The 56716-nt window shown below is 63.4% G+C and carries 51 protein-coding genes, 1 tRNA gene and 1 pseudogene (1 of these 53 cut by a window edge); 28 read left to right on the forward strand and 25 right to left on the reverse strand.

The features are described from left to right. Positions 1-232 precede the first annotated feature (232 nt). Positions 233-1651: an amino acid permease gene (locus AACG97_RS22200; protein WP_009681951.1), complete on the reverse strand. Its 1419-nt coding sequence runs from the start codon at positions 1649-1651 to the stop codon at positions 233-235. Between the two features lie 311 nt (positions 1652-1962). Between AACG97_RS22200 and AACG97_RS22205 the strand changes: the two genes are divergently transcribed. From AACG97_RS22205 to AACG97_RS22215, 3 genes are all read left to right on the forward strand, one after another. After that, entirely contained in the window at positions 1963-5109 is a 3147-nt protein-coding gene (locus AACG97_RS22205) for a transglycosylase domain-containing protein (RefSeq protein WP_033690145.1), read from the forward strand. 89 nt (positions 5110-5198) lie between these two features. Then, a complete protein-coding gene (locus AACG97_RS22210; protein WP_009681953.1) occupies positions 5199-5744 on the forward strand; it encodes a PadR family transcriptional regulator in 546 nt (181 codons plus the stop codon). Continuing rightward, the gene (locus tag AACG97_RS22215) at positions 5737-6498 is read left to right on the forward strand and encodes a siderophore-interacting protein (protein ID WP_009681954.1); all 762 of its coding nucleotides are present in this window, start codon (positions 5737-5739) and stop codon (positions 6496-6498) included. Before AACG97_RS22210 ends, AACG97_RS22215 begins: the two co-directional genes overlap by 8 nt. A gap of 120 nt (positions 6499-6618) precedes the next feature. Here AACG97_RS22215 and AACG97_RS22220 read toward each other — a convergent pair whose 3' ends face one another. Together AACG97_RS22220 and AACG97_RS22225 are read right to left on the reverse strand one after the other, a co-directional pair. Continuing rightward, positions 6619-7254, reverse strand: a complete 636-nt coding sequence (locus AACG97_RS22220) for a Pr6Pr family membrane protein (RefSeq protein ID WP_033690146.1) — start codon at positions 7252-7254, stop codon at positions 6619-6621. 2 nt (positions 7255-7256) lie between these two features. Beyond that, positions 7257-7478 (reverse strand): VF530 family protein, encoded by a 222-nt coding sequence (locus AACG97_RS22225; protein ID WP_009681956.1) that lies wholly within the window; start codon positions 7476-7478, stop codon positions 7257-7259. Between the two features lie 163 nt (positions 7479-7641). Here AACG97_RS22225 and AACG97_RS22230 point away from each other — a divergent pair, with 163 nt between their 5' ends. From AACG97_RS22230 to lon, 4 genes are all read left to right on the forward strand, one after another. Continuing rightward, a complete protein-coding gene (locus tag AACG97_RS22230; RefSeq protein WP_047150209.1) occupies positions 7642-9681 on the forward strand; it encodes a TonB-dependent receptor in 2040 nt (679 codons plus the stop codon). Between the two features lie 289 nt (positions 9682-9970). Next, positions 9971-11305 (forward strand): carbohydrate porin, encoded by a 1335-nt coding sequence (locus AACG97_RS22235; protein ID WP_009681959.1) that lies wholly within the window; start codon positions 9971-9973, stop codon positions 11303-11305. 28 nt (positions 11306-11333) lie between these two features. After that, entirely contained in the window at positions 11334-13745 is a 2412-nt protein-coding gene (locus tag AACG97_RS22240) for a glucose/quinate/shikimate family membrane-bound PQQ-dependent dehydrogenase (protein WP_009681960.1), read from the forward strand. A 155-nt stretch (positions 13746-13900) separates the two neighbouring features. Next, on the forward strand, positions 13901-16321 hold the full coding sequence (lon, locus tag AACG97_RS22245; protein WP_009681961.1) for an endopeptidase La: 2421 nt from the start codon (positions 13901-13903) through the stop codon (positions 16319-16321). A gap of 375 nt (positions 16322-16696) precedes the next feature. Here the strand turns inward: lon and AACG97_RS22250 are convergent, their stop codons facing one another. Continuing rightward, the gene (locus AACG97_RS22250) at positions 16697-17692 is read right to left on the reverse strand and encodes an IS110 family transposase (RefSeq protein WP_225785937.1); all 996 of its coding nucleotides are present in this window, start codon (positions 17690-17692) and stop codon (positions 16697-16699) included. Positions 17693-18183: 491 nt separating this feature from the next. On the opposite strand from AACG97_RS22250, the gene AACG97_RS22255 reads away from it, so the two are divergent. The 3 genes from AACG97_RS22255 to cmoB all read left to right on the forward strand — a co-directional run bounded on the left by AACG97_RS22255 (position 18184) and on the right by cmoB (position 20361). Further along, entirely contained in the window at positions 18184-18576 is a 393-nt protein-coding gene (locus AACG97_RS22255) for a protease inhibitor I42 family protein (RefSeq protein ID WP_009684752.1), read from the forward strand. A gap of 88 nt (positions 18577-18664) precedes the next feature. Further along, positions 18665-19408, forward strand: coding sequence for a carboxy-S-adenosyl-L-methionine synthase CmoA (cmoA, locus tag AACG97_RS22260; RefSeq protein WP_009684753.1), 744 nt, complete (start codon positions 18665-18667; stop codon positions 19406-19408). Then, positions 19405-20361, forward strand: coding sequence for a tRNA 5-methoxyuridine(34)/uridine 5-oxyacetic acid(34) synthase CmoB (cmoB, locus tag AACG97_RS22265; protein ID WP_054882225.1), 957 nt, complete (start codon positions 19405-19407; stop codon positions 20359-20361). Before cmoA ends, cmoB begins: the two co-directional genes overlap by 4 nt. Before the next feature lie 242 nt (positions 20362-20603). Here cmoB and AACG97_RS22270 read toward each other — a convergent pair whose 3' ends face one another. Continuing rightward, a complete protein-coding gene (locus tag AACG97_RS22270) occupies positions 20604-20807 on the reverse strand; it encodes a hypothetical protein (protein ID WP_009684756.1) in 204 nt (67 codons plus the stop codon). A 261-nt stretch (positions 20808-21068) separates the two neighbouring features. Between AACG97_RS22270 and AACG97_RS22275 the strand changes: the two genes are divergently transcribed. Beyond that, positions 21069-21743 carry a heavy metal response regulator transcription factor gene (locus AACG97_RS22275; RefSeq protein ID WP_009684757.1) on the forward strand — a complete coding sequence of 225 codons (675 nt, stop codon included), beginning with the start codon at positions 21069-21071 and terminating at the stop codon, positions 21741-21743. After that, positions 21740-23122 (forward strand): heavy metal sensor histidine kinase, encoded by a 1383-nt coding sequence (locus AACG97_RS22280; RefSeq protein WP_009684758.1) that lies wholly within the window; start codon positions 21740-21742, stop codon positions 23120-23122. The genes AACG97_RS22275 and AACG97_RS22280 overlap by 4 nt, the downstream gene beginning before the upstream one ends. A gap of 46 nt (positions 23123-23168) precedes the next feature. Here the strand turns inward: AACG97_RS22280 and pdxJ are convergent, their stop codons facing one another. The 10 genes from pdxJ to rpoE all read right to left on the reverse strand — a co-directional run bounded on the left by pdxJ (position 23169) and on the right by rpoE (position 33182). Continuing rightward, the gene (gene pdxJ, locus AACG97_RS22285) at positions 23169-23891 is read right to left on the reverse strand and encodes a pyridoxine 5'-phosphate synthase (protein ID WP_220460431.1); all 723 of its coding nucleotides are present in this window, start codon (positions 23889-23891) and stop codon (positions 23169-23171) included. A gap of 61 nt (positions 23892-23952) precedes the next feature. Further along, positions 23953-24636, reverse strand: coding sequence for a DNA repair protein RecO (gene recO, locus AACG97_RS22290; RefSeq protein ID WP_009684760.1), 684 nt, complete (start codon positions 24634-24636; stop codon positions 23953-23955). A 165-nt stretch (positions 24637-24801) separates the two neighbouring features. Then, positions 24802-25704 (reverse strand): GTPase Era, encoded by a 903-nt coding sequence (gene era / locus AACG97_RS22295; RefSeq protein WP_003252061.1) that lies wholly within the window; start codon positions 25702-25704, stop codon positions 24802-24804. Beyond that, positions 25697-26386, reverse strand: a complete 690-nt coding sequence (gene rnc, locus AACG97_RS22300; protein ID WP_009684761.1) for a ribonuclease III — start codon at positions 26384-26386, stop codon at positions 25697-25699. Before rnc ends, era begins: the two co-directional genes overlap by 8 nt. A 163-nt stretch (positions 26387-26549) precedes the next feature. After that, entirely contained in the window at positions 26550-27404 is an 855-nt protein-coding gene (lepB, locus tag AACG97_RS22305) for a signal peptidase I (RefSeq protein ID WP_009684762.1), read from the reverse strand. A 5-nt stretch (positions 27405-27409) separates the two neighbouring features. Further along, positions 27410-29209: a translation elongation factor 4 gene (lepA, locus tag AACG97_RS22310; protein ID WP_029886108.1), complete on the reverse strand. Its 1800-nt coding sequence runs from the start codon at positions 29207-29209 to the stop codon at positions 27410-27412. A 181-nt stretch (positions 29210-29390) separates the two neighbouring features. Further along, positions 29391-30824: a DegQ family serine endoprotease gene (locus tag AACG97_RS22315; protein WP_029886109.1), complete on the reverse strand. Its 1434-nt coding sequence runs from the start codon at positions 30822-30824 to the stop codon at positions 29391-29393. Positions 30825-31000: 176 nt separating this feature from the next. Further along, positions 31001-31966 carry a MucB/RseB C-terminal domain-containing protein gene (locus AACG97_RS22320; protein WP_009684765.1) on the reverse strand — a complete coding sequence of 322 codons (966 nt, stop codon included), beginning with the start codon at positions 31964-31966 and terminating at the stop codon, positions 31001-31003. 12 nt (positions 31967-31978) lie between these two features. Then, positions 31979-32569, reverse strand: coding sequence for a sigma-E factor negative regulatory protein (locus tag AACG97_RS22325; RefSeq protein WP_009684766.1), 591 nt, complete (start codon positions 32567-32569; stop codon positions 31979-31981). A 31-nt stretch (positions 32570-32600) separates the two neighbouring features. Beyond that, positions 32601-33182 (reverse strand): RNA polymerase sigma factor RpoE, encoded by a 582-nt coding sequence (gene rpoE / locus AACG97_RS22330; protein ID WP_003252049.1) that lies wholly within the window; start codon positions 33180-33182, stop codon positions 32601-32603. Positions 33183-33614: 432 nt separating this feature from the next. Here rpoE and nadB point away from each other — a divergent pair, with 432 nt between their 5' ends. Further along, the gene (nadB, locus tag AACG97_RS22335) at positions 33615-35219 is read left to right on the forward strand and encodes an L-aspartate oxidase (protein WP_047149741.1); all 1605 of its coding nucleotides are present in this window, start codon (positions 33615-33617) and stop codon (positions 35217-35219) included. Here nadB and AACG97_RS22340 read toward each other — a convergent pair. Beyond that, positions 35206-35670 carry a protein YgfX gene (locus tag AACG97_RS22340; RefSeq protein ID WP_047149742.1) on the reverse strand — a complete coding sequence of 155 codons (465 nt, stop codon included), beginning with the start codon at positions 35668-35670 and terminating at the stop codon, positions 35206-35208. The two genes, nadB and AACG97_RS22340, sit on opposite strands and share 14 nt — an antisense overlap. Next, on the reverse strand, positions 35654-35908 hold the full coding sequence (locus tag AACG97_RS22345) for an FAD assembly factor SdhE (RefSeq protein ID WP_009684770.1): 255 nt from the start codon (positions 35906-35908) through the stop codon (positions 35654-35656). The genes AACG97_RS22340 and AACG97_RS22345 overlap by 17 nt, the downstream gene beginning before the upstream one ends. Positions 35909-36041: 133 nt before the next feature. Between AACG97_RS22345 and ygfZ the strand changes: the two genes are divergently transcribed. Both ygfZ and AACG97_RS22355 read left to right on the forward strand, forming a co-directional pair. Then, positions 36042-36983 carry a CAF17-like 4Fe-4S cluster assembly/insertion protein YgfZ gene (gene ygfZ, locus AACG97_RS22350; RefSeq protein ID WP_009684771.1) on the forward strand — a complete coding sequence of 314 codons (942 nt, stop codon included), beginning with the start codon at positions 36042-36044 and terminating at the stop codon, positions 36981-36983. Between the two features lie 55 nt (positions 36984-37038). After that, positions 37039-37845, forward strand: coding sequence for an HDOD domain-containing protein (locus AACG97_RS22355; RefSeq protein ID WP_009684772.1), 807 nt, complete (start codon positions 37039-37041; stop codon positions 37843-37845). A 48-nt stretch (positions 37846-37893) separates the two neighbouring features. Here AACG97_RS22355 and AACG97_RS22360 read toward each other — a convergent pair whose 3' ends face one another. Together AACG97_RS22360 and AACG97_RS22365 are read right to left on the reverse strand one after the other, a co-directional pair. Then, positions 37894-39273, reverse strand: a complete 1380-nt coding sequence (locus AACG97_RS22360) for a sensor histidine kinase (protein WP_009684773.1) — start codon at positions 39271-39273, stop codon at positions 37894-37896. Further along, on the reverse strand, positions 39266-39937 hold the full coding sequence (locus AACG97_RS22365) for a response regulator (protein ID WP_009684774.1): 672 nt from the start codon (positions 39935-39937) through the stop codon (positions 39266-39268). Before AACG97_RS22365 ends, AACG97_RS22360 begins: the two co-directional genes overlap by 8 nt. A 197-nt stretch (positions 39938-40134) precedes the next feature. Between AACG97_RS22365 and AACG97_RS22370 the strand changes: the two genes are divergently transcribed. From AACG97_RS22370 to AACG97_RS22390, 5 genes are all read left to right on the forward strand, one after another. Further along, a complete protein-coding gene (locus AACG97_RS22370; protein ID WP_009684775.1) occupies positions 40135-41424 on the forward strand; it encodes an OprD family porin in 1290 nt (429 codons plus the stop codon). A gap of 45 nt (positions 41425-41469) precedes the next feature. After that, positions 41470-42450: a Bug family tripartite tricarboxylate transporter substrate binding protein gene (locus AACG97_RS22375; RefSeq protein WP_009684776.1), complete on the forward strand. Its 981-nt coding sequence runs from the start codon at positions 41470-41472 to the stop codon at positions 42448-42450. Positions 42451-42634: 184 nt separating this feature from the next. Continuing rightward, the gene (locus AACG97_RS22380) at positions 42635-43093 is read left to right on the forward strand and encodes a tripartite tricarboxylate transporter TctB family protein (RefSeq protein ID WP_009683063.1); all 459 of its coding nucleotides are present in this window, start codon (positions 42635-42637) and stop codon (positions 43091-43093) included. Positions 43094-43096: 3 nt separating this feature from the next. After that, positions 43097-44611, forward strand: a complete 1515-nt coding sequence (locus AACG97_RS22385; protein ID WP_009683064.1) for a tripartite tricarboxylate transporter permease — start codon at positions 43097-43099, stop codon at positions 44609-44611. Continuing rightward, positions 44604-45635 carry an AbrB family transcriptional regulator gene (locus tag AACG97_RS22390; protein WP_047149748.1) on the forward strand — a complete coding sequence of 344 codons (1032 nt, stop codon included), beginning with the start codon at positions 44604-44606 and terminating at the stop codon, positions 45633-45635. The genes AACG97_RS22385 and AACG97_RS22390 overlap by 8 nt, the downstream gene beginning before the upstream one ends. Positions 45636-45692: 57 nt before the next feature. On the opposite strand, the gene ung is transcribed toward AACG97_RS22390, so the two are convergent. Further along, positions 45693-46385: a uracil-DNA glycosylase gene (ung, locus tag AACG97_RS22395; protein ID WP_009683066.1), complete on the reverse strand. Its 693-nt coding sequence runs from the start codon at positions 46383-46385 to the stop codon at positions 45693-45695. A gap of 126 nt (positions 46386-46511) precedes the next feature. Between ung and AACG97_RS22400 the strand changes: the two genes are divergently transcribed. After that, positions 46512-47618, forward strand: a complete 1107-nt coding sequence (locus tag AACG97_RS22400; protein WP_009683067.1) for an enoyl-CoA hydratase/isomerase family protein — start codon at positions 46512-46514, stop codon at positions 47616-47618. Positions 47619-47630: 12 nt separating this feature from the next. Here the strand turns inward: AACG97_RS22400 and AACG97_RS22405 are convergent, their stop codons facing one another. After that, on the reverse strand, positions 47631-48089 hold the full coding sequence (locus AACG97_RS22405) for a hypothetical protein (RefSeq protein ID WP_009683068.1): 459 nt from the start codon (positions 48087-48089) through the stop codon (positions 47631-47633). Positions 48090-48301: 212 nt separating this feature from the next. On the opposite strand from AACG97_RS22405, the gene AACG97_RS22410 reads away from it, so the two are divergent. The 5 genes from AACG97_RS22410 to AACG97_RS22430 all read left to right on the forward strand — a co-directional run bounded on the left by AACG97_RS22410 (position 48302) and on the right by AACG97_RS22430 (position 52219). Beyond that, positions 48302-49777 (forward strand): sensor domain-containing diguanylate cyclase, encoded by a 1476-nt coding sequence (locus AACG97_RS22410; RefSeq protein ID WP_047149743.1) that lies wholly within the window; start codon positions 48302-48304, stop codon positions 49775-49777. After that, positions 49774-49986, forward strand: coding sequence for a cysteine-rich CWC family protein (locus AACG97_RS22415; protein ID WP_009683070.1), 213 nt, complete (start codon positions 49774-49776; stop codon positions 49984-49986). The genes AACG97_RS22410 and AACG97_RS22415 overlap by 4 nt, the downstream gene beginning before the upstream one ends. 9 nt (positions 49987-49995) lie before the next feature. Continuing rightward, on the forward strand, positions 49996-50688 hold the full coding sequence (locus tag AACG97_RS22420; protein ID WP_009683071.1) for a pseudouridine synthase: 693 nt from the start codon (positions 49996-49998) through the stop codon (positions 50686-50688). 459 nt (positions 50689-51147) lie between these two features. Next, the gene (locus AACG97_RS22425; RefSeq protein WP_009683072.1) at positions 51148-52035 is read left to right on the forward strand and encodes an alpha/beta fold hydrolase; all 888 of its coding nucleotides are present in this window, start codon (positions 51148-51150) and stop codon (positions 52033-52035) included. A 110-nt stretch (positions 52036-52145) separates the two neighbouring features. After that, positions 52146-52219, forward strand: a tRNA-Gly gene (locus tag AACG97_RS22430). A gap of 2 nt (positions 52220-52221) precedes the next feature. On the opposite strand, the gene AACG97_RS22435 is transcribed toward AACG97_RS22430, so the two are convergent. Beyond that, on the reverse strand, positions 52222-52404 hold the full coding sequence (locus AACG97_RS22435; RefSeq protein WP_009683073.1) for a hypothetical protein: 183 nt from the start codon (positions 52402-52404) through the stop codon (positions 52222-52224). On the opposite strand from AACG97_RS22435, the gene AACG97_RS22440 reads away from it, so the two are divergent. Further along, positions 52403-54109, forward strand: coding sequence for a SulP family inorganic anion transporter (locus AACG97_RS22440; protein ID WP_009683074.1), 1707 nt, complete (start codon positions 52403-52405; stop codon positions 54107-54109). The genes AACG97_RS22435 and AACG97_RS22440 overlap by 2 nt on opposite strands. Before the next feature lie 63 nt (positions 54110-54172). Next, positions 54173-55183 carry a DUF4917 family protein gene (locus AACG97_RS22445; RefSeq protein WP_225785936.1) on the forward strand — a complete coding sequence of 337 codons (1011 nt, stop codon included), beginning with the start codon at positions 54173-54175 and terminating at the stop codon, positions 55181-55183. 8 nt (positions 55184-55191) lie between these two features. On the opposite strand, the gene AACG97_RS22450 is transcribed toward AACG97_RS22445, so the two are convergent. From AACG97_RS22450 to AACG97_RS22460, 3 genes and pseudogenes are all read right to left on the reverse strand, one after another. Beyond that, positions 55192-55710 carry a helix-turn-helix transcriptional regulator gene (locus tag AACG97_RS22450; RefSeq protein ID WP_009683076.1) on the reverse strand — a complete coding sequence of 173 codons (519 nt, stop codon included), beginning with the start codon at positions 55708-55710 and terminating at the stop codon, positions 55192-55194. Positions 55711-55740: 30 nt separating this feature from the next. Next, positions 55741-55980, reverse strand: a pseudogene (locus AACG97_RS22455) (hypothetical protein); the annotation flags it as partial. A 193-nt stretch (positions 55981-56173) separates the two neighbouring features. Continuing rightward, on the reverse strand, positions 56174-56716 hold the 3' end of the coding sequence (locus AACG97_RS22460; protein WP_009683077.1) for a class I SAM-dependent methyltransferase. It continues 672 nt past the right edge of the window; 543 of the gene's 1215 nt are visible here — the last part of the coding sequence; the start codon falls outside the window, past its right edge; it ends in the stop codon at positions 56174-56176.

A 56716-nucleotide genomic window follows, 5' to 3' on the forward strand; every position in this document is an offset into this window, starting at 1 on the left:
TCGCACGACGCGATTTTGAGGCATGCGCCAAGGCGCTCGCGCGCAAATCCCACAGGAATAATTGGCCCGAAACAAACGTAGGAGCGAGCGCAGCTCGCGATGCGCCGCGCGGGCGGCGCTCGCTCTAACAGGCGCTGCATACCTTGTGGCAAACACCTGTCTGCCCTGATGCGATCCCCGTGGGAGTTGGCTTGCCGACGATGGGCCGCAGCGCGGCCCCGGCCAACTCAGGTCAGGAAGCGGTACTGGCCGTACCCTGCACGTTTTTGGGTGCCAACCGGAACACGTGGTACAGCACGGTCAACAGCACCAGGAATGCCGGGCCGATGTACAGCGCCACCCGGGTGTCCTCGAAGTACGCCATCAGTCCCACCACCAGCACCAGGAACGCCAATGCCAGGTAAGAGCTCAGCGGCCACAACCACATGCGGTACTTCAGCCCCTGGCGCTGGGCAGGGGTAAGGCCGGCACGGAATTTCAACTGTGCCAGCAGGATCATCACCCAGGTCCAGATCGCGCCAAAGGTGGCAATCGACGTCACCCAGACGAAGACCTTCTCCGGCACCAGGTAGTTGGCCAGCACACCCAGCAGGAGCGCGCCGATGGACAGCAGCAGCGCATTGCGCGGTACCCCGTTGTTCGAGGTACGGGCAAAGGCCGCCGGGGCTTGGCCGTTCTGCGCCAGGCTATAGAGCATGCGCCCGGTGCTGAAGATGCCGCCATTGCATGAGGACAGTGCCGCGGTGATGACCACGAAGTTGATGATGCCCGCGGCGGTCTTGATGCCCAGGCGCTCGAAGGTCATGACGAACGGGCTGCCCTGGCTGCCAATTTCGTTCCACGGGTAGATCGACAGAATCACGAACAACGCACCGACATAGAACAGCAGGATGCGCCAGAACACCGAGCCGATGGCCTGCGGAATGGTTCTTTGCGGGTTACGGGCTTCACCGGCAGTCAAACCGATCATTTCCACGCCCAGGTAGGCGAACATCACCATCTGCAGCGACATCAGCACGCCGGTCACGCCATTGGGCATGAAGCCGCCGTTGCTCCACAGGTTGGCGATGCCCACGGCCACACCGTCATTGCCCAGGCCGAAGGCAATGATGCCGACGCCGCCCAGCACCATGGCGATGATGGTGACGATCTTGATCAGGGCGAACCAGAACTCGAATTCGCCGAAGGCCTTGACCGCTACCAGGTTGACCGCCCCCATGCTGCCCAGCGCCGCCAGGGCCCAGATCCAGCGGGGCACGTCGGGGAACCAGATCCCCATGTAGATGGCTACCGCGGTAATTTCCGCAACACAGGTCACCAGCCACAGGAACCAGTAGTTCCAGCCAGTGAGAAAGCCCGCCAGCGGGCCGAGGTAGTCCTGCGCATAGCGGCTGAACGAGCCGGCGACAGGGTTGTGCACGGCCATTTCACCAAGGGCGCGCATGATCACCAGAATGGCCAGGCCACCGATGATGTAGGACAGCATGATGGCCGGGCCGGCCATTTCGATGGCCTTGGCCGAGCCTAGGAAAAGACCGACACCGATACAGGCGCCCAGCGCCATCAGACGGATATGCCGTTCGCCCAGTTCACGCTTGAGCGGGCCGCCTTGGGTGGGCTGGCCATGGGCAGGGTGGTTGCCGACTGGCATAGCGATTCAACCTCATTTTGTTATTGGATTTGCCTTCGTGCAGCACCCGCCACGCCGATAGGCGTGGCCTTGGCTTGCCAAGCTGGCCTTTTGGGCTGGCCTGCGTGCCGGGTCAGCGCAACCCGGCAGGGCGAAGGGGCGAGCAGTATAGGAAGACCGCTGAAGGGGTTTTCGCTGTATATCCATGAATAATCAGCGAGTTCTCCGGAGCCCCCGGTACCTTGATCAGCGCCGACAAATGTTTCCGCCTACCCGCTCACCGTCTAAGCTTCAGGCAAGCAAGACGAAAATACCTGGCCGGATTGAAGATTATGGGCGCACTGTGGCAATCGGAACCAAGCAGGACGGAAGCACCCGAGACACCGCCGGCCGAGACGCCACAACGCAAGCCCCCCCGGCAGCGTCGGCTATGGTGGCGGCTGATCATCCTCATCGTGCTGGTGGCGCTGGTGGCTGTCGGCTTCGCCGCCTACGACGAATTTCGCACGTCCGAGTTGCAGTCGCGGGAGTTCAGCAAGCTCGCCAGCACCCTCACCTACTCGCTGCAGCCCGGCCCCAGCGACGCCATCGTCTACCCCGGTGACGGGCCGTTCGACAAACGCCTGGGCTACAGTGCCCTGGGTGAGTTTCTGCCGCGCCTGCTCAAGCGCGACTACCTGATCAGCGAACAGGTCAGGTTTTCCCCGGCGTTGATGAACTACGTCGAGCATGGGCTGTTCGTGCCCTATATCGAGAAGATCCAGGCGGGCCTGTCGATCACCGACTGCCGTGGCGACACGCTCTACCAGTACAACTACCCGCAGCACCTGTACCCCGACTTCGCCGCCATCCCGCCCGTGATGGTCAATAGTCTGCTGTTCATCGAGAACCGCGACCTGCTCGACACCCAAGACCCGCGCAACAACCCGGCCGTGGACTGGCCGCGCTTCGCCAAGGCCGCCTACAGCCAGGTGGCCAAGTACCTGGCGCTGCCCGGCCAGTCGGCGGGTGGCAGCACCCTGGCCACGCAATTGGAAAAGTATCGCCACTCCCCAGATGGCCTGACCGTATCGGGGGCCGAGAAGATCCGCCAGATGATTTCGGCCAGCGTGCGCGCGTACCAGGGCGGCCCCGACACCACCGAGGCGCGCAAACGCATCGTGCGTGACTACCTCAATAGCGTGCCACTGTCGGCCGTGCCTGGCCACGGCGAGGTGCACGGCATGGCCGAGGGGTTGCGGGTGTGGTACGGCGCCGACTTCGACCAGGTCAACCAGGCGCTGACGTCCACCGCCACCGACCCGCAAAGCATGGCGGCGCGCGGCCTGGCCCTGCGCCAGGTGCTGTCGCTGATGATTGCCCAGCGGCGGCCCTCGCATTACTTGTCCAAAGGCCGGGTGGAACTGGCCGAGCTGACCGATTCGCACATCCGCGTGCTCGCCGCCAACAAGGTCATCGATCAGCCACTGGCCGACGCAGCGCTGGCCAGCAAGGCGGTGTACCGCGACTGGGTGGCGCAACCGACCATCGTGCCCATCGTCACCAACAAGGGTATCAGCCTGGCGCGCAACCGCCTGGCGGCCATGCTCAACCGCCCGCTGTACGACCTCGACCGCCTCGATGTATCGGCTACCAGCACCCTGCAGGCCGACCTGCAATTGCAGGTCAGCCAATACCTGAAAAACCTTGCCGACCCGGCTTTCGCTGCGCAGATCGGCCTGATCGGCGAGCGCCTGCTCACCGCCAAGACCACCGACCAGGTGAGCTACAGCTTCACCCTGTTCGAACGCACCGCCGATGGCTCGCGGGTCAGGGTGCAGACCGACAGTACCGACCAGCCATTCGACATCAACGAAGGCAGCAAGCTGGAGCTGGGCTCCACGGCGAAGTTGCGGGTACTGACGACCTACCTGGAGATCATTGCCGAACTGCACGACAAGTACGCCGGCAAGCCTGTCGCCGAGCTGAAAAAGGTCGACGTCGCCGAGCTTGACCGCATCACCCAATGGTCACTGGATTGGCTGGCGCAGAACAGCAAGAACCAGAGCCTGGATGCCATGCTCGACGCCGCCCTGGAGCGCAAGTACTCGGCCAGCACCGGCGAGGCGTTTTTCACCGGCGGCGGCATGCATGTGTTCAACAACTTCCGCAAGGAGGACAACAGCCGCAACCCCACGCTCAAGGATGCCCTGCGCGAGTCGATCAACTTGCCCTTCATCCGCCTGATGCGCGACCTGGTGCGCTATGTGACCTACCAGCAGCCCTACAACCGCGTACCGCTGCTCAAGGATGACGCCGACCCGCGTCGCCAGGAGTACCTGGCGCGCTTTGCCGACAAGGAAGGCACCAACTACCTGATGCGCTTCTGGAAGAAATACCAGCGCAAGACCTCGCAACAGCGCCTGGATACCTTCCTCGACAGCATGCGCGTGACCCCGCAACGGTTGGCCGCCGTGCACCGCTACCTGTTCCCCGAAGCGGGCCAGCAAACGTTCAATGCCTTTGTCCGCGCTCACCTCAAGGGTGACAAGAGCGCCCTGGGCAAACTCAGCGATGGCCGCCTGGCCGAGATGTACGAAGCCTATGGCCCGGGCAAGTACGACCTGCCCGACCAGGGTTACATTGCCAAGGTCCACCCCTTGGACCTGTGGCTGCTCGGCTACCTGCTGAAGAACCCCAGTTCGACCTTGAGCGAGATGGTCAACGCCAGCCGCTTCGAGCGCCAGGAGGTCTACGGCTGGCTGTTCAAGAGCCGCCACCAGGGCGCTCGCGACAGCCGCATTCGCACCATGGTGGAAATCGAAGCGTTCCTCGACATCCACCAGCGCTGGAAGCGCGTGGGCTACCCGTTCGACCACCTGGTGCCGTCGCTGGCGACCGCCATCGGCAGCTCGGGCGACCGCCCTGCCGCCCTCTCGGAGCTGGTTGGGATCATCCAGAACGATGGCATCCGCCTGCCCACACTGCGCATCGACACCCTGCATTTTGCCGCCAACACCCCCTACGAAACCAAACTGATCAGCGACCCGGACCGGGGGGTGCGGATTCTGCCGGTCGAGGTAGCACGCGCCCTCAAAGGTGCCATGTCGCAGGTGGTCGATGCCGGCACCGCGCGGCGCATTTCCGGCAGTTTCAAGCTGCAGGACGGCACGCCCCTGGTAATGGGCGGCAAAACCGGTACCGGTGACAACCGCATTGAAAGCTTTGGCGCCGGCGGCCGGCTGATCGGCTCGCGGTCGCTCAACCGCACCGCCACCTTCGTGTTCTTCCTGGGCGAAAACCACTTCGGCACCTTGACCGCGTTCGTGCCAGGGCGTTCGGCAGAGGCATTCAAGTTCACTTCGGCGCTGCCGGTGCAGGTACTCAAGGGCATGGCACCGATCCTCATGCCATACCTGCAGCCGGGCAATCCGAACGCGTGCAAGCCGCCGGAAGTGGCCGCCAACTCGACCACGAAAGCGGACGAATCGAACAATTAGATGAGAATCATCAGCAATTGAGGGCTTGTCTTTAGATATATCTTGAGTAATATCTTACGATATATCGCAAAGAAGGAGCCCCTATTCCCATGCGTGAACTTACCCCCCATGACCCCTTCGAACGGCGCCCCGGGCGCGGCGAACGCGGCCCCCGTGTATTTGCCCCCGGTGACCTCAAGTTGCTCATGCTCGACTTGCTCGCAAGCCAGCCCGGCCATGGCTACGACCTGATCCGCCAGATCGAGAACCTGTTCGAAGGCAGTTACAGCCCGAGCCCCGGGGTGATCTACCCCACGCTGAATTTTCTTGAAGAAGCCGAGCTGATCAGCGGCCAGGTGCAGGGCAGCAAGCGCCTGTATGCCATCACCGAGGCCGGCCGCGGTGCACTGGCGGACCAGGCGGTGGCGCTGGACGGCGTGCGCATGCGCATCGAAGTCAGCAAGCGCGCCTTGCGCGGCCACGATCGCCCGCCTGAAATTCACGAAGCGGTGGGCAACCTGCGCCATGCGCTGCACATGCACAGCGGCCGCTGGACACCTGAAGAAATCGACAGGGTTCGCGACCTGCTCAACCACACCGCCAAAGCCATCGCTTCCGGGCCGGCCGGCGCTGCTACGGAGGCGCTCCATGACTAACAGCATTCACCGCGTCAACCATGAGATTCGCCAGCGCTGCCTGCAGGTGCTGCGGGTCACCGAGCTTACCCCGCGCATGCGCCGTATCACGTTGGGCGGGGCTGAACTGCAAGGCTTCACCAGCTTGGGCAGCGACGACCATATCAAGCTGCTGTTCGGCGAAACCCCGGAGCAGCAACAGGCCATCGAGGCCCGCAAGCTGGGCAAGGACAGTGGCGTACGGCCCACCATGCGTGAATACACGCCACGGCGCATAGACCTGGTGGCCAACGAGTTGGACATCGACTTCGTCCTGCATGGCGACGGCCCTGCTTCCACGTGGGCGGCGCAGGCCGCGGTCGGCCAAACCCTGAATATCGCCGGGCCACGCGCCTCACTGGTGGTGCCGGATGTGTTCGACAGCTACTTGCTGATCGGCGATGAAACGGCCATCCCGGCAATCGGCAGGCGGCTCGAGGAGCTGCCTGCTGGCCGCCAGGTGCTGGCGGTGATCCAGATCGAGGATGAGCAGGAGCGCCAGCCGCTGCCGAGCAAGGCGCAGGTCGAGGTGATCTGGGTACGCCGCCACGAGGAAGACCTGCTGGCATTGGTGCAGAACCTGACCTTGCCGCAAGGCCGGTTGTACGCCTGGGTAGCGCTGGAAAAAACCCTGACCCGCCAGGCCAAGGCGCTGCTGCTGGAAAAAGGCGTGCCCGAGGATGCTTTGAAAGCCGCGGCTTACTGGCGGGCCGACGGGGCTGGGGACGACGAATAATCGGCTTCAGCCTGTTACGGCCTCTTCGCGGGCAAGCCCGCTCCCACAGGTACATCACCAGCCTTGGAGACGGCGGTATTCCTGTAGGAGCGGGCTTGCCCGCGAAGAGGTCGGCACAGGCTAAGCAAACTTTTGCGCCCCACGCCAACGATCCAGCCCCAGCAACACCAGCCCGATCCCCCAGAACCCCGCCAGCACGCCCAGGGCATTGAGCAGCACTTGCCCGTACCCCAGCCTCGCCACATCGATGAACGGGTAGGCGTACAGGCCTATCTCGCTACCCCGCCACAAGGCGTAGCCAAAGTATACGGCCGGGTAGAGTGCCCACAGCGCCAAATGCCGCAGACGCAAATGGCCCTTGGGCACCTCACACCACCAGTACAAGGCGTACAGCGCCGGCATCACGTCGTGCAGCAACTCGTCGGCCAGCCATTGCCAGCCCTCTGGCTGCCACAAGTGGCGCAGCAACACGCTGTAGGCCAGCGCTACCAGCACAATGCTCGCGGCCACCGCGGAACTCACCGACGGCGACAGAAAAAAATGCCTGGCCCGGCCTTCGCGGCCAAACGCCGCATAACTGAGCACCGTGGCCACCAAGGTGTTGGTCAACACCGTGAAATAGCCAAACACGTTGATCAGGCCGCCGATCAGGCTGGCCTGCTCCTGCCAACGCGCCAGCAGTACCAGGTACACCTGCACGGTCAGGCCGAACCAGCCCAGCACCGCCATGACGGTCAGCCAGGGTCGCCGCAGCACGTTCAGGCCTGACGCTGCAGCTTCACGTACAACTGCTCGACCTTTTCCCGCGCCCAAGGGGTTTTACGCAAGAAGGTCAGGCTCGACTTGATCGTCGGGTTGCTCTTGAAGCAACGCACGTCAATGCGTTCGGCCAAGCCCTGCCATTGGTAATGCACCACCAGCTCGGTAAGGATCTGTTCGAGGGTCTTGCCGTGCAGCGCGTTGTGTTGGGCCGTGCTCATGCTGTACTCCGTGGGAAAGATGCGCACCTTACACGAGTGTAGTGGCGGGTGGGATCCGGCGAGGCCGCAGAAAAACGCTGGCCAGGGAAGAAACCTCTGTGCTGAAATAGTTATGTTATGTTGTAACACTATATGAGCATCTGCCAAGGAACGTCCCACTCTCATGTTGTCTGCACCGCTTCGCCTCTCCCCCCTTGCCGTCGCGCTCTGGCTGGCCGCTTCGCCCAGCCACGCGGTGGAACTTGAACCCCAGGTGATCACGGCCAACCCGCTGGGCAACCGCCAACTGGCCGCGCCCAGCACCGTGCTCGAAGGCGACAACCTGCTGCAACAGCAGCACGGCAGCCTCGGTGAAACCCTGAACAAACAGCCCGGTGTCGCCTCGACCTGGTTCGGCCCTGGCGCCAGCCGCCCGGTCATTCGTGGCCTGGATGGCGATCGCATTCGCATCCTGCGCAACGGCGTAGGCGCCCTGGATGCCTCCTCGCTGTCCTACGACCATGCCGTGCCGCTGGACCCGGTGACCGTCGATCGTGTCGAAATCGTGCGCGGCCCTGCCGCACTGTTGTACGGCGGCAACGCCATTGGCGGCGTGGTCAACACCTTCGATAACCGCATCCCCGACGCCCCCATCGAGGGCATTCACGGCGCCGGTGAACTGCGTTACGGTGGCGCCGACACGACCCGCAGCAGCGCCGGCAAGCTAGAAGCCGGCGATGGCACATTCGCCCTGCACCTGGATGCCAACAGCCGTCAGTTCAATGACCTGCGCATCCCTGGCTACGCCCGTAGCGCGAAAGTGCGCGATGCCGAAGAGCCCGGCAGCAAGCACCGCCTGGAAAACAGCGATGGCCGCCAGGATGGCGGCGCCATCGGCGGTGCCTACCACTGGGACCACGGTTACGCCGGCCTGTCGTACAGCCGCTACGACAGCAACTACGGCTCGGTGGCCGAATCCGGCGTGCGCCTGGACATGAAACAGGACCACTACGCCTTCGCCTCCGAACTGCGCGACCTCGACGGCCCGTTCAGCTCGGTCAAGGTCGATGCCGGCTACACCGACTACGAACACAGCGAAATAGAGGAAGGCGAGGTTCACACCACGTTCAAGAACAAAGGCTACGAAGCGCGTATCGAAGCCCGCCACCAGCCGCTCGGGCCTGTGGAGGGCGTGATCGGTGCGCAAGTCAGCCGCAACGAATTCTCTGCCCTGGGCGAAGAGGCCTTCGTGCCGCACACCGATACCGACAGCCTGGCGTTGTTCATGCTCGAACAGTGGCAAGCGACCGAGCGCCTGAACCTGAGCCTGGGCGCACGCATGGAACACACCCGCGTGGCCCCGGATGCCAAAGGCAACGAGAACTTCGTCGACGCCAACAGCGCCAGCAGCTTCAATGCGTTCAGCCTGTCATCGGGCGCGGTGTACCAACTCGACCCGGTCTGGTCGCTGGCGGCCAACCTTGGCTATACCGAACGCGCCCCGACCTTCTACGAGCTGTATGCCAATGGCGCCCACGTCGCCACCGGTGCCTATGAAGTCGGTGATGCCAGGCTGAACAAGGAAAAGGCCATTTCCGCCGACCTGGCGTTACGCTTCGACAACGGTACGCACAAGGGCAGCGTCGGGCTGTTCTACAGCCACTTCCGCAATTACATCGGCCTGATCGGCACCGGCAACCTGCGCGAAAGCGGGCATGATCACGACCACGACGAAGCTGACCATGATCACGACGACGGTTTCCCGGAGTACCAGTACCAAGGTGTGCGGGCACGCTTCTACGGCATCGAGGCCCAGGACCGCTGGCAGCTGGTCGATAACCGTTATGGCAGCTTTGCCCTGGAATTGTCGGGTGACTACACCCGGGCCAAGAACCTTGACAGCGGCGAGCCGCTGCCCCGTATTGCCCCGCTACGCCTGAACAGTGGCCTGGTCTGGGAGCTGGACCGCTGGCAGGCCCGGGTTGACGTGCAGCACGCCGCCTCTCAGCACCGCAAGCCGGCCAACGAAAGCAGCACCGATGGCTATACCACGCTGGGGGCCAGTGTTGGCTACCGCTTCGACGTTGGCCAGAGCCAGTGGCTGGCGTTCGTGCGCGGTGAGAACCTGACCGACCAGACCGTGCGCTATGCCAGCTCGATTCTGCGCGATATCGCGCCAGCACCGGGGCGCAGTGTGGAAGTGGGCCTGCGTACCACCTTTTGAAATGGTGGGGGCGCTTTGCGCCCCAATCGCCGGCAAGCCATTTCCTACACGTACTGCGCCACACCTGGGTAGGCGCAGGAACTGCGCAGAGCAGAGCCCTACGGACATTATTACCAATTGAACAATAATGACCTGCGACAATTTGTCTTTTTTTCTGACGCCTTCCCCTATATCCTCCCCGCCGCAAGCTGAAACGCTTCACTGAACTCCCACGTTGCCACATCCATTGAAAGCCTCGCCTTTCGATGCGCTTGCCGTTTTTTCAATAATCAGAAGATAGCGCTATCTCATGCTCCAACTGCCCAAAACCTGTTACATAGGCGTCGCCCTTGCTGCCTTGGCGACCCCCACCTGCGCCAGCGAAATGTTCGCCAACGACTCCCCGTGGATGCTCGGCGACTGGGGCGGCACCCGCACCCGGTTGCTTGAACAAGGCTACGACTTCACCCTCGGCTACACCGGCGAGATGGGCAGCAACCTGCACGGTGGCTACGACCATGACCGTACCGCGCGCTACAGCGACCAGTTCACCTTTGGCAGCCACCTGGACCTGGACAAGATCCTTGGCTGGCACGACACCGAAGTGCAACTGACCATCACCGAGCGCCACGGCGACAACATCAGCAACGACCGCATCAATGACCCACGCGTGGGTGGCTTTACCTCGGCCCAGGAAGTATGGGGCCGCGGTGAAACCTGGCGGCTGACGCAAATGTGGATCAAGCAGAAGTACTTCGACGGCGCACTGGACGTGAAATTCGGCCGTTTCGGCGAAGGCGAGGACTTCAACAGTTTCCCCTGTGACTTCCAGAACCTGGCCTTCTGCGGCTCGCAGGTGGGCAACTGGGTGGGTGGCATCTGGTACAACTGGCCGGTCAGCCAATGGGCCCTGCGCGTGCGCTACAACCTCAGCCCCACGTTGTACGCGCAGGTTGGCGTGTTCGAACAGAACCCGTCCAACCTCGAGTCAGGTAACGGCTTCAAGCTCAGTGGCAGCGGCACCCAAGGTGCGGTCATGCCAGTCGAACTGGTATGGAGCCCGCGCGTCAAAGGCCTGAAAGGGGAATATCGCGCCGGCTACTACTACAGTAATGCCAAGGCACACGATGTTCTCAAGGACAGCAACGGCCAGCCGGCAGCCCTGAGCGGCGGCGCCTACCGCAGCAGCTCGAGCAAGCATGGCGTGTGGCTCGGCGCCCAGCAGCAGGTGACTGCACTGGCCTCCGACCATTCGCGTGGCCTGAGCCTATTCGCCAACGCAACGATGCACGACAAGAAAACCAATGTCATCGACAACTATGTTCAGGCAGGACTGGTATTCAAAGGGCCTTTCGATGCCCGCGCCAAGGACGACATCGGCTTCGCCCTCGCCCGCGTGCACGTCAACCCTGGCTACCGCAAGAACGCCCGCCTGGCCAACCAGGCAGCCGGCCTTGACGATTACGACAACCCCGGCTTCCTGCCTGTGCAAGACACGGAATACAGCGCCGAGCTGTACTACGGCATTCATGTGGCCAACTGGCTCACGGTCCGCCCGAACCTGCAGTACATCCGCCATCCCGGCGGCGTGTCGCAAGTTGATGGCGCCCTGGTCGGTGGCCTGAAGATCCAAAGCAGTTTCTGAATTTTTTTGACGTGACGGAGAACCTGAAATGAGCACTGAAGGTGCCAACACTGGAAGCCGCTGGCTACCGCGCCTGATTGGCGCGCTGCTGTTGCTGATGGGCCTGGCCCTGCTGGCCGGCGGCATCAAGTTGAGCCAGCTGGGCGGCTCGCTGTACTACCTTGTTGCCGGTATCGGCTTTGCCTTGTCGGGCATTCTGCTGCTGGCCCAACGGCGCATTGCCTTGGGCCTGTACGGCCTGGTGCTGCTAGGCAGCACGGTATGGGCCTTGCTCGAAGTCGGCCTGGACTGGTGGCAACTGGTGCCGCGCCTGGCCATCTGGTTCGCCATCGGCGTGGTCCTGCTGCTACCGTGGGCACGCCGCCCGCTGATCGGCCCCGCCAGCACTGCCAACACGGCGCTGCTCAGCGTGGCCGTGGTGGCCGCAGGCGCCTGCGCCCTGGGCAGCCAGTTCACCCACCCGGGTGAGGTGTTTGGCGAACTGGGCCGCGACAGCAGCGAGATGGCCAGCGCCGCGCCGAGCATGCCGGACGGCGAATGGCAGGCTTATGGCCGTACCGAGCATGGCGACCGTTATTCGCCACTGCGCCAGATCACCCCGCAGAACGCCTACCGCCTGGAAGAAGCCTGGCGCATCCGCACCGGTGACCTGCCGACCGAGAACGACCCGGTCGAGCTGACCAACCAGAACACCCCGCTGAAAGTCAACGGTATGCTGTATGCCTGCACCGCGCATAGCCGCCTGCTGGCACTCGACCCGGACACCGGCGCGGAAATCTGGCGCTATGACCCGCAGGTGAAGAGCCCCACCGGCACCTTCAAAGGCTTTGCCCACATGACCTGCCGCGGGGTTTCGTATTATGACGAGAACCGCTACGTCAGCCGCGACGGCAGCCCGGCCCCGAAAATCAGCGACGCCGGCCAAGCCGTGGCGCAGGCCTGCCCGCGCCGCCTGTATCTGCCCACCGCAGATGCGCGCCTGATCGCCATCAACGCCGACAACGGCAAGGTCTGCGAAGGCTTCGCCAACCAGGGTGTGATCGACCTGACAACCGGCATCGGCCCGTTCACCGCCGGCGGCTATTACTCCACCTCGCCCGCGGCCATTACCCGCGACCTGGTGATCATCGGCGGCCATGTCACCGACAACGAGTCCACCAACGAGCCGTCTGGCGTCATCCGCGCCTACGACGTGCACGACGGCCACCTGGTGTGGAACTGGGACAGCAACAACCCGGAAGACACCAAGCCGTTGGCCCCCGGCAAGATGTACAGCCGCAACTCGGCCAACATGTGGTCGATCGCCAGTGTCGACGAAGACCTCGGCATGATCTACCTGCCGCTGGGTAACCAGACCCCAGACCAGTGGGGCGCTGACCGCACCCCAGGCGCCGAGAAGTACAGCGCAGGTGTGGTAGCCCTGGACCTTGCGACCGGCAAGGCCCGCTGGAACTACCAGTTCACCCACCACGACCTGTGGGACATGGACGTCGGCAGCCAGCCGACGCTGGTGCACCTGAAGACCGACGATGGCGTGAAACCGGCGATCATCGTGCCGACCAAGCAGGGTAGCCTGTATGTGCTCGACCGCCGCGACGGTACGCCAATCGTGCCGATCCGTGAAATCCCCACCCCGCAAGGTGCGGTGAAAGGCGACCACACTTCGCCGACCCAGGCCCGTTCCGACCTCAACCTGCTGGGCCCGGAACTGACCGAACAAGCCATGTGGGGCGCCACCCCGTTCGACCAGATGCTGTGCCGCATCCAGTTCCGCGAACTGCGCTACGAGGGCCAGTACACCCCACCGTCGGAGCAGGGCTCGCTGGTCTACCCAGGCAACGTAGGCGTATTCAACTGGGGCAGCGTATCGGTCGACCCGGTGCGCCAGTTGCTGTTCACCTCGCCCAACTACATGGCATTCGTGTCGAAGATGGTGCCGCGTGAACAGGTTGCCGAGGGCAGCAAGCGCGAAAGCGAAACCAGCGGCGTGCAGCCGAACACCGGTGCCCCGTATGCCGTGACCATGCACCCGTTCATGTCGCCCCTGGGCGTGCCGTGCCAGGCCCCGGCCTGGGGCTACGTGGCCGCCATCGACCTGTTCACCAACAAAGTCGTGTGGAAGCACAAGAACGGCACCACCCGTGACAGCACACCCGTGCCGATCGGCCTGCCGGTTGGCGTGCCCAGCATGGGCGGCTCGATCGTGACCGCAGGCGGCGTCGGTTTCCTCAGCGGGACCCTCGACCAGTACCTGCGCGCCTACGACGTGAACAACGGCAAGGAACTGTGGAAAGCCCGCCTGCCAGCGGGTGGCCAAGCCACCCCGATGACCTACACCGGCAAGGACGGCAAGCAATATGTGCTGGTGACCGCGGGCGGGCATGGCTCGCTGGGTACGCGGATGGGCGATTACATCATCGCTTACAAACTGGCTGAATAAGCTGCAAGTCACAAGCTACAAGCCGCAAGTAAAAGCGGGGCCAATGCGGTCCCGCTTTTTTCTTGCAGCTTGCAGCTTGCACCTTGCAGCTTGAAACTTGAAACCCAATCCCCTGCGCCCCATCTAAGCACCATAGTCATTCACGCAGGTGCCCCATGAGCGACCAGCAGGATTTCCCGGAACACCCCGACGAACACAGCGAAGTCGAGCACACCACCCCCCAGGCCCAAGCCGGCCACGCCCTCGCCCTGCCCGGCCAACAACTGCCGGACAAGGTCTATGTGATTCCGATCCACAACCGCCCGTTCTTCCCGGCCCAGGTACTGCCTGTGATCGTCAACGAAGAGCCCTGGGCGGAGACCCTTGATCTGGTCGCCAAGTCCCCTGACCACTGCCTGGCCCTGTTCTTCATGGACACGCCGGCAGAAGACCACCGCCACTTCGATACCTCGGCATTGCCGCAATACGGCACGCTGGTCAAGGTGCACCATGCCAGCCGTGAAAACGGCAAGCTGCAGTTCGTGGCCCAAGGCCTGACCCGGGTGCGTATCCGTACCTGGCTCAAGCATCACCGCCCGCCCTATCTGGTCGAAGTGGAATACCCGCGCCAGCCCGCCGAGCCTACCGACGAGGTCAAGGCCTACGGTATGGCCCTGATCAACGCGATCAAGGAACTGCTGCCGCTCAACCCGCTTTACAGCGAAGAGCTGAAGAACTACCTCAACCGCTTCAGCCCTAACGACCCGTCGCCGCTCACCGACTTCGCCGCCGCGCTGACCTCGGCTACCGGCGGCCAGTTGCAGGAAGTGCTGGACTGCGTGCCCATGCTCAAGCGCATGGAAAAAGTGCTGCCCATGTTGCGCAAGGAGGTCGAAGTCGCCCGCCTGCAAAACGAGATTTCGGCCGAGGTGAACCGCCAGATTGGCGAGCATCAGCGCGAGTTCTTCCTCAAGGAACAGCTCAAGGTCATTCAGCAGGAGCTGGGCCTGACCAAGGACGACCGCAGTGCCGACCTGGAGCAGTTCGAGCAGCGCCTGGAAGGCAAGACCCTGCCCGAGCAGGCGCGCAAACGCATCGATGAAGAAATGGGCAAACTGGCCATTCTGGAAACCGGTTCGCCCGAATACGCCGTTACCCGCAACTACCTGGAATGGGCCACTGCCCTGCCATGGGGCATCCACGGCAAGGACAAGCTCGACCTCAAGCACGCGCGCAAGGTACTCGACCAACACCATGCAGGCCTCGACGACATCAAGGAACGCATCCTCGAGTTCCTCGCCGTTGGCGCCTGGAAGGGCGAGATCAGCGGCTCGATCGTGCTGCTGGTGGGCCCGCCCGGCGTGGGCAAGACCAGTATCGGCAAGTCGATTGCCGAGTCGCTCGGCCGACCGTTCTACCGCTTCAGCGTCGGCGGCATGCGTGACGAGGCCGAGATCAAGGGTCACCGCCGCACCTACATCGGCGCCCAACCCGGCAAGCTGGTGCAGGCGTTGAAGGATGTCGAAGTGATGAACCCGGTCATCATGCTCGACGAGATCGACAAGATGGGCCAGAGCTACCAGGGCGACCCGGCCTCGGCGCTGCTGGAAACCCTCGACCCGGAACAGAACGTCGACTTCCTCGACCACTACCTGGACCTGCGCCTGGACCTGTCGAAAGTGCTCTTCGTATGTACCGCCAACACCCTGGACTCGATCCCCGGCCCGTTGCTGGACCGCATGGAAGTGATCCGCCTGTCCGGCTATATCACCGAAGAAAAACTGGCCATCGCCAAGCGCCACCTGTGGCCCAAGCAGTTGCAAAAGGCCGGGGTGGCCAAGGCCAGCCTGAGCATCAGCGACAGCGCGCTGCGCACGGTGATCGAGGGCTACGCCCGAGAGGCCGGGGTGCGCCAGCTGGAAAAGCAATTGGGCAAGCTGGTGCGCAAGGCGGTGGTCAAGCTGCTGGAAAACCCGGACGCCAAGCTGAAAATCGGCACCAAGGACCTGGAGGCCGCACTCGGCATGCCGGTGTTCCGCAGCGAGCAAGTACTGGCGGGCAAAGGTGTGATCACGGGCCTGGCCTGGACCAGCATGGGCGGCGCGACCTTGCCGATCGAGGCAACCCGCATCCACACCCTCAACCGCGGCTTCAAGCTGACTGGCAAGCTGGGCGATGTGATGAAGGAATCGGCCGAGATCGCCTACAGCTACGTCAGCTCCAACCTCAAGCAGTTCGGGGGTGACCCCGGTTTCTTCAACGAAGCCTTCATTCACCTGCATGTGCCTGAAGGGGCCACCCCCAAGGACGGGCCGAGCGCTGGCATCACCATGGCCAGTGCCCTGCTGTCGCTGGCCCGCAACCAGGCACCGAAGAAGGGGGTGGCCATGACCGGCGAACTTACCCTCACCGGCCAGGTGCTGCCCATTGGCGGGGTGCGCGAGAAAGTGATCGCGGCACGGCGGCAGAAGATCTTCGAATTGATCTTGCCAGAGCCTAACCGCGGGGACTTCGAGGAACTGCCGGACTACCTGCGTGAAGGTTTGACGGTGCATTTTGCCAAACGCTTTGCCGACGTGGCGAAAGTATTGTTCTGACAGGCCCTGGGCTAATGCCAGTCAGTTAAGCCTGAGTGGCAGCCATTGGGCTGCTTCGCAGCCCATCGCCGGCAAGCCGGGCTCCCACAGGGGCAGTGCAGACCTCAAGCTTTGCGCGGTACCTGTGGGAGATTCTATGGTTTCTGGCAAGGGTAGCCGGAGCATCTTCAGCGCCTGTGAGATCGAGCGCCGCCCGCGCGGCGCAATCGCGAGCTGCGCTCGCTCCTACGTTTGTTTCGGGCCAGTAACGCCTGTGACAGGCGCGCGCGGCCGCCTTGTTTGTACGGCGCGATATTGAGGCATGCACCAAGGCGTTCGCGCGCAAATCCCACAGGAATAATTGGCCCGAAACAAACGTAGATACTCTGTTGGCGGTCAAGCTTTTCTGAGGTGTTCAGAGCTGAAAAGCTTGGTCGTATCAAATGGCTCATCTCCGCTCATGCACGCCCAGATACCTGTCAGGTACTTGCGCATGACAGCGGCGATCGCTTGCATTTTTTTCTTGCCCCTGCTGATCAGCGACTCATAAAAGGCCTTCGCATAAGGATCGCAGCGCACTGCCGTCAGCGCAGGCATGTACATGGCTGCCCGTAAATAGGCATTCCCGCTTTTGCCGAGCCGACCAGGTTTATCAATGCTTGTTCCAGACTGTGTTTGTCGAACATCAAGGCCAGCATGACGAGCGACCTGAGAGGACTTGAGCGTTTCGGGCAACGTGGTCAGCTCAGCCAGGGCGGCCAGCGCCGAGACCTCTCCAATCCCAGGGCCTGCGAGGAGTTGCTCGTACTGTCGAGTTAGCCTTGGACACTGGGCGATTAACTCGCGCCCTGCCTTACGAAAGCGCTCGATTCGATTACTTAGTGAAGCAATCTCTTCTTCTTGATCCTCGATCAACATTGAGGCAGTCGTGGCGGTCGCCTGCAATGAATGCAGCTCATTCTTCGCCCTGATACGGTGTCCCACCAAACGATTGATGTGCCGGCCAAGGCCTCTGAGTTCAAGCTGTACAGTGCTTGGAGGTGTCCACAAACGCGGGGTCATACGCTCCCCGTACTCGGACAGCAGCTGAGCATCTATTGCGTCAGTCTTGCTGTTCACCAGCATCAGTTTGGCGAAGTTGTGGAAGCTCTTGGGGTTGATCACGGAAACAGGTAGGTCAGCAGCGTGCAGCTCAATGGCCAAGTCCAGGTAATAGATCCCGGTCGCCTCCATCACGATCGACGTAGGCTTGAGCGCCTGCAGCTTTTTCACCGCAGCCTTGCGACCGGCAGGGGTTTGAGCGATATCCCACTGACCGGCAGTGCGGCCATCTTTACGCACCCCAACGACCGAAGTCCGTGAGCCGATATCGAGGCCAACCCAGACACTCATTCTTCCCTCTCCCAAGCGAATTAGGTAACAATGGCCTCCGGTTCCCCGACCTCGAACTTCATGCCGCTGCAACCTTGTAATGCGAAGTCCGACTTGTCGGCTTCTCGATACTCTTCGTGGTGGGCAATGAGGCGGGGGGCCTCTCTACGTACAAGGTCAGGGGCAAACCCTGCCTTCAGGAGCGATCGGCCTCCCCGGAAGTGCTTCTTCAGCCTGACGAGAATAACTTCTCCCGCCAGGCCAGTCACAACATACAAGGAGCGAGCGCAGCTCGCGATTGCGCCGCGCGGGCGGCGCTCGCTCTAACAGGCGCTGCCATACCTTGTGGCAAACACCTGTCAGCCCTGACGCGATCCCTGTGGGAGCCCGGCTTGCCTGCGATGGGCCGCACAGCGGCCCCAACCGCTTGACTGACCGGCATCAGGCACAAGCCCCACAAATTTCCTTGATCATCGGTTATCCTCAGGCCATCGCCAGCCTCCGGAGCCAACATGACCGCCCCTCGTCTGCTCGTTCCCCTGAGCTTCGCCCTGCTGGGCGCCTGCGCCCAGCAACCCACTCAACCCGTCGAACTGGACGCCGAAAGCGAGTGCCCCATCCGCCTGCAGGTTGGCCAGAACCTCACGCTGAGCCTGCCCAGCAACCCCTCTACCGGCTACCGTTGGCGTGTGCAGGACCCGGCAGCCGGTGTACTGCACAGCCTTGGCCCCGAGGTCTACAGCGCGCCAGACGACACAGGCATGGTCGGCAGCTCGGGCTTGTCCACCTGGCGCTACCAGGCCCACGCCCGGGGTGAAGGCAAGCTGGTGCTGGTCTACCAGCAGCCTTGGGCCACCGACGTCGCGCCCGTGCAAACCTTCGATTGCGCCCTTCGGGTCAACTGAGCTGCAGCGCCGGTCAGCCAATCATGCATCCAGGCCGCGGTTTGGCTAGAATGCCGCCCTTGCCTACCACCCGCAGCCTGGATCCGCCGTGAGCAAACAACCCGACCGCCTTTTTGCCCAACCCCTGGAGCAAGTGCCCGACTTCGTCTTCAACGAGGACGTGGTGCGCGTGTTCCCAGACATGATCAAGCGCTCGGTGCCGGGGTATCCAACCATCGTGGAAAACCTCGGTGTGCTGGCCGCACGCTTTGCCCAGCCGCATACCGCCCTCTACGACCTGGGCGCATCGCTGGGTGCGGTCACCCAGTCGCTGCGCCGGCATGTGCGCAGCGATGGCTGCCGGGTGATCGCGGTCGACAACTCCGCCGCCATGGTCGAGCGCTGCCGCCAGTACCTCACCGCCCAGGACTCAATGTTCCAGGAGCTGTTGCCGGTACAGGTGCTCGAAGCCGATATCCTCGCTCTCCCTTTCGAGCCCGCCTCGGTGGTGGCGATGAACTTCACCCTGCAATTCATCGCCCCCGACCAACGCCTGGCACTGCTTGCCCGCATCCGCCAGGCACTGCTGCCCGGCGGTGCGTTGATCCTGTCGGAAAAACTGCGCTTCGCCGATGAACAAGCCCAGGACCTGCTCAATGAGCTGCACCTGGACTTCAAGCGGGCCAACGGTTACAGCGAACTCGAAATCGCCCAGAAACGCAGCGCCATTGAAAATGTGATGCGCCCCGATACCCTCGAAACCCACCAGGAGCGCCTGCTTGCCGCCGGCTTCTCAAAAGTGGTGCCGTGGTTCCAATGCCTTAACTTCGCCTCGTTGATAGCCCTGCCATGATCGATCTGTCTCCCCTGGTCCGCCGCCTGGCGGGTACCCCCCTGGCTTCCTGGTCGCAAGGCCTGCAAGCGCAACTGCAAGCCAAGCTGGAAAAGGGCCACGGTGACCTGGACCGCTGGCGCGGTGCGCTGGAAGCCTTGCCCGCCGTGCAACCGAGTGAAGTCGACCTGGTCAACGGCCTGCGCCTGGACTGCGACTGCGACGCGGCCACCCGTGCACAGATGCGCCAGGCCTTGATGGGCCTGTCACCTTGGCGCAAAGGCCCGTTCGACCTGTTCGGCGTGCACGTCGACACCGAATGGCGTTCCGACTGGAAGTGGTCTCGCGTTGCCCCCCACCTGGATCTCAAGGGCAAACGTGTGCTCGATGTCGGTTGTGGCAACGGCTACTACCAGTGGCGCATGCTCGGTGCGGGCGCCGACATGGTGATCGGCGTCGACCCCAACTGGCTGTTTTTCTGCCAGTTCCAGGCGGTGCAGCAATACCTGCCGGAACTGCCCGCCTGGCACCTGCCTTTCGCGCTCGAAGAACTGCCGGCCAACCTGGAAGGGTTCGATACGGTGTTTTCCATGGGCGTGTTCTACCACCGCCGCTCGCCCATCGAGCACCTGCTGGCGCTGAAGGACTGCCTGGTCAAAGGGGGGGAGCTGGTACTGGAAACCCTGGTGGTCGAGGGTGATGAAAACCAGGTGCTGGTGCCCGAAGACCGCTACGCACAGATGCGCAATGTCTGGTACCTGCCTTCGGTACCGGCGTTGGCGCGCTGGTTGCGCCGTGCCGGCTTCAGCGACGTACGCTGCGTCGACGTGAGTGTGACCAGCATTGAAGAGCAGCGCAGCACCGACTGGATGCGTTACCAGTCCTTGGCTGACTTCCTCGACCCGAACGACCACAGCAAGACCATCGAAGGCCTGCCCGCACCACGCCGGGCCACCCTGCTGGCGCGCAAATAAAAAAAACGCCCATGGGGGTAATGCCTGTCAGTTAAGTAATTTGGGGCCGCTTTGCGACCCTTCGCGGGCACGCCCGCTCCCACAGGGGATCGCGCATTTCTTGAGTTCAGCGCCCTGTGGGGGCGGGCGTGCCCGCGAAGGGCTGCAAAGCAGCCCCATTAACGCTTAACTGACAGGCATTACCCATGCGGGCGCCTGAAGACAGCAACGCCGGGGAGCAGTGCCGGCGCCGCTGCTGCGACTCAATCCTTGGCCACCTCACGGGCCTTCTCTTGCGCCTTGCGCTCGCGCTCGGCCACGGCCTGCTGCTTGTCGCCGTGCAGGCGCTGCTGGTCTTCGCGGAACGCTTGCCAGAACTGCCTGGAGCGCTCCGCACCGCCCTCGGCGTAGACACTGGCGCTGCCCAGGGCAAGGGTGGCCAACAGTAGGTATTTGGTCAGGTTCATCGGGGTTGCCTCGTGGTAGCCGATCAGTCAGGCCATGGTCGCAGGGGCTGGCTAACAGCAAGGTGAGGCGCGGATTACAGTCCTGCAATGTGCCGGCGCAATCGCCATGCCGGCGCCGCAACGGACAGCCAGATAACACCCGCATTACAAATCCGTTATCTACGCCTCGGCCGCTAACGCATGCCGTAACATCCTGCGCCTTGACCCTGATGTCACTACAGGGTCGAGAATCGCCCCCTTTTCACCACACCGAGCCAACCCATGCGCCTACTGATCATCGAGGACGAGCTGCGTACCGCCGATTACCTGCAGCAAGGGCTGCGCGAAAACGGCTATGTGGTCGACTGCGCCCATACCGGCACCGACGGCCTGCACCTGGCACGCCAGCACCCGTACGACCTGGTCATCCTCGACGTCAACCTGCCCGAGCTCGATGGCTGGACCGTGCTTCAGCGCCTGCGTGCCGAATCGGCGACGCGCATCATGATGCTGACCGCCCATGGCCGCCTGGCCGACCGGGTAAAGGGCCTGGACCTGGGCGCCGATGACTACCTGCTCAAACCCTTTGAGTTCCCTGAACTGCTGGCGCGCATTCGCAGCCTGCTGCGCCGCAACGACCAGCAACTGCAACCCAGTACCCTGCGGGTCGCCGACCTTGAGCTGGACCCGGGCCGCCACCGCGCCTATCGCGCCGGGCAACGCATCGACCTGACCGCCAAGGAATTCGCCCTGCTCCACCTGCTGATGCGCCAGACCGGTGAAGTGCTGTCGCGCACGCAGATCATCTCACTGGTGTGGGACATGAATTTCGATTGCGACACCAATGTGGTAGAGGTCTCGATCCGGCGCCTGCGCGCCAAGATCGACGACCCGTTCGACACCAAACTGATCCATACCCTGCGCGGTGTCGGCTACGTGCTGGAGGCGCGTTTTTGAAGACTACCAGCCTTTCTTTGCGCCTGGGGCTTAGCGTCACGCTGATGGGCGCTGCACTGGTGCTGTTGCTGGCCTGCCTGGCCGTGTTCGCCCTGGATCACGAGCTGGACAGCCGCGCACGCAAGGACCTGGCGCGCAAGATGCTGCAGGTCGAGCACAACCTGCGCGTCGATCTGCGCAGCGAGGACTTGGGCACCAGGGTCCACCCCCTGCTCGACCTGGTGATGGGGCACGACAACCTCAGCCTCAGCGTACTGGCGCAGGAAAGCCGCCACCCGCACCTGCTCAGCCTGGGGCCGGCACTGGACTCGCGCGTCGCTGAGCTGCCCACCGACGAACGCCTGGCCTTTCACGCCTGGCGCGACAGCAGCGGCAACCAGATCCTGACCGTCAGCCGGTTGATGCGCCTGCGTGACAACACCCCGGTCAAGGTGCTGATGTCGCTCAACCGCGCCGACGATAACGCCCTGTTGCAGGCGTACCTGCACTCAACCCTGCTGGCGCTGCCGCTGCTGCTGCTGCTGATTGGCGCGGGGGCCTGGTGGCTGATGCAGCGCGGCCTCAAGCCCCTGCGACATTTTCGGCGCATCGCTGGCCAGGTTTCGGCCCAGGACCTGCAGCATCGCCTGCCCGCCAGCGGCCTGCCACTGGAACTGGCTGAACTCGCGCGCAGCATCAACGTGATGCTCGACCGCCTTGACCAGGGTGTCAGCCAGCTCGCGCAGTTCTCCGACGACTTGGCGCACGAACTGCGTACCCCCTTGAGCAACCTGATGGGCAAGGCCCAGGTGACCCTGGCGCGCGAACGGGAGAACGCCAACTACCGGGAGGTGCTGGAAGACAGTATCGAGGAGCTGACCCGGCTCAACCGCATCATCAATGACATGCTGTTTCTTGCCCAGGTCAGCCAACCGCAAACCCAGGTGGCGCTCAAGCCCTTGGCGTTGGCCGACGAGACTGCCCGGGTAGTCGAGCTGTTCGCCTACAGTGCCGAGCTCAAAGGCGTAGCGCTGCGGGTGCAGGGTTGGGGCACGGCGTTGGGCGACCGGTTGATGGTTCAACGGGCGCTGTCGAACCTGTTGAGCAATGCCATACGGCACAGCCCTGAGGGTGAACCGGTCGACTTGCATATCCAGCGTACAGGCAACGAAATACGGCTATCTGTGCAGAACCGTGGCCCAGGCATCGCTGCGGCTGAGCAGCCACAGCTGTTCGAACGCTTTTACCGGGTAGGTTCGGGGCGCTCGCGGTTGGAGGGCGGGACCGGCTTGGGGCTGGCGATCGTCAAATCGATCATGCAACTGCACGGCGGGCGGGTTGAGGTGAGCAGCAGCCCCTTGGGGCCGACCCGCTTCACGCTGGTGTTTCCTGCCGAGTGATCGGCCGCCTGTACCCGCGAATAGGCCGGTACAGGCAACTGACAGATCAGCGCGAAGCCGCGACGATCAACGCCTTCATCTCGGCCACTGCAGCCTTGAAGCCCACGAACAGGGCATGCGCCACCAATGCGTGGCCAATGTTCAGCTCATTGATACCCTTGATCGCCGCCACAGCCTCGACGTTGTGGTAATGCAGGCCATGGCCGGCATTGACGATCAGCCCCTGACCCACGCCAAACGCCACACCGTCGACAATGCGCCGCAGCTCATCGGCCACCTCGGCTGGGGTTTGCGCGTCGGCATAGCGCCCGGTGTGCAGCTCGATGGCGGGGGCGCCGACCCGGCGTGAGGCCTCGATCTGCCGCTCGTCAGCATCGATGAACAGCGACACTTCGGCGCCAGTGCGTGCCAGGCGTTCCACCGCCGCCTTGATCCGTGCCTCCTGCCCGGCCACGTCCAGGCCACCTTCGGTGGTCAGCTCCTGACGGGTTTCAGGCACCAGGCAAATGTGCGCCGGGCGAATTTTCTCGGCAAAGGCCATCATCTCTTCGGTGACGCCCATTTCGAAGTTCATGCGCGTCTGCAGCACGTCCTTGAGCAGCACCACGTCGCGCTCCTGAATGTGCCGGCGATCTTCGCGCAGGTGCACGGTAATGCCATCGGCGCCTGCTTCCTCGGCATCCAGGGCAGCCTTGACCGGGTCAGGGTAACGCGTGCCGCGGGCCTGGCGCAGGGTTGCCACGTGGTCGATGTTGACGCCAAGAAGCATGCGGTTGCTGTGAGTCACGAAAGGCTCTCCTGAAGATTGAGGCCCACAGCATACGTCGTGATCAGCGCTTGCGAAACAGTTCCCGGCTGACCAGTGGCTTGCCGCCCAGGTGAACGGCCAGGGCCTGGCGCATCAGGCGCTTGGCGGCGAGCAAGGCACCGTCCGCGCTCCAATCGGCTTGCGCCAGGGCCAGCAGCTCGGTGCCGCGGAACAAGCCGGGTTGCACCAGCTCGACCCGTTCCAGGCCTGCGTCCACGCGCAAGCGGTACAGGCCATCGGCGGCAATGGGGTAGTCGTTGACGTCCTGGCTCAGGGAAAACGCGTAACCAAGCTCATCGAGCAGCCGCCATTCGAACGAACGCAGCAGCGGCTCCAGCGGGCGCCCCTCGGCCAAGGCCTGCAGGGTGAGTGCGTAGTGCTCGAAAAGGGCCACGAATGGCGCCTCGGCAGGCAGCAGGCGCATCAGCAACTCGTTGAGGTACAGCCCGCTGAACAGTGCATCGCCATGCAACCAGGCGGCGATGCCGGCGCTGTCCATGCGCCCGACATTCTTCAGCTCGCCACGCCCGCGCAGTTCGAGCTCCAGCGGCACGAACGGCCGTACCAGGCTGCCACCCTTGCCGCGCGCACGGCGCAGTACCGCGCGCATGCGGCCCTGCGGGGTAAAAAAGTCCACCAGCGCACTGGTTTCCTTGTAGGCGCGGCTGTGCAGCACATAGGCTGGCTGGCCGACAGGTTGTTCCATGGGAGATCACTCGTTCCCTGTAGCCAGGAAAACCGCACAGTGGGGCGGCTGTGCAGCCCATCGCCGGCAAGCCACACACCGACCGCATCGCACCCAGGGCTTGTGCAGCACCTGTGGCAACTGGCTTGCCGGCGATGGGCCGCACCGCGGCCCCAACAGTATGGCTTACAGGTCGCCGTAACCCAGCGAACGCAACGCGCGCTCATCGTCGGACCAGCCACCTTTCACCTTGACCCACAGGTTGAGCATGACCTTGGAGTCGAACAGCACTTCCATGTCTTTGCGCGCCTCGGAGCCGATGCGCTTGATGCGCTCGCCCTTGTCGCCAATGATGATCTTTTTCTGGCCATCGCGCTCAACCAGGATCAGCGCGTGGATGTGCAGCACGTGCCCCTGCTGCTTGAATTCCTCGATCTCCACGGTGATCTGGTAAGGCAACTCGGCCCCCAGCTGGCGCATGATCTTCTCGCGCACCAGTTCGGCCGCCAGGAAACGGCTGCTGCGGTCGGTGATCTGGTCTTCCGGGAAGAAATGGTCATTTTCCGGCAGGTGCTTGGCGATCTGCGCTTCCAGCGCCTCGAGGTTATGGCCCTGCTGCGCAGAAATCGGCATCACCTCGGCGTTCGGCAATTGCTCCTGCAGCCATTGCAAGTGCGGGATCAGCTCGGCCTTCTCTTCCATGCGGTCGGTCTTGTTGACCGCGATGATCAGCGGCCCGGTCACGTACTGCACGCGCTCCAGCACCAGTTGGTCCTCGTCGGTCCACTTGGTACGGTCGACCACGAAGATCACCACATCGACGTCTTTCAAGGCCGCCGAAGCATTGCGGTTCATGTAGCGGTTCAGGGCCTTGTCGTTGGCCTTGTGCATGCCAGGGGTATCGACGTAGATCGCCTGCACATCACCTTCGGTCTTGATGCCGAGCATGTTGTGGCGGGTGGTCTGCGGCTTGCGCGAGGTAATCGCCAGCTTCTGGCCGAGGATGTGGTTGAGCAGGGTCGACTTGCCCACGTTCGGGCGGCCGACAATGGCTACATAGCCGCAGCGGGTCGGGTTGCTATCAGTCATTGCCATTCTCCACGCCCAGGGCGATCAGTGCAGACGCAGCGGCAACTTGCTCGGCAATACGCCGGCTAACGCCTTGGCCACGGCTCTTGTTGTTCAGCAGCACCACTTCGCATTCGACGAAAAAGGTGCGGCAGTGCGGCTCGCCCTGGATATCCACCACTTCGTAGCGCGGCAGCTCGCAGCTGCGCGACTGCAGGAACTCTTGCAGGCGGGTTTTCGGGTCCTTGTTGGTGTCGACCAGGGTCAGGCCCTCGAACTCATTGGCCAGCCAGGCCAGCACGCGCTCGCGGGCGGTTTCCATGTCGGCGTCCAGGTAAATGGCGCCAATCAGTGCTTCCAGCGCATCGGCAAGGATCGACTCGCGGCGAAAACCACCGCTCTTGAGCTCGCCGGACCCCAGGCGCAGGTACTCACCAAGGTCGAAGCCACGGGCCAGGCGGGCCAGGGTTTCGCCCTTGACCAGCCGCGCCCGCAGGCGCGACAGCTGGCCTTCGCGGGCCTGCGGAAAACGCTCGAACAGCGCTTCACCGGCGACGAAGTTGAGAATGGCGTCACCCAGGAACTCCAGGCGCTCGTTGTTGCGCCCGGCGTAACTGCGATGGGTCAGCGCCAGGAGCATCTGGTCCTGGTTCTTGAAGGTGTAGCCGAGCTTTCGCTCCAGACGGGCAAGGGAAGCACTCATGCGGCCACCCGTTGGTTATTTAACGCGTTGTTCAAATCAACATCCTGAAAGACTGTTTGGCTGTGGCCCGCCGCGCGATGTGCGGCGAATCTCCCGATCCCTGAGAACACAGCCTATGTCAGAAATGCATTCGGCGCTGTCTGCTGAACAGCGCCGATGGGTATCAATGGATCAAACCGACCCGCGACAGGTTGGGCAGGTGGCTGAGCTTGGGTTCCGGCCAGCTCATCCATACCGCGAAGGCCTTGCCGACGATGTTCCGGTCCGGAACCATGCCGTGCAGCTCCTTGGGAATGTTCGGGTCATCCCAGAAACGGCTGTCGTTGGAGTTGTCGCGGTTGTCGCCCATCATGAAGTAGTGGCCTGCCGGCACGGTCCATTGCTGGTCCGGCGGCATGCGATAGCGGCTCATTTCCTTGCGGATCAGGTGTTCGGTCTCGCCCAGCTTTTCCTTGTACAGCGTGGCGCTGCCCAAGGTGCCCGGCTCGCTACCTACCAGCTGTTCGGCAACCGGCTGGCCGTTGACGAACAGGCGCTTGTCGTTGGTATAACGCACCACATCGCCTGGCAGGCCGACCACCCGCTTGATGTAGTTGACGTTCGGGTCGCTCGGGTAACGGAACACCATGACGTCGCCGCGCTGCGGGTCACCCACTTCGATGACCTTCTTGTCGATCACCGGCAGGCGAATGCCATAGGAGAACTTGTTCACCAGGATGAAATCGCCCACTTCCAGAGTGGGTTTCATCGACCCCGAAGGGATCTGGAACGGCTCGACCAGGAACGAGCGCAGTACCAGTACGATGAACAGCACCGGGAAGAACGACTTGCCGTACTCGACCAGCAACGGTTCCTTGTTCAGGCGCTCGACCACCGCCATTTCAGGCTGGCTTACGCTGCCCTGATAGTTGGCAATTGCCGCACGCCGGCGCGGGGCCAGGAACAGCAAGTCGATCAAGCCCAGCAAACCGCAGACGAATACGGCAATGACCAGCAACAGCGGGAAATTTAGCGACATAGGACCTAGCTATCCAACCTGAGCACGGCGAGGAAGGCTTCCTGTGGAATTTCCACGTTGCCCACCTGTTTCATGCGTTTCTTACCGGCCTTCTGCTTCTCCAGCAGTTTCTTCTTACGGCTGACGTCACCACCGTAGCACTTGGCCAGTACGTTCTTTCTGAGCGCCTTGACGGTTGTCCGGGCAATGATCTGGCCGCCAATGGCTGCCTGGATCGCCACGTCGAACATCTGCCGAGGGATCAGTTCCTTCATCTTCTCGGTCAACGCACGGCCTTTGTAGGCCGCGTTGTCGCGGTGCACGATCAATGCCAGGGCATCGACCTTGTCGCCGTTGATCAGCACGTCCAGCTTGACCAGGTTGGCCGACTGGTAGCGATCAAAATGGTAATCCAGCGAAGCATAGCCGCGGCTGGTGGATTTGAGGCGGTCGAAGAAGTCCAGCACCACTTCGTTCATCGGCATGTCATAGCGCACCTGCACCTGGCTGCCGAGGAACTGCATGTCGCGCTGCACACCACGCTTCTCGATGCACAAGGTGATCACGTTACCCAGGTGCTCCTGCGGCACCAGAATGGTCGCGGTCACGATCGGCTCGCGGAAGTCGGCCACGGCTGAAACATCCGGGAGCTTGGACGGGTTGTCGACGACAATAGTTTCGCCGGTTTTCAACTCCAGCTCGTAGATCACGCTGGGTGCGGTGGTGATCAGGTCCAGGTCGTACTCGCGCTCCAGGCGCTCCTGGATGATCTCCATGTGCAGCATGCCGAGGAAGCCGCAACGGAAACCGAAGCCCAGTGCATCGGAGCTTTCCGGCATGTACTGCAGCGACGAATCGTTCAGGGTGAGCTTCTGCAGGGCATCGCGGAAGTCTTCGAAGTCGTCGGAGCTGACCGGGAACAGGCCTGCGTAGACCTGCGGCTGGATTTTCTTGAAGCCTGGGAGCACTTCGACCTCGGGGGTCGAGGACAAGGTCAGGGTGTCGCCTACCGGGGCACCGTGAATGTCCTTGATGCTGGCGATGATGAAGCCCACTTCACCGGCTTTCAGGTCGGCGGTCTGGGTGTGTTTCGGGGTGAACACCCCCACGCTGTCGACCAGATGCACCTTGCCGGTGGACTTGACCAGGATCTTGTCGCCCTTCTTGACGCGCCCCTGGCGCACGCGCACCAGCGAGACCACGCCCAGGTAGTTGTCGAACCAGGAGTCGATGATCAGCGCTTGCAGCGGCGCATCGATTTCGCCCACGGGCGCCGGGATCGAGTGCACCAGGCGCTCGAGCACCTCGTCCACGCCCATGCCGCTCTTGGCACTGCAGGCCACGGCGTCAGTGGCGTCGATACCGATGATTTTCTCGATTTCGTCCTTGACGCGGTCCGGGTCGGCCTGGGGCAGGTCCATCTTGTTGAGGACCGGCATGACCTCCAGGCCCTGCTCGATGGCGGTGTAGCAGTTGGCTACCGACTGGGCCTCTACACCCTGGCCGGCGTCGACCACCAGCAGTGCGCCTTCACAGGCTGCCAGCGAGCGCGAGACTTCGTAGGTGAAGTCGACGTGGCCGGGGGTGTCGATGAAGTTCAGCTGGTAGATCTTGCCGTCCTGCGCCTTGTAGTGCAGCGTGACGCTGTGGGCCTTGATGGTAATACCGCGTTCGCGCTCCAGGTCCATGGAGTCCAGTACCTGGGCTTCCATTTCGCGAGCCGTCAGGCCACCGCACATCTGGATGAAACGGTCGGCCAGCGTCGACTTGCCATGGTCGATGTGGGCGATGATGGAGAAATTGCGGATATGACTCAAATCACTCACGGGTCAACACTCGAAAAGGCTGCGAGCCGGACGCCCGCCGAAAAATAGCCGGGCATTGTACCTTAAGCTGTTCGCAGATGGGAGATTCCTCTGCCCGACTGTACACAACTACCCGCCAGTCAATTGTGAATATTCATGAAAAAGGGCAGCCGAAGCTGCCCTTTTCGCCCCACCTGGCCGCTTATTCAGCGAGCTTGAAGGTGATGAAGCTGGCACGGCCCTGACGCAGCACGCGCATCGACACCGAGCGGTTCTTCGGCAGTTCCTTGGCGATTTCGGTGAATTCCTTGGCCGAGCCGATGGCCTGGTTGTTCAGGTGGCTGATGACGTCACCCGGGCGCAGGCCGATGAGCGCTGCCGGACCATCCTGGACTTCCTTGATCACCACGCCGCCCTTGAGCTCGAGGGATTTTTTCTGCTCGGCGGTCAGGTCGGCGACCGCGACACCCAGGCGGTTGCTGCTGCGCTCGGTGCTGCCGTCGGCACCGGCGGTGATGTCGGCGTCGTCGTCCGGCATGGCGCCCACGGCCACGTCCAGGGTCTGGCGCTTGCCGTTGCGGATGATTTCCAGCTTGGCTTTCTCGCCATCCTTGAGGCTGCCGACCAGGTGCGGCAGGTCGGCCGACATGACGATCGGCTGGCCGTTCATGCTCAGGATCACGTCACCCACCTGCAAGCCACCCTTGGCGGCCGGGCCGTTTTCCAGCACCTGGGCTACCAGGGCGCCGGCCGGCTTGTCGAGGCCGAAGGATTCGGCCAGGTCCTTGTTGACCTCCTGAATCACCACGCCCAGCCAGCCGCGGCTGACTTTGCCGTCTTTCTTCAACTGGTTGGAAACGTCGAGCGCCACATCGATCGGGATGGCGAACGACAGGCCCATGAAGCCGCCCGAACGGGTGAAGATCTGCGAGTTGATACCCACCACTTCGCCCTTCATGTTGAACAGCGGACCACCGGAGTTACCCGGGTTGATGGCCACGTCGGTCTGGATGAACGGCACATAGGTATCGTTGGGCAGGGTGCGGCCCTTGGCGCTGACGATGCCCTTGGTCACCGAATGGTCGAAGCCGAACGGCGAACCGATGGCCAATACCCACTCGCCCACCTTGAGCTTCTCGGAGTCACCCAGTTTCACGGTGGGCAGGTTCTTGCCATCGACCTTGAGCAAGGCCACGTCGGTACGGGGATCGGTGCCGATCAGCTTGGCCTGCAGCTCACTGCGGTCCGACAGGCGGACGATGATCTCGTCGGCATCGGCGACCACATGGTTGTTGGTCAACACATAGCCATCGCTGGAAATGATGAAGCCAGAGCCCAGCGACATGGCCTCACGCTGGCGATCGCCACGGGGCGAGCGCGGCTGTTGCGGCATGTTGCGCTCGAAGAATTCGCGGAACATCGGCGGCAGGCCTTCCAGGTCCGGCATCTGGCCCTGGGCGACGCGGCGGTCCGGCAGCTTCTGCTTGGTGCTGATGTTGACCACCGCGGGCGAGGCCTGCTCGACCAGCGTGGTGAAGTCCGGCAGGGCTTCGTCGGCCTGGGCGGTGAGCGCCTGGCCGAGCATCAGCACGGTGGCGACCATCATTAGGTAGGATTTCAAGCGTGGTATTGACATACGGCTCCCGTCACAACGAGCGGTAGTTAGAAAGGCCCCTGCACAAAACAGGAAAGGCCAGGCTCCTGAAAGCCTGACCTATAGAAAATTTGCCGCAGGATTGCAAATGACAATGCTTTAATTTCATTTCAGGCGCATGCCCGGCTGCCTTTGGCACGGCCCGCAAACGGGCACCATTACTGGCGTGCCTGGGCATCCTGAGGTCGCATGGACAGGGCAACACGCTCTGCCGTACCCAGGGGGATTTCACCGACGACCGTCACCATGACCTTGCCCTTGGGCGTATTCAGGCGACGCGAAACCGCCGACGTCGGCCCAAGCTGGGTGCGCACATCGTTACCACCGTCATCCTTGACCGGCTCGAGGAACACCGAGAAGCGCGCCAGGCCATCGTCGTACATCAGGCTACTGACCGAGCTGCCAAGCTTGGGGTCGCGGTGCACGGTGCTGTTGACCAGTTCGAAGCCCGGCGGCAACCAGTCCGAACGCCAGGCGGCGATGTTGTCACTGCTGACCGAGGCCACATGCTGCACAGGCTTGCAGGCGGCGCTTGGCTGCAGGTCGCTGTCGCTGGGCAGGTCATCGGTATCGAGACGGGTCATCTGGAAGCGTTCCAGCAACTGCCCCTTGTCGTTGAGCATCAAGGAGCGCAGCGGCAGGCCGGTCTTGCGGTCCAGGTGCAATTCGAAGGCATAGCGGTGCTGGTCGCGCGGCGTGAGCGTCACAATCACCGCGTCACGCCCGGCCACGCGTGACTTGCCCGCCACGCTCAGGTCGTACCAACCCATGAGCTTAAGGGGATCAAGCACACGCGGTGCAGTATCTGGAGGGCTGGTAACCCCGCTGGCCAAGGCGCCGCTGACACACGCCACCTTGCCATCCACGCGCACGATTTCCTCGGCTGCGCCGTCGAGCTGCAATAGCCGCTCGCTGACCTTGCCGCCTTCTACCCTGTGCCAGATATCGTGGGAAGAAAAACTACCGTTGCGTTCGTAGACGAAAGCGCCTTGGTAGCTCTGTTTTTGCTCGGCCTGTGCCAGCTTGTTCAGCCATTCACTCGCCTCGGGCGAAGAATTGGCTGCCAACGCTGGCACCGTCATGCAGCTGCCAACCAGCAGCGTCAGGAGAGGTAGCGCGCGCATGAGCCTCCTTACTTAACGGTTTTCCAGGCTGGCAGCGCGGGCATACGGCAGTGCAGTTTCAGTACCCTTGAGCGCAGACTCCTGAGCATGCTGGCGCAGGTAACCTGGCAGACGCTGGTCCCAGCCGGCCTGGTTCTGCAGCACACCGTTGGCCATTGGCCCGGTCGGTTGCTCGCTGCTCTCGGTGTAACCTGCCAATACTGCAGGGCCCTGTGCTTGTGGCACGCTCACGCCCTGCTGGACCGGCTGCTGGGCAGCCAGCTCGGCACCGGTGATCTCGTCCTGGTTGTACATGCGCACACCCGCCAGCACGGCCACGGTGACCGAAGCAGCCACAGCCAGGCGGCCGATGCTGCGCCACGGGCCCTTGTTGGCCTTGGCCGGCACGGCTTCATCGGCCAGCGCCGCAGACACCGCCGAGGCGATATCCAGGTTGGGCAGCAGCAACTCCTTGTGCATGGCTGCGCGGGCTACCTGGTAACGGGACCAGGTGGCACGGGTTTCGGCTTCGTCGACGGCGTTCAACACCCGACGCAATTCCAGTTCGTCCGCTTCGTTATCCATTACCGCGGACAGCGATTCCTGCAAAGCTTCACGACTCATGGCGGTTCCTCTCTTGGCTGTCGCCGCTGTCTCAGGTTTCCTGCAACAACGGTTGCAGGGCTTTGTCTATGGCCTCCCGAGCGCGGAAGATTCGAGAGCGCACGGTACCCACCGGACATTGCATGACACTGGCAATGTCTTCGTAACTCAGGCCATCGAACTCACGCAGGGTAAGCGCCGTGCGCAGGTCTTCGGGCAGTTGCTGGATGGTGCGATGGACGGTGCCTTCGATCTCATCCCGCAACAACGAGCGCTCTGGAGACTCAAGATCCTTGAGGCCATGATCGCCGTCGTAAAACTCCGCATCCTCGGAGCTGACATCGCTGTCTGGCGGCCGTCTTCCACGGGACACCAGGTAGTTCTTCGCCGTGTTGATGGCGATGCGGTACAGCCACGTGTAAAACGCACTGTCGCCGCGGAAATTGCCAAGTGCACGGTAGGCCTTGATAAAGGCTTCCTGCGCAACATCCTGGGCCTCGTGGGTATCGTGAACGAACCGCACGATCAACCCGAGAATCTTGTGCTGATACTTCAGCACCAACAGATCGAACGCTCGCCTGTCGCCGCGCTGCACGCGCTCGACAAGTTGCTGATCCTCTTCCTGGGTTAGCATGAACACTCCTCAGTGAACTCGAAGGAGCGTTGCAACAGCCATCGCTCAGGCTTGCAACCATAGACTCGGGCTTTTCGCAAAAGTTCTCCCCTCCAAGCAAGTTTCCTGCAGCCCTTGGTCGGCTTGCACGGAAGACGAGGCACGGTCATCGCCGGCTTCGTCGATAATCAGGTTACGTGTACGCAGGGACAGCCGGGACAGGCCTGCCGCCCTGCGTCGCCGCGGCAATTTGTGGCGTGCGGGCAACCTTCATAGGATTTCCGGCCATGTCGGAAAGTTCCCACAAAGGTTGGCCACGCTGGCAGCTGGCATGGAAATTGGCCACCGGGGGCTGCTATAAAGGCAGCCCGGTCGAGCGAACAATAGTTTCACTATGCCACCTGCGCGTGGCTATTGTGCCGCGCCCCCTCCAAAGATTACTAGTGTCCCGACATGAGCCAACAATTCCAACATGATGTCCTGGTGATCGGCAGCGGTGCCGCCGGTCTCAGCCTGGCACTCAACCTCCCCAGCCACCTGCGCATCGCCGTGCTGAGCAAGGGCGACCTGGCCAATGGCTCGACCTTCTGGGCCCAGGGCGGTGTCGCTGCGGTGCTGGACAATACCGACACAGTGCAGTCGCATGTGGAGGATACCCTCAATGCCGGCGGCGGCCTGTGCCATGAAGACGCCGTACGCTTCACGGTCGAACACAGCCGCGAGGCCATACAGTGGCTGATCGAACAAGGCGTACCGTTTACCCGCGACGAGCACTACAGCGTCGACGATGGCGGCTTCGAGTTCCACCTTACCCGTGAGGGCGGCCATAGCCACCGGCGGATCATCCACGCCGCCGATGCGACCGGTGCCGCCATTTTCACCACGCTGCTCAAGCAGGCCCGCTCGCGCCCGAATATCGAGCTGCTGGAACAGCGCGTGGCAGTCGACCTGATCACCGAGCGGCGCCTGGGCCTGCCTGGCGAGCGCTGCCTGGGCGCCTATGTGCTCAACCGCAACACTGGTGAGGTCGACACCTTCGGGGCACGCTTCACCGTGCTGGCCACTGGCGGCGCGGCCAAGGTCTACCTGTACACCAGCAACCCCGACGGCGCGTGTGGCGATGGCATTGCCATGGCCTGGCGGGCCGGTTGCCGGGTGGCGAACCTGGAGTTCAACCAGTTCCACCCGACCTGCCTGTATCACCCGCAGGCCAAGAGCTTCCTGATCACCGAGGCCCTGCGTGGCGAGGGCGCCCTGCTGCGCCTGCCCAATGGCGAGCGTTTCATGCCACGTTTCGACCCGCGCGAGGAACTGGCGCCCCGCGATATCGTCGCCCGCGCCATCGACCACGAAATGAAGCGCCTGGGTGTGGACTGCGTGTACCTGGACATCACCCACAAGCCAGCCGAGTTCATCAAGGGCCACTTCCCCACCGTGTACGAGCGGTGCCTGGCGTTTGGCATCGACATCACCCGCCAGCCGATTCCGGTGGTGCCTGCCGCGCACTACACCTGCGGCGGGGTAATGGTCGACGACCGCGGCCACACCGATGTGCCGGGCTTGTACGCGATTGGCGAAACCAGTTTCACGGGCCTGCATGGCGCCAACCGCATGGCCAGCAACTCACTGCTGGAGTGCTTTGTGTATGGCCGCGCCGCGGCTGCCGACATCGAGGCCAACCTGCAGCAGGTGAGCATGCCAAGGGCTCTGCCGGGTTGGGACGCCAGCCAGGTGACCGATTCGGACGAGGACGTGATCATCGCGCACAACTGGGACGAGTTGCGGCGGTTCATGTGGGACTACGTGGGGATCGTGCGCACCAGCAAGCGCCTGCAGCGGGCGCAGCACCGCATTCGGTTGCTGCTGGATGAAATCGACGAGTTCTACAGTAACTACAAGGTCAGCCGCGACCTGATCGAACTGCGCAACCTGGCACAGGTGGCCGAGCTGATGATCCTGTCGGCGATGCAGCGCAAGGAGAGCCGCGGCTTGCATTACACCCTGGACTACCCGGGCATGCTGGACGAAGCAAAGGACACGGTGCTCAGCCCGACCTGAGCGCTGCAGCGCCCCAGCGCCGCCGGCTGAATTTCAACCGCACCCGCAACCGCCGATGCTCATCCGCGCCCAGGGCATCCGGCGGTACACACTGGCTTTGCCCCAACCAGCGCCCGGCGCGCTCAATGCGCACCACCACCAACCCAGGCAGGGCCATGCTGTCCCGGCACAGCCGCACCGGCTGCCAGCCACCACCACGGGTGTACACCTGCCAGCCGCGCACATCACGGCGCAAGCCGGTAACGGCCTGTTCATGGGTCAACAGAATACGGCGGGGAAGCGCCCAGGCAGCGTGGGCAAGGCAGGCAATGATGAGGGTAAACGCCAGCCAGGCTGGCAGCGCGCTTGCCCACGCGGCAAGCCAGGCTACCCCCTGGCATGCCAGGTAGACCGCCAGCAGCCGGCGCGAGCCCTGCCAGCGGCACTCATAACACTCACTTGGGCTGGACACGGTCCAGAATGATGCGGACCATGCGCTGCAACTCCGGGTCTTCAGACTCGGTGCGCTCCATGAACCAGCCGAACATGTCCTGATCCTCGCAGCTCAACAGGCGCACGTACAGTTCGCGGTCGGCCTCGTTGAGGGTGGGGTAGACTTCCTGGGTGAAAGGCACCAGCAGCACGTCCAGTTCCAGCATGCCGCGGCGGCTGTGCCAGAACAGCCGGTTGAGTTCAGTTTGTTCGACCATGGGGCCCTCCTCGAATGGCCCGCCAGTATACAGCCAGGCGAGCGCAGCGGCACCGGGCGTTGGTCTACTCACCTACCTATTTTGTTACCGGCGTTCTATGATGGCCGCCAGTCTTTAGCCACCGCGATGACCCATGGCCGATTCCGCTTTCTTCTGCCCCCTGTCCCACGAGGGCATCCTCGCCGTCCGCGGCTCCGATGCAGGCAAGTTCCTGCAAGGCCAGCTGACCTGCAACATCAACTATCTCAGCCAGGAACATGCCGGCCTCGGCGCCCGCTGCATGGTCAAGGGGCGCATGCAGTCGAGCTTCCGTATCCTGCCCGAAGGCAACGGCTACCTGCTGGCCATGGCCAGCGAGCTGCTCGAGGCGCAATTGGCCGACCTGAAGAAGTACGCCGTGTTTTCTAAGGCCACGCTCACCGATGAGAGCAGCGCCTGGGCACGCTTCGGCCTGCAAGGGGGCGAAGCGGCACTGCAAGCACTGGGGATCGACCTGCCCAGCGCCGCGGGCAGCACCGTGCGCCAGGCCGGGCTGATCGCGGTCACCGTGTCCGCCGGCCGCGTAGAGCTGTGGGTAGCGGCGGACAACGCCGAGCCCGTGCGCCAGGCCCTCGCCGCCGCCCTGCCCGAAGGCAGCCTCAACGACTGGCTGCTCGGCCAGGTCCGCGCCGGCATCGGTCAGGTCATGGGGCCGACCCGCGAGCTGTTCATTCCCCAGATGATCAACCTGCAAGCTGTCGATGGCGTCAGCTTCAAGAAGGGCTGCTACACCGGCCAGGAGATCGTCGCGCGCATGCAGTACCTGGGCAAGCTCAAGCGCCGTCAGTACCGCCTGGCGCTGGACCAGGCCGCCGTTCCGGCGCCGGGGGCGGAAATCTTCTCGCCCACCCACGGCTCGTCGGTCGGTGAAGTGGTGCTGGCCGCCAGCAACGGTGCCGGCTGCGAATTGCTCGCCGTGCTGAGTGCCGAGGCGGTAGAAGACGACAACCTGCACCTGGGCAGCCTGGAAGGCCCGCGCCTGCAGGTGCTGACCCTGCCTTACGAACTGGACCGCGACCGGGAAATCCAGCGCTGACCAGCCTGCCCCGCCCGCGTGGCGGGGCCGCACCACCACTGCGGTAGACACGCCCATGAACAAGCTGGCCGAGATGGTTCAAGCACAGTTGCTCGATGCCATCGAAAAGGATGACCTGGTCCTGCCGACCCTGCCCGAAGTTGCCTTGAGCATCCGTGAGGCGGCAGAAGACAGCGAGATCAGCGTAGCGGCCCTGAGCAAGGTGATCGGCCGTGATGCGGCGCTTTCGGCGCGCCTGATCAAGGTCGTCAACAGCCCACTGCTGCGCGCGGCGGTAGAAGTGACCGACCTCCACACCGCCATCACGCGGCTGGGCATCAACTACAGCTGCAACCTCGCCATCGGTCTGGTCATCGAGCAGATTTTCCACGCCCGCTCGTCGGCCGTGGAACAAAAATTGCGGGAAATCTGGGCCAACAGCCTGGAAGTGGCGGGCATCAGTTACGAAATCACGCGCCGCTACACCCAGCTCAAACCTGAGCAGGCGACCCTGGGTGGGCTGGTCAACCAGATTGGCGCGCTGCCCGTGCTGATCTACGCCGAAGAGCACAACGAACTGCTGTCCGACCCGGTGTGCCTGCATTATGTGATCGAGCAGATCCAGCCGGCGCTGGGTGACAAGATTCTCAAGGCGTGGGAGTTTCCGGAGCAATTGGTCAACCTGCCCTCGCAGGTTCAGGACCTGGACCGCCAGACTGACAAGGTCGACTACATCGACATCGTGCAGATCGCGCGTTGCATCAGCCAACGTGGGCGCCAGCGGCCGTTGGCGGCGCTGCCGGCGTACCGCCACCTGGGCTTGCCGTTCGGTACCGAGCTTGAGGTGGAAGAGCTGCTTGAGGCGCGGAGCATGTTGCGCTGACCCGCTCAAACCTGCGCTGGCCGGCGGTGGGCCAGCACAGGCACCGCGTCAGTCCGCGATAAAACTCACCCGTACCCGCAACCCGCCCTTCGCGCCATCATGCAGGCTCACCTGCGCCAGGTGCGCCCGGCAGATCTCGCCCACGATGGCCAGCCCCAACCCGCTGCCCTGCGCACTGCGCCGGTAGAACCGCTCGAAGACCCGCTCGCGCTCAGCCTCGGGAATGCCAGGCCCGTCGTCTTCCACTTCCAGCACGGCCGGGGCCAGCACGCGAATGATCACATTGCCGCCCTGCGGTGTATGCGCCAGGGCATTGTCCACCAGGTTGCTCAACAGCTCGTTGAGCAACGTCGGCTCGCCCTTCAGCCAAACCGGCGCCTCGGCCTCCAGCGCCAGCGCAACGCCGCGCTTGTGCGCCAGGGGCGCCATGGCCATGCCCAGCTCCCGGGCCAGTTGGCTCAAGTCCAGGCGCTGCGCACCGCCCTCGGCAATCGCCCGCGCGCCGTTCTCCACCCGTGCCAATGACAGCAACTGGTTGGCCAGGTGGGTCAACCTGTCGGTGCCCTGGGCGGCAGACTCCAACGTTTCCCGCCACGCCTGCGGCTCTGGCGAGCGCAGGCCCAACTCGACGCGCGCCTTCAAGGCCGCCAGCGGCGTGCGCAGTTCGTGCGCGGCATCGGCAATGAACTGGGCCTGGCGCTCGAACTGGCCACGCAGGCGTTCAGTGAAATGGTTCAAGGCACGCACCAATGGGCCCAACTCACGCTGCACCTGCACCACCGGCAGCGCCCGCAGGTCGTCGGGCTGGCGCTCCTCCACCGCTGTGCGCAGGCGCTCCAGCGGCCGCAGCGCCGCACTGACGGCGAACCACACCATCACCAGCGCCGCCAGCGCCAGCATGCCCAGGCGCAGCAAGGTATCGGCCATCAAGCCGCGGGCCATGCTCACCCGCGCCTCCTCGGTCTCGGCCACACGGATTTCCGCCATGCCATTCATGTTCGGCTCGCTCACCGCCTTGAGCAAACTGACCACGCGCACGTCCTGGCCCAGGTAGGTGGCGTTGTAGAACCGCGCCAGCGCCGGGTAATCGTCGGTGCGGGGCGTGCCTGGCGGCGGTGGCGGCAGGTTCTCGTAACCGGAAATCAGCCGCTGCTGGATATCGAGCACGGTGTAGTAAATGCGCCCGGCGCTGTCGTAGGCGAAGGTGTCCAGCGCCACGTAAGGCACGTCGGCGCTCAGCGAGCCATCGCGCTGCGACAGCCCCGCGGCGATGGTCCGTGCCGAGGCCAGCAGGGTACGGTCGTAGGCGGTATCGGCAGCCTCGCGACCATTCCAGTAGGCGCTCAGGCCGCTGGCCAGCATCAGCACCACCAGCAGCAACGCCAGGTTGCCCATCAAGCGCCCGCGCAGGCTGCCATTGTCACGCATCGCGATGCTCTAGCAGGTAGCCCAGGCCACGGAAGGTGACGATGGCTACCGGCTGGCCGTCGAGCTTCTTGCGCAAGCGGTGGATGTAGATTTCGATGGCATCGGGGCTGGCCTCCTCGTCCAGGCCGAAGACCTGGGCGGCCAGCTGCTCCTTGCTCATCACCCGGCCCGGGCGGGCGATCAGCGCCTCCAGCACACTCTGCTCACGGGAGGTCAGGGTCAGGTTGTCGTCGCCAAGGGCAAAACGCCGGGTATCAAGGTCGTACACCAACGGCCCGCAGCGCTGCTGGCGCTCCCCACCGAGCACGCTGCGCCGCAGCAGGGCTTTGACCCGGGCTTCCAGCTCGGTCAGCTCGAACGGCTTGGCCAGGTAGTCATCGGCCCCCAGATTCAGGCCGTGGACCCGGTCCTTGACGTCGCTGCGGGCGGTCAGCATCAACACCGGCAGGGTCTTGCCGCGCCCACGCAAACGCGCCAGCACTTCAAAGCCATCCATGCGCGGCAAGCCGACATCCAGCACGGCCACTGCGTATTCTTCGCTGGCCAGGGCCAGGTCGGCGGCCACGCCGTCATGCAGCACATCCACGGTCAGGCCCAGGCTTTTCAAGGCCAAGGCCACGCTTTCGGCCAGTTGCAGGTGGTCTTCGACCAGCAGCACACGCATCGGTTTCTCCCTCTCGGCTGGGGCAATGGCGCGGAGTGTACCGCTGTCGCCGGGCCTGTGAAGCCCCATGTGGCAACCTTTCAGGTTGAAAGGTTAGCGAAAGGTTCGTTGCCTAGCATCGCCCTACGGTCGCGCCTCGCACCGAAAAAAGCACCAGCAAGGTGCAACGAATAAGAACAAAAACGGAGTCACCGACGATGCTGTCAGCACAGCCGCAGGCGTTTGCGCCTACCCGTTCCTTTGCCTCACGCCCCAGCACCCTCGCCAGCGCCCTGGCGCTCGCCGGTGTCGCCCCGCTGAGCCAGGCCGCCTTCTTCGAAGACAGCACGGCCACCTTCGAAACCCGCAACATGTACTTCAACCGCGATTTCCGCGACGGCACCAGCGCGCAACAATCCAAGCGCGATGAATGGGCCCAGGGCTTCATGCTCAACTTCGAGTCCGGCTACACCGATGGCACCGTAGGCTTCGGCGTGGACGCGCTGGGCATGCTCGGTATCAAGCTCGACTCCAGCCCGGACCGCACCGATACCGGCCTGCTGCCGACCCACGATGACGGCAAGGCTGCCGACGAATATTCCAAGCTGGGCCTGACCGGCAAGGTCAAGGTCTCCCAGACCGAACTGAAGATCGGCACGCTGATCCCCGAGCTGCCGACCCTGCAACCGAACGACGGCCGGATCCTGCCGCAAACCTTCGAAGGCGGCCTGCTCACCTCGAAGGAAATAAAGGGCCTGACGTTCACTGGCGGGCGCCTGGACAAAGCCAAGGACCGTAACGACACCAATTGGGAAGATCTGGCCCTGAACAACAAGAATGGCCGCTTCGGTGGTTCGTTCAGCGCCGATCACCTGGCCCTGGGTGGGCTTGACTACCAGTTCACCGACCGTATCACCGGCAGCTATCACTTCGCCCAGCTCGACGATATCTACCGCCAGCACTTCATCGGCATGGTCGCCACCCAGCCGTGGGGCCCAGGCACCCTCGGTGCCGACCTGCGCCTGGCCATCAGCGACGACGCCGGTGCCGCCAAGGCCGGCAACATCGACAACACCACGTTCAACGGCATGCTCAGCTACGCCCTGGGTGGGCACAAGGTCAGTGGCGCGTGGCAGCAATTGTCGGGCGACAGCGCGTTCCCTTATGTGGATGGCGCCGACCCCTACCTGGTCAACTTCGTGCAGATCAACGACTTCGCAGGCAAGGACGAGCGCTCCTGGCAGGCGCGCTACGACTACAACTTCGCCGCCCTGGGCGTGCCCGGCCTGACCTTCATGACCCGCTACATCAGCGGCGACAATGTCAGCCGCGCCGCCGGTGGCGAAGGCAAAGAGTGGGAACGCGACACCGAAATGAAGTACGTCGTACAAAGCGGCCCGTTGAAGAACGTGGCCGTGCGTTTGCGCAACGCCACATTCCGCTCCAACCTCGCCCGCGATGCCGACGAAGTACGGCTGCTGGTGAGCTACAGCGTGGCGCTGTGGTAAGCCGCTAGCCTAACCCGATAACAACAACACTCACGGAGATCGACGATGACCTTTTCACTGCGCCGCCTCGTCCTCGCTACCGGCTGCCTGCTGTTGGCCGGCAACGCCCTCGCTGCCGAACCGAAACGCCCCGAATGTATTGCCCCCGCCTCGCCGGGCGGTGGTTTCGACCTGACCTGCAAGCTGGTGCAAAGCGCCCTGGTGCAGGAAAAGATCCTCAGCAAACCCATGCGCGTCACCTACATGCCCGGCGGTGTCGGCGCGGTAGCGTACAACGCCGTGGTCGCCCAACGCCCGGCTGATGCCGGCACACTGGTGGCCTGGTCCAGCGGTTCGTTGCTGAACCTGGCCCAGGGCAAGTTCGGCCGCTTCGACGAAAACGCCGTGAAATGGCTGGCCGCGGTCGGTACCAGCTACGGCGCAATCGCGGTGAAGAGCGACTCGCCCTACAAGACCCTCGACGACCTGGTCGCAGCACTGAAGAAAGACCCGAGCAAAGTGGTGATCGGCTCTGGCGGCACCGTCGGCAGCCAGGACTGGATGCAGACCGCCCTGATCGCCAAGGCCGCCGGGATCAACCCGCGTGACCTGCGCTACGTGGCCCTGGAAGGCGGCGGCGAAATTGCCACGGCCCTGCTGGGCGGCCACATCCAGGTGGGCTCGACCGATATTTCAGACTCCATGCCGCACATTCAGAGCGGCAACATGCGCATCCTCGCGGTGTTCTCGGAAAACCGCCTGGACGAGCCGGAGATGAAAGACATCCCGACTGCCAAGGAGCAGGGCTATGACATCGTCTGGCCGGTGGTGCGCGGTTTCTACCTGGGGCCAAAGGTCAGCGACGAGGACTACGCCTGGTGGAAGCAGTCGTTCGACAAGATGCTGGCTTCGCAAGACTTCGCCAAACTGCGTGACCAGCGCGAGCTGTTCCCGTTCGCCATGACCGGCGAAGAACTGGACAGCTATGTGAAGAAGCAAGTGGCTGACTACAAGACGCTGGCCAAGGAATTTGGCCTGATCCAGTAAGCCTGCCGGATCCACCACAATCCCTGTGTAGGAGCGGCCTTGCGTCGCGATCGGGTCGCGAAGCGGCCCCTGGAACTGCCTTGCGATGCTGCAGACAGATCGCAGTGGCAGGCTTTGCGGGCGCTTCGCGGCCCGATCGCGACGCAAGGCCGCTCCTACAAGCAATCTCAACGAGGATTTTTTCATGATCCTGCAACGCCTCTTCGCCCTGGTCTTGCTGGCGGTGTGCGCCGTGCTTGCCATAATGGCCTGGCCCTACCAGGCGGCGTTTTCCTATGAGCCGGTGGGCCCGCGTGCCTACCCACTGCTGATGCTCGGCCTGATGGGCCTGGGCCTGCTGTACCTGGCTATCCGCCCGACGCCGATCGTGCGCAAGGACGACGAACCAGAACTGGACCGCGCGACCCTTTTCAAAATCGCCGCGTGTGTCGGCCTGCTGCTGGTTTTCGCCGCCACCTTCGAACCCTTGGGCTTCATTCTCAGTGCCATCCTGGTGGGCCTGCCCATGGCGCGCCTGTATGGCGGCCGCTGGCTGCACAGCGCCATGGTGGTGGTGGGCATGAGCATCTTCCTCTACTGGCTGTTCGACCGCGTGATGGACGTGCCACTGCCCCTTGGCCTGCTGAGCGTACTGGAGAACTGACACATGGATACCTTGAGCTACCTGGGCCAGGGCTTCGGCGTTGCCCTGTCCCCCTATAACCTGGTCACCGCCCTGTCCGGCACCTTGATCGGCACCGTGGTCGGCCTGCTGCCAGGCCTGGGCCCGATCAACGGCGTGGCCCTGCTGATCCCGATTGCCTTCGCCCTCGGCCTGCCGCCAGAATCGGCGCTGATCCTGCTGGCAGCGGTGTACCTGGGCTGCGAATACGGCGGGCGTATCAGCTCGATTCTGCTGAACATCCCGGGCGAGGCTTCGACCGTGATGACCACCCTCGACGGTTACCCGATGGCCCGCCAGGGCCTGGCTGGCGTTGCCCTGTCGCTGTCGGCCTGGAGTTCGTTCATCGGTGCGCTCATCGCCACCTGCGGCATGGTGCTGTTCGCCCCCCTGCTGGCCAAATGGGCGATTGCCTTCGGCCCCGCCGAGTACTTCGTGCTGATGGTGTTCGCCATCGTCTGCCTGGGCGGCATGGCCGGTGACAAACCGCTGAAAACCTTCATTGCCGCATTGATCGGGCTGTTCCTGTCGGCGGTCGGTATCGACGCCAACAGCGGCGTCTACCGCTTCACCGGCGACAGCGTGCACCTGGCCGATGGCATCCAGTTCGTGGTGTTGGTACTGGGCCTGTTCTCGATCAGCGAAATCCTCCTGCTGCTGGAAAAGACCCACCATGGCCACCAGGCGGTCAAGGCCACCGGGCGCATGCTGTTCAACTTCAAGGAGGCGGCTTCGGTGTTCGTGGTGAATATCCGCTGCGGCCTGCTCGGTTTCATCATGGGCGTGCTGCCGGGCGCTGGCGCCACGCTGGCCAGCGCCGTGGCCTACATGACCGAAAAACGCCTCGCCGGCACCAGCGGCAAGTTCGGCAAGGGCGACGCCCGTGGCCTGGCGGCACCCGAAACCGCCATTGGTGCTTCCTGCTGTGGCGCCCTGGTGCCCATGCTGACGCTGGGCGTACCGGGCTCCGGTACCACCGCGGTGATGATCGGTGCACTGACCCTGTACAACATCACCCCAGGCCCCCTGCTGTTCGAGCAGCAGCCAGACATCGTCTGGGGCCTGATCGCCTCGCTGTTCATCGCCAACATCATGCTGGTGATCCTCAACATCCCGATGATCCGCATCTTCACCCGCATCCTGGCCGTACCAAACTGGGCGCTGGTGCCGGTGATCGCCATCATCACCGCAATCGGCGTGTACGCCGTGCATGCCACCACCTTCGACCTGTTCCTGATGGTCGGCATCGGTATCATGGGCTACATCCTGCGCAAGCTGGACTTCCCGCTGTCGCCGATCCTGCTGGGCTTCATCCTCGGCGGCCTGATGGAACAGAACCTGCGCCGGGCGCTGTCGATTTCCAACGGTGAACTGGGCATCCTCTGGTCAAGCCCCATCAGCCTGTCGGTATGGGTGCTGACCCTGTGCATGCTGACCCTGCCGCTGCTGCGCATCTGGCGCAAACGTGCGCAGCAGCGTCGGGCCATGGCCGATGCCTGACCGGTCACTGCCGCTGTACGTTGCAACCGGGCTGGTCGGCCTTGCTGGGGGTTTTGCCGCCAGCAAGGTCGGCTGGCCTTTGCCGTGGATGATCGGCTCGCTGCTGGCGATCATCCTGGTGCGCTGCCTGACGCCCTGGCAATTGCCGGAAATACCCAATGGCCGCAAATGCGGGCAGTGGGTCATCGGCATCGGCATTGGCCTGCACTTCACCCCGGCGGTGATCGAGCAGGTCGCCAGCCACTTCGTCCTGATTTTCTTCAGCGCGGTGTTCACTACCGTGACCAGCGTGATCAGCGTGTGGCTGCTCAGGCGCAGCGGCGAGGACCGCGCCACTGCGTTCTTCGCCAGCATGCCCGGCGGTTCGGGAGAGATGGTCAACCTTGGCGCGCGCAACGGCGCGGTGCTCAGCCAGGTGGCGGCCGCCCAGAGCCTGCGGGTGCTGGCTGTGGTGTTGTGCGTACCGGCAGTATTCAAGTACCTGCTGGGCGACGGCGTCGCGCTCAACCACGCAGGCAGCGTAAGTTGGAGCTGGTTGGCCCTGATTGCCCCGCTGGGCATTGCCGTGGCCCTGCTGTGGCAGCGCTTGCGCCAGCCCAACCCATGGCTGTTCGGGCCACTGCTGGTGGCGGCCTCGGTGAGCCTGGCCACCAACCTGCAGATCGCCCTGCCCAACGGCGCCAGCCAGATCGGCCAATGGTTGATTGGCAGCGCCCTGGCCTGCCACTTCAACCGCGAATTCTTCCGCCGCGCCCCATCGTTTCTCGCCCGCACCCTGCTGGCCACGGCATTGTGCATGGCCGTTGCCGCCCTGGCCGCCTGGGCACTGAGCGTCCTGACGGCACTGGACTTGCGCTCGCTGACACTGGGCATGATGCCAGGCGGGATTGCCGAAATGAGCTTGACCGCAGAGACACTGCAGCTGTCGGTGCCGCTGGTGACGGCACTGCAGGTGATGCGGCTGCTGCTGGTGCTGTTTCTGGCCGAGCCGTTGTTCCGCGCGTGGAACGCCAGGCCTCGATGAACGCGGCGCCCGGCGAGCGGCGAACCCGCTGGCCAGGCGCTGCGCCAGTCCACATGACTACAACGGCGGCAACGCCCAGTTGATCGGCGCCAGCCCGCGCTGCTCGAGGAAGCTGTTGGTGCGGCTGAAGTGCCCGCAGCCGAGAAAGCCGCGGTAAGCCGACAACGGTGACGGGTGCACCGACTTCAGCACCAGGTGCTTGGTGCCATCGATCAGCTTCTGCTTGCTCTGCGCATGGGCGCCCCACAGCAGGAACACCACGTGCGGGCACTGCTCGCTGACGACCTGGATGATCCGGTCGGTAAAGTGCTCCCAGCCTTTCTTGGCATGCGAGGCCGCATTCGCGCGCTCGACCGTCATGGTGGTGTTGAGCAGCAGCACGCCTTGCTCGGCCCAGCTTTGCAGGTAGCCGTGGCTGGCGATCGGGATGTTCAGGTCCCGCTGCAACTCTTTGTAGATATTGACCAGCGACGGCGGCGTGGCCACCCCGGGCTGCACCGAGAAGCACAAGCCGTGCGCCTGGCCAGGCCCGTGGTAAGGGTCCTGGCCGAGGATCACCACTTTCACCTGTTGCAGCGGTGTCGAGTTGAGCGCGTTGAAGATCAGCGGCCCTGGCGGGTAGATCTGCTTGCCGGCAGCGTACTCGCTACGCAGGAACTCGCGCAGCTGATGCATGTAGGGCTGGTCGAACTCACCGCGCAACGCGGCCTTCCAGCTGGGTTCGAGTTTGATACGGTCGTCGTCAGTCATGGGGCCTTCCATAAACAATGGCGCGACACTAGGTAAGCCCTACCCGCTTGTCAAACGATCCGACCGACGACCGGCATGATTGGCCAGGCAAGCCATACTTGGGCCATGACTTGCGCGAGGTAGTCCATGACCATTCATTGCGAGGTGCTTACCGGCGCCGATGGCGCCCGCATGGGCATCGCCACCCTCGATGCGCCCATGGCGCTCAATGCCCTGACCCTGCCCATGATCGAGGCGCTGGGCGACCAGCTGCAGGCGTGGGCGCGCGACCCCGGGGTGGTCTGCGTGCTGTTGCGTGGCAGCGGCGCCAAGGCATTCTGTGCGGGAGGTGATGTGCGCGCGCTGGCCCAGGCTTGCCGCGATCAACCTGGCAGCGTGCCACCGCTGGCCGCCACCTTCTTCGCCGCCGAATACCGCCTGGACTACAGCCTGCACACCTACCCCAAACCGTTGCTGTGCTGGGGGCATGGCCATGTTCTGGGCGGCGGCATGGGGTTGCTGCAAGGCGCCAACGTGCGCATTGTCACACCCAGCAGCCGTCTGGCCATGCCGGAGGTCAGCATCGGCTTCTACCCGGACGTGGGCGCCAGCTGGTTCCTGGCCCGGCTGCCAGGCAAACTGGGGCTGTTCCTTGGCCTGACCGGCGCCCCGCTCAACGCCCGCGATGCCCTGGACCTGGGTTTGGCCGACCGCTTCCTGGGTGAGCACCAGCAAGAAACCCTGGTCGATGAGCTGCTGCAACTGAACTGGCAGGAACACACCGCGTTGCAGCTCAACAGCCTGCTCAAGGCCGAACAGCACCGCGTGTGTGCCGAATTACCGGCCGCTCAATGGTTGCCGCGCCGGGCAGTGATCGACGCGTTGCTCGATGTTGCCGATGCGGCTGCCGCATGGCGCGCGCTGGAAAACCTGAAGCACCATGACGACCCATTGCTGGCCGACGCCGGCCAACGGCTGCAGCAAGGCTGCCCGCTGACCGCCCATCTGGTTTGGGAGCAGATTCGCCGGGCGCGACACCTGTCACTGGCGCAAGTGTTGCAGATGGAGTACTGCATGAGCCTGAACTGCTGCCGCCACCCGGAGTTCAGTGAAGGGGTACGCGCCCGACTGCTGGACAAGGACAACCAGCCGCGCTGGCACTGGCCGGATGTGGCGCAGGTGCCGGCAGCGGTGGTTGAGGCGCACTTCGCCAAGGTGTGGGAGGGCAGTCACCCGCTGGCGGACCTGGGTTAGTGCAGTGGCTGCCTAGCGCTGCCATTGCCCCTGCCCGCGCGGCCCATCACCTGGCCCACCGCCATTGCCTGGCCCATTGGATTGCCAGCCGCCCCGCGGGTAGCGCTGGCTGCCATCGCGGTAGTCGTGCCGGTCCCGGTCACCCCGGTAGTCATCACGCTGGCGGTTGCCATAGTCATGGCGCGGCTTTCCGTGCCACTGGGTCACCGGCGGGCGTGGCTGCGGCCGGTAGTTGGGTGCGGGCTGATAGCGGTAACGCGGGGCGGGCTGGTAGTAGTAGCGTGGTGCCGGCTGGTAGTAGTAGCGTGGCTGCGGCGCCACGTAGTAACGGTCATAACGATAGTACCCGGGCGCTGCATAGCGGTCGCTGGTGTAATAGTCGGAGCGGTAGTAGCTGCCACTCTCGTAGTAAGGCGCGCAGGCGGAAGTCATCGACCCCAGCAGGGCGATCAACAGGATTCGATAGGACATGGCGGCCTCCTGGACCGCTGGAGTGCCCGCACAGCGGCGCTGTCGGGCGTCGATGCGAAATGTGTTCATCGACATTGAATAAGACACCGGTAACAAGGTGCAGTGCCATTCCTGCAATAATTTGATACAGCTGCCCGGGCACCGAAAAACTTGCAGTCATTTCAGGGCCACCTCACTAGAATGGGCGGCTCGGCACACATCATGGGAAGATCATGCCTTTACGTTCCACCCTGTTTTCGCAGCGTTCGCTGATCTTCACCCTCCTGTTGCTGCTGGCCTGCGGCTTTCTCGCCACCTCGCTGCTCAGTTACTTCGCTTCGCGCAGCGCTATCCGTGACGGCATCATCAATACCGAGTTGCCGCTAACCTCCGACACGGTCTACTCGGAAATCCAGAAAGACCTGATTCGCCCGGTACTGATCGCCTCGATGATGGCCCAGGACACCTTCCTGCGCGACTGGGTGCTGTCCGGCGAGCAGGACACCGCACGCATGACCCGCTACCTGGGGGAGGTCATGGGCAAGCAGGACACCTTCACCTCATTTTTCGTGTCCGACCGCACCCTGACCTACTACCAGGCCAAGGGGGTGCTCAAGCATGTCGACCCTGGCGCCTGGCGCGACGCCTGGTACTTCCGCCTGCGTGACCTCAAGGCGCCTTATGAGATCAACGTCGACCTCGACATGGCCAACCATGACAGCCTGACCGTATTCATCAACTATCAGGTGCATGACTATCAGCAACGCTTCATCGGCGCCGCCGGTGTCGGCCTGAGCGTATCGTCGGTGGTCAAGCTGATCGACCGCTATCAACAACGCTACCAGCGCGCGGTGCTATTCACCGACGCCAAGGGCAAGGTGCTGCTGACCGGCTCGGCAGGCGGCCCGCATGGCCTACAGGTGGGCCAGCAGCTCAGTGCCAACCCCGAACTGCAGGACCTGCTGGCCGAACGGCCTGTACCCAGTGAAGGCAGCCACGAGTACCGTGACAGCGACCAGCACAGCCACTTCCTCAACGTGCGCCAGTTGCCTGAGCTGGACTGGTACCTGCTGGTGGACAAACGGGAAACCGGCGCGCTCGATCGCATTCGTCACTCGCTGTACCTGAACCTGGCGATCTGCACCATGATCACCCTGGTGGTACTGGCACTGGTACACGCCATGGTCCGCCGCCATCAGGCCAGCACAGAGGCCCTGGCGACCCTCGACAGCCTCACCGGCCTGCTCAACCGGCGCAGCTTCGACCTGCTGGCTGCCCAGGCCCTGCGCGAAGCCCAGCGCGACAGTGGCCCACTGGTGGCGTTGCTGTTCGACCTGGACCACTTCAAGGCGCTGAACGATACCCATGGCCACCTGGCAGGCGACGAAGTGCTGCGCCAGTTCGCCAATGTGCTGCAAAGCAGCCTGCGCCAGTCGGATATACTGTGCCGCTGGGGTGGCGAGGAATTCATCGTGCTGCTGCGTGAAGCCGAGGGTCGGCACGCCATCGAGGTGGCCGAAAAGATCCGCCAGCGCACCGAACAGCTGACCTTCAGCTACGACGACCAGCCACTGCGCCTGACCACCAGCATCGGCCTGAGCAGCCTGCGACCGGGGGATACCCTGCACACCCTGCTGACCCGCGCCGACCGTGCCCTTTATCGTGCCAAACAGGCTGGCCGCAACCGTGTCTGTAGCGAAACCCCATGACTGATCAGCAACACTGCCCCGCTTGCGGCGCGCTCAACCACTGCAGCCTGGCCGACCCACGCCGCGCCACCCAGGCCTGCTGGTGCTACGGTGTCACCATCGACCCGAGCGTGCTCCAGGCACTGCCCGCCGCGCTGCGGGACAAAGCCTGCCTGTGCCCGCGCTGCGCCGCCGTTGAAGACCAACTCCAATCACGCCCTTCCAGCTGACGCCAAGCCATGCGCCTCGATCGTTTCCTTGCCAACCTGCCCCACTGCAACCGCCAGCAAGCCCGGCTGATGCTGGCCCAGCGCCGTGTACGCCTGGATGGCCAGGTCATCAGCGACCCGCTGGCCGAGGTGCGGGAGTTCAGCCGGGTGCAACTGGACGAGCAGTTGCTGCAGGCTGGCCGCCCGGCGCGCTACCTGATGCTGCACAAGCCGGCCGGCTGCGTGAGCGCGACCCACGACCCACAGCACCCCACTGTGCTCGAGCTGTTGCCGGCGGCGCTGCGTGCAGACCTGCACATCGCCGGGCGCCTGGACTTCAACACCACCGGCCTGATGATCCTGACCAACGATGGCCAATGGTCACGACGCCTGACCCAGCCAGCGACCAAGCTGCCCAAGCAGTACCTGGTGGAAACCGAGGACGAGATTGCCGAGCACTATGTGGCCAAGTTCCGTGAAGGCTTCTACTTCGCCTTTGAGAACCTCACCACCCAGCCCGCCCAGCTGGACATTCTAGGGCCGCGCCAGGCGCGGCTGGCGATTGTCGAAGGGCGCTATCACCAGGTCAAACGCATGTTCGGGTTTTTCGACAACAAGGTCGTGGGGCTGCACCGGGAGAGCATGGGGGCGATCCGGCTCGACCCGGGGTTGGCGCCCGGGGCCTTTCGGCAACTCACGCCGGAAGAAATAGGCACCGTCTAGCCCGCCCGCGAACTCGCGCAACCTACCGCTGAGCGCTCGCCATACGACCGCTCAGCGCCAAACGTCACAATTAAGCCCGAACGGCACTTGCAGGATCCCCGCCCCCCTGCTTGAATCCCAATCGTCAGTCTGCATGTGACCGCTAAGTCACGATCGTAGACCCAGACACTTTTTGTCGGCCACCCAGGGCCTAGATGCCTTGGGGCACGGCAGATTGCCCGCCATACAACAACACCGTCGACGCAAGTGCCAAGGATCGACACAGGGCCCCGGTTACTCTTCAGGCGAATGCCTACCTGTCATAAAGAACGTGCACCCTGATGTCCTGTTTCGGGAATGCGCTCTCTTTGGGCCAGTGGCTTGAGTGTTCGGCCAAGCCGCCGCCAAAAGTGAACGACCCGTTGCCGCGACAAGCCACCAGGTGACGCGAATACCCTTTTTGCGCCAGGAGTCGATGACATGAGGCCAGAAATCGCTGTACTTGATATTCAAGGTCAGTATCGGGTTTACACGGAGTTCTATCGCGCGGATGCGGCTGAGAATACGATCATCCTGATCAACGGCTCGCTGGCCACCACAGCCTCGTTCGCCCAGACGGTGCGCAACCTGCACCCGCAGTTCAATGTCGTCCTGTTCGACCAGCCCTACGCGGGCAAATCCAAACCGCACAACCGCCACGAACGGCTGATCAGCAAGGAGACCGAGGCGCATATCCTCCTTGAACTGATCGATCACTTCCAGGCCGACCACGTGATGTCGTTCTCGTGGGGCGGTGCCAGCACGCTACTGGCACTGGCGCACCAGCCGCGGTATGTGAAGAAGGCCGTGGTGAGTTCGTTCTCGCCGGTGATCAATGAACCAATGCGCGACTACCTGGCGCGCGGTTGCCAGTACCTGGCCGCCTGCGACCGCTATCAAGTCGGCAACCTGATCAACGACACCATCGGCAAGTACCTGCCGTCGCTGTTCAAGCGGTTCAACTACCGGCACGTCAGCAGCCTGGACAGCCACGAATACGCGCAGATGCACTTCCACATCAACCAGGTGCTGCAACATGACCTGGCACGGGCACTGGATGGCGCGCGCGCTATCGATATTCCGGTGTTGTTCATCAATGGTGAACGCGACGAGTACACCACGGCCGCAGATGCACGGCAGTTCGGCAAACACGTGGGGCGCAGCCAGTTTGGGGTTATCCGCGGTGCAGGACACTTTCTGGACATGGAGACCAAGGCCGCCTGCGAGGACACCCGCAATGCCATGTTGGGCTTCCTCAAGCCAACCCTGCGTGAAGCCCGGCAACGATACCAGCCGCTGCAACAGGGGCAGCATGCACTGGCTATCTGAGCAACTCGGCGCCTTGGTGCGGATACCCGCCGGCATGGGGCGCCGACACGCTTTTTTTATAACGTGGGCTTCTATTTCGCGCAGGGTTCTGGTAAAAAGTGCGGCGTAAGGCGGGTATAGTTTAGTGGTAAAACGAAAGCTTCCCAAGCTTTAGTTGAGGGTTCGATTCCCTCTACCCGCTCCACATTACATTCCCCCGCATGGCGTTCCGGCAACGTCATCGCTGTCAAAAGGAGCGTTCGCTCCTTTTTTCGTTTCTGCCAATCGCTTCGATCTGCTGCTTTCGATGATCAGCAGCATGGCCAATTGCCTGTCGATCCGTTTCAATGCGCCCAGGGTTTCGTGAAACATTTCGAAAGGACGACGCATGTTGCTCTCCCGCTGGCTACCGGGCCTTGCCAACCTGCTGCACTACCGCCGCGAATGGCTGCACGCCGACCTGCAGGCAGGGCTGTCGGTGGCAGCCATCCAGATCCCGACTGCCATCGCCTACGCCCAGATCGTGGGCTTGCCGCCGCAGTACGGCCTGTACGCCTGTGTGCTGCCGATGATGGTCTACGCGCTGATCGGGAGCTCGCGCCAGTTGATGGTCGGCCCCGACGCGGCTACCTGCGCCATGATTGCCGGGGCCGTGGCGCCGCTGGCCTTGGGCGACCCGCAACGCACTGCCGAGCTGTCGGTCATCGTCACCGTACTGGTCGGGGTCATGCTGATTGCCGCTGGCCTGGCGCGGGCCGGGTTCATCGCCAGCTTCTTCTCGCGCCCGATTCTGATCGGCTACCTCAACGGTATCGGCCTGAGCCTGATCGCCGGGCAGTTGTCCAAGGTGGTGGGGTTCAGCATCGAGGGCGACGGTTTCATCCTCAGCCTGATCAACTTCCTCCAACGCCTGGGCGAAATTCACGGGTTGACGTTGTGCATCGGCCTGGCCGCCCTAGGCCTGCTGATCTGGCTGCCACGCCGCTACCCGCGCCTGCCGGCCGCGCTAACGGTGGTGGCGCTGTTCATGCTGCTGGCGGGTCTGTTCGGCCTCGACCGCTTCGGCGTCGCCATACTCGGCCCGGTGCCGGCCGGCATCCCGCAACTGGCCTGGCCACACAGCAACCTGGCAGAAATGAAAAGCCTGCTGCGCGACGCCCTGGGTATCGCCACGGTCAGTTTCTGCAGCGCCATGCTCACCGCGCGCAGTTTCGCTGCCCGGCATGGCTACGCCATCAACGCCAACCACGAGTTCGTGGCGTTGGGCGTGAGCAATCTGGCCGCCGGGGTTTCCCAGGGTTTTGCCATCAGCGGTGCCGATTCGCGCACCGCCGTCAACGACATGGTCGGGGGCAAAAGCCAGCTGGTCGGCATCGTCGCCGCCCTGGTGATCGCCTTGATCCTTTTGTTTTTCACCGCGCCCATGGCGTGGATCCCTCAGGCGGCGCTGGGCGCGGTGCTGCTGATGGCTGGCTGGGGGCTGATCGATATCAAGTCACTGGGCCACATTCGGCGCCTGAGCCGTTTCGAATTCTGGCTGTGCCTGCTGACCACCGTGGGGGTGCTGGGGCTGGGCGTGCTGCCCGGCATCGTGTTTGCCGTGACCTTGGCGATACTGCGCCTGCTGTACAGCATCTACCAGCCTACCGACGCCGTGCTCGGCTGGCTGCCGGGCACCGAAGGCCAGGTCGACATTCGCAAGTTCAAGGATGCGCGGACGGTGCCCGGCCTGGTGGTCTACCGTTTTGACGACGCAATCCTGTTCTTCAATGCCGACTACTTCAAGATGCGCCTTCTCGAGGCGGTGCAAGGCGAGGCCCAGCCCAAGGCCGTGTTGTTCGATGCCGAGGCCGTGACCAGTATCGATGTCAGCGGCATGGCCGCATTGCGTGAAGTGCGCGACACCCTGGCCGCGCAGGGCATTTTCTTCGCCATCGCCCGTGCCCGCGGCAGCTTTCTGCGCATGCTGGTGCGCTCGGGCATGGCGCGCGAGATGGAGGACAAATTGCTGTTCGGTTCGGTGCGCGCCGGCATCCGGGCCTACCGGGTATGGCGTAACCGCAAGCGCAGCGTGCCGGCCGCCAGGCAGGGTTGATGCCCCTTGCCCCCGCCTGACATGCTAAAGTCGCCCCGCGCCCGCACCACCAATGGACCCAGCATGCCTGCACTCGACGCCCCACTCCTGCCCTGGCCGGAACTTGCCGCCCGCCACCCCTGCGATGCCCTGCTGCTGGGTAACGGCGCCAGCCGCGCAGTGTGGAAGCCGTTCGGCTATTTCTCGCTGTTCGAGGAGGCGCAACGCGCCGGTCGCAAGAAAGGCCTGGCGATCAGCGACCAGGCCCTGTTCAAGTCCTTGGGCACGGAGCTGTTCGAACCGGTGCTCAGCGCGCTCAACACCACCGTGCGCGCCAATGCTGCGCTCGCCATCAACTCCACTGCGCCGCTCAACCGCTATTACTCGATCAAGGAAGCGCTGATCCACGCCGTGCGCACCGTGCATCTGCCCTGGCGGCTGATGCCCCCGGCAACCCTGGCCGTGCTCAATCAGGCCTTGCGTGGCTATCGCAGCGTCTACACCAGCAACTACGACCTGCTGCTACCTTGGGCCCTGCAACATGCCCCGCAGGGCTTCGCCGACCTGTTCGACGAGCAGGGTTACTTCGATGTGCGCCGGCGCAGCAGCGAGGGTACCCGGGTGATGCACCTGCACGGGGGCTTGCACCTGCTCAAGCAACCCGACGGCACCACCCGTCAATGCAGCGCCGAGAGCGCCGAGCTGCTGGAAGGTTTTGCCGTGAACATTCCCGGTGAGGTGCCGCTGTTCGTCAATGAAGACCGCAGCGACGAGAAACTGCGCGCCATCCGCCACTCGGACTACCTGAGCTGGTGCCTGGGGCAGCTGGCCCAGGAACACCGTGGCCTGTGCCTGTTCGGGCAGCACCTGGACAGCACTGACCAGCACCTGCTCGACGCCATTCGAATGGCCGGGCCCAAGCACCTGGCGATCGCCATTCGGCCGTTGAGTGAAGCGTCGGTGATCAACCAGAAGCAGCATTTCGTCGATCGCCTGGGCGCCATGCCGGGCACGTCACTGCACTTCTTCGACGCCACGACCCATCCGCTGGGGCAGGCATCGCTGTCTATCGAAGCCGTGGCCACCCGAGGTTGAGGCCAGCCTCAGGCGCCTGTTGAAGGGGCCAGGTCTGGCTCGCCGAGCACGCGTTCGTATGCTTTGGACACGTTAACGGCCATTGCCATGCGCGCAAGCTCCAACGTGCTCTTGCCGATCGGGTAGCTCCCTCGCGCCTGCAGCCATGGCAACACATCGGCCAGGTGCCACAGAGCGGTGCTGCCATCATGCACGGGTACTGGGAAGCTACCTGCACGGGCGAGCATCAATTTGCGCATGTTCTGCCGAGATACACCGATGAGTTCCGCCACATCGCTGAGCCCGACCAGATCGGGGGTCGCTTCGATCAGGCGAGCGCCTGGAACCGCTCTGGCAACATCACTTAATGCGCTCTCGATGGCCTGCCTGGCAGATGTCGCCTGGCGAGTGAATGCCAATGCCAGACGCCCAGGTTGACCTACACCAGCCAATGCATCATCACATCCGTACTGAGCCAGGCGCTCCAGCAACGCATCGATATCTTCGTTCCCGCTCAGCTGATACCTGAGAGTGAACTCATACTCCATCGCTACTCCTCCTTGGGTACACATTGCCAGCCTGTCAGCCGAACAGTGATCAACCACACGCCTCAACTGTCGCGCTAAATTACCGGCGTTACGTGGCGTGCTCCATATGCTGGTAATGCAATACTCCCCGCATCGACAGTCGGCATCGTTGAAAGGGCAATACATTTTTCCCCAACAATGTCCCCCGCCTACCGCAACTCTCCATCCCTTTGATTCCGCGTGCCTCAAGGCCAGTTCGACCTCTTTCCTGGCATGACTGGGGCGGGCCATCAGCTTTTCTCCAGTGTGGACTTACTGCTCATGGGTTGTCAAATGACAACCCGGCTAACCGACTACTGAGCACGTCACACTACTGAAACGCTGATCAGAGAACTCCTTGAAAGGCACGGCTAGGAAATGCCCTACAAGCATTACCGATCAAGGGCAAAGGAATTCTGTAGGGATGGTAGGGATACGCGCCCGCTCAGAGCAGCCCGTCGCACCGCAACAGCGTCTCCAGGCAATGCTCCTGCACCCCATAGAACGCCTTGAGCTGGGCGATTTTCTCCAGCAGCGCACGGTTGTCGCCCGGCTGGCGCCGCTTCACCGCAAGAATCATCTTGTTCTTGTTGGTGTGCTCCAGGGAGATGAACTCGAATACCTTGGTCTCATAACCACAGGCCTCCAGGTACAGCGCCCGCAAGCTGTCCGTGAGCATTTCGGCCTGCTGGCCCAGGTGCAGGCCGTATTGCAGCATTGGCTGCAGCAGGCCCGGGCTGTGCAGTTGCGGGCGGATCTGCTTGTGGCAGCACGGCGAACACATGATGATCGCGGCATTGCTGCGGATACCGGTATGGATGGCATAGTCGGTGGCGATGTCACAGGCATGCAGGGCGATCATCACCTCGATGGCGTCGGGCACCACGCTGCGCACGTCACCACACTGGAACTCCAGGCCTGCATGCTGCAGCCGCACCGCGGCGGCGTTGCACAGGTCGACCATGTCCTGGCGCAGTTCAACCCCGGT

Source organism: Pseudomonas sp. Nvir (assembly GCF_963778085.1).
GTDB classification, from domain to species: Bacteria; Pseudomonadota; Gammaproteobacteria; order Pseudomonadales; family Pseudomonadaceae; genus Aquipseudomonas; species Aquipseudomonas juntendi.

Excerpts from the sequence above, each read along its gene's own strand:
- AACG97_RS22240 (WP_009681960.1), top strand. The coding sequence starts at position 11,334 with ATGAGCACTGAAGGTGCCAACACTGGAAGCCGCTGGCTACCGCGCCTG.
- pdxJ (WP_220460431.1), bottom strand. The coding sequence starts at position 23,891 with ATGCTTCTTGGCGTCAACATCGACCACGTGGCAACCCTGCGCCAGGCC.
- AACG97_RS22320 (WP_009684765.1), bottom strand. The coding sequence starts at position 31,966 with ATGCGCGCGCTACCTCTCCTGACGCTGCTGGTTGGCAGCTGCATGACG.
- AACG97_RS22420 (WP_009683071.1), top strand. The coding sequence starts at position 49,996 with ATGCGCCTCGATCGTTTCCTTGCCAACCTGCCCCACTGCAACCGCCAG.
- cmoB (WP_054882225.1), top strand. The coding sequence starts at position 19,405 with ATGATCGATCTGTCTCCCCTGGTCCGCCGCCTGGCGGGTACCCCCCTG.
- AACG97_RS22225 (WP_009681956.1), bottom strand. The coding sequence starts at position 7,478 with ATGAGCACGGCCCAACACAACGCGCTGCACGGCAAGACCCTCGAACAG.
- AACG97_RS22345 (WP_009684770.1), bottom strand. The coding sequence starts at position 35,908 with ATGGTCGAACAAACTGAACTCAACCGGCTGTTCTGGCACAGCCGCCGC.
- era (WP_003252061.1), bottom strand. The coding sequence starts at position 25,704 with ATGACTGATAGCAACCCGACCCGCTGCGGCTATGTAGCCATTGTCGGC.
- AACG97_RS22210 (WP_009681953.1), top strand. The coding sequence starts at position 5,199 with ATGCGTGAACTTACCCCCCATGACCCCTTCGAACGGCGCCCCGGGCGC.
- AACG97_RS22230 (WP_047150209.1), top strand. The coding sequence starts at position 7,642 with ATGTTGTCTGCACCGCTTCGCCTCTCCCCCCTTGCCGTCGCGCTCTGG.
- AACG97_RS22365 (WP_009684774.1), bottom strand. The coding sequence starts at position 39,937 with ATGCGTGTGCTGCTGGTCGAAGACCACCTGCAACTGGCCGAAAGCGTG.
- AACG97_RS22275 (WP_009684757.1), top strand. The coding sequence starts at position 21,069 with ATGCGCCTACTGATCATCGAGGACGAGCTGCGTACCGCCGATTACCTG.
- AACG97_RS22200 (WP_009681951.1), bottom strand. The coding sequence starts at position 1,651 with ATGCCAGTCGGCAACCACCCTGCCCATGGCCAGCCCACCCAAGGCGGC.
- AACG97_RS22435 (WP_009683073.1), bottom strand. The coding sequence starts at position 52,404 with ATGCGTCGTCCTTTCGAAATGTTTCACGAAACCCTGGGCGCATTGAAA.
- AACG97_RS22215 (WP_009681954.1), top strand. The coding sequence starts at position 5,737 with ATGACTAACAGCATTCACCGCGTCAACCATGAGATTCGCCAGCGCTGC.
- AACG97_RS22440 (WP_009683074.1), top strand. The coding sequence starts at position 52,403 with ATGTTGCTCTCCCGCTGGCTACCGGGCCTTGCCAACCTGCTGCACTAC.
- rpoE (WP_003252049.1), bottom strand. The coding sequence starts at position 33,182 with ATGCTAACCCAGGAAGAGGATCAGCAACTTGTCGAGCGCGTGCAGCGC.
- AACG97_RS22255 (WP_009684752.1), top strand. The coding sequence starts at position 18,184 with ATGACCGCCCCTCGTCTGCTCGTTCCCCTGAGCTTCGCCCTGCTGGGC.
- AACG97_RS22325 (WP_009684766.1), bottom strand. The coding sequence starts at position 32,569 with ATGAGTCGTGAAGCTTTGCAGGAATCGCTGTCCGCGGTAATGGATAAC.
- AACG97_RS22250 (WP_225785937.1), bottom strand. The coding sequence starts at position 17,692 with ATGAGTGTCTGGGTTGGCCTCGATATCGGCTCACGGACTTCGGTCGTT.
- AACG97_RS22205 (WP_033690145.1), top strand. The coding sequence starts at position 1,963 with ATGGGCGCACTGTGGCAATCGGAACCAAGCAGGACGGAAGCACCCGAG.
- AACG97_RS22360 (WP_009684773.1), bottom strand. The coding sequence starts at position 39,273 with ATGCGTGACAATGGCAGCCTGCGCGGGCGCTTGATGGGCAACCTGGCG.
- recO (WP_009684760.1), bottom strand. The coding sequence starts at position 24,636 with ATGGAACAACCTGTCGGCCAGCCAGCCTATGTGCTGCACAGCCGCGCC.
- AACG97_RS22445 (WP_225785936.1), top strand. The coding sequence starts at position 54,173 with ATGCCTGCACTCGACGCCCCACTCCTGCCCTGGCCGGAACTTGCCGCC.
- AACG97_RS22450 (WP_009683076.1), bottom strand. The coding sequence starts at position 55,710 with ATGGAGTATGAGTTCACTCTCAGGTATCAGCTGAGCGGGAACGAAGAT.
- lon (WP_009681961.1), top strand. The coding sequence starts at position 13,901 with ATGAGCGACCAGCAGGATTTCCCGGAACACCCCGACGAACACAGCGAA.
- AACG97_RS22380 (WP_009683063.1), top strand. The coding sequence starts at position 42,635 with ATGATCCTGCAACGCCTCTTCGCCCTGGTCTTGCTGGCGGTGTGCGCC.
- AACG97_RS22425 (WP_009683072.1), top strand. The coding sequence starts at position 51,148 with ATGAGGCCAGAAATCGCTGTACTTGATATTCAAGGTCAGTATCGGGTT.
- nadB (WP_047149741.1), top strand. The coding sequence starts at position 33,615 with ATGAGCCAACAATTCCAACATGATGTCCTGGTGATCGGCAGCGGTGCC.
- AACG97_RS22400 (WP_009683067.1), top strand. The coding sequence starts at position 46,512 with ATGACCATTCATTGCGAGGTGCTTACCGGCGCCGATGGCGCCCGCATG.
- AACG97_RS22235 (WP_009681959.1), top strand. The coding sequence starts at position 9,971 with ATGCTCCAACTGCCCAAAACCTGTTACATAGGCGTCGCCCTTGCTGCC.
- AACG97_RS22390 (WP_047149748.1), top strand. The coding sequence starts at position 44,604 with ATGCCTGACCGGTCACTGCCGCTGTACGTTGCAACCGGGCTGGTCGGC.
- AACG97_RS22375 (WP_009684776.1), top strand. The coding sequence starts at position 41,470 with ATGACCTTTTCACTGCGCCGCCTCGTCCTCGCTACCGGCTGCCTGCTG.
- AACG97_RS22370 (WP_009684775.1), top strand. The coding sequence starts at position 40,135 with ATGCTGTCAGCACAGCCGCAGGCGTTTGCGCCTACCCGTTCCTTTGCC.
- AACG97_RS22410 (WP_047149743.1), top strand. The coding sequence starts at position 48,302 with ATGCCTTTACGTTCCACCCTGTTTTCGCAGCGTTCGCTGATCTTCACC.
- AACG97_RS22270 (WP_009684756.1), bottom strand. The coding sequence starts at position 20,807 with ATGAACCTGACCAAATACCTACTGTTGGCCACCCTTGCCCTGGGCAGC.
- AACG97_RS22415 (WP_009683070.1), top strand. The coding sequence starts at position 49,774 with ATGACTGATCAGCAACACTGCCCCGCTTGCGGCGCGCTCAACCACTGC.
- AACG97_RS22405 (WP_009683068.1), bottom strand. The coding sequence starts at position 48,089 with ATGTCCTATCGAATCCTGTTGATCGCCCTGCTGGGGTCGATGACTTCC.
- lepB (WP_009684762.1), bottom strand. The coding sequence starts at position 27,404 with ATGTCGCTAAATTTCCCGCTGTTGCTGGTCATTGCCGTATTCGTCTGC.
- ygfZ (WP_009684771.1), top strand. The coding sequence starts at position 36,042 with ATGGCCGATTCCGCTTTCTTCTGCCCCCTGTCCCACGAGGGCATCCTC.
- ung (WP_009683066.1), bottom strand. The coding sequence starts at position 46,385 with ATGACTGACGACGACCGTATCAAACTCGAACCCAGCTGGAAGGCCGCG.
- rnc (WP_009684761.1), bottom strand. The coding sequence starts at position 26,386 with ATGAGTGCTTCCCTTGCCCGTCTGGAGCGAAAGCTCGGCTACACCTTC.
- AACG97_RS22355 (WP_009684772.1), top strand. The coding sequence starts at position 37,039 with ATGAACAAGCTGGCCGAGATGGTTCAAGCACAGTTGCTCGATGCCATC.
- AACG97_RS22385 (WP_009683064.1), top strand. The coding sequence starts at position 43,097 with ATGGATACCTTGAGCTACCTGGGCCAGGGCTTCGGCGTTGCCCTGTCC.
- AACG97_RS22315 (WP_029886109.1), bottom strand. The coding sequence starts at position 30,824 with ATGTCAATACCACGCTTGAAATCCTACCTAATGATGGTCGCCACCGTG.